Origin of the sequence: Cohnella sp. AR92 (assembly GCF_003990975.1) — a bacterium.
Classification (GTDB): domain Bacteria; phylum Bacillota; class Bacilli; order Paenibacillales; family Paenibacillaceae; genus Cohnella.
This window is the reverse complement of record NZ_RZJR01000001.1, coordinates 288,010-345,085: the sequence shown is the minus strand read 5'-3', so window position 1 is coordinate 345,085 and position 57,076 is coordinate 288,010. Positions and strand designations below refer to the sequence as shown.

Annotated in this window: 53 protein-coding genes and 1 pseudogene (2 of these 54 running past the window's edge); 19 read left to right on the top strand and 35 right to left on the bottom strand. The window is 57.5% G+C overall.

Going from position 1 to position 57,076, the window contains the following annotated elements; translation table 11 throughout:
- A protein-coding gene (locus ELR57_RS01615) for a DUF6492 family protein (protein ID WP_126956573.1) crosses the window boundary here: on the top strand, positions 1-27 show its final stretch. Its footprint begins 804 nt before the window's first position; 27 of the gene's 831 nt are visible here — the last part of the coding sequence; its start codon lies off the left edge, out of view; the stop codon is at positions 25-27.
- Positions 28-83: 56 nt separating this feature from the next.
- On the opposite strand, the gene ELR57_RS01610 is transcribed toward ELR57_RS01615, so the two are convergent.
- The 5 genes from ELR57_RS01610 to ELR57_RS01590 all read right to left on the bottom strand — a co-directional run bounded on the left by ELR57_RS01610 (position 84) and on the right by ELR57_RS01590 (position 10,593).
- Positions 84-3,155: an SLC13 family permease gene (locus tag ELR57_RS01610; RefSeq protein ID WP_126956571.1), complete on the bottom strand. Its 3,072-nt coding sequence runs from the start codon at positions 3,153-3,155 to the stop codon at positions 84-86.
- A gap of 325 nt (positions 3,156-3,480) precedes the next feature.
- A complete protein-coding gene (locus tag ELR57_RS01605) occupies positions 3,481-5,577 on the bottom strand; it encodes a glycoside hydrolase family 36 protein (protein ID WP_126956569.1) in 2,097 nt (698 codons plus the stop codon).
- Positions 5,578-5,686: 109 nt separating this feature from the next.
- On the bottom strand, positions 5,687-6,997 hold the full coding sequence (locus ELR57_RS01600) for an extracellular solute-binding protein (protein ID WP_126956567.1): 1,311 nt from the start codon (positions 6,995-6,997) through the stop codon (positions 5,687-5,689).
- Between the two features lie 130 nt (positions 6,998-7,127).
- A complete protein-coding gene (locus ELR57_RS01595) occupies positions 7,128-8,762 on the bottom strand; it encodes a response regulator transcription factor (protein WP_126956565.1) in 1,635 nt (544 codons plus the stop codon).
- Positions 8,755-10,593: a cache domain-containing sensor histidine kinase gene (locus tag ELR57_RS01590; protein ID WP_126956563.1), complete on the bottom strand. Its 1,839-nt coding sequence runs from the start codon at positions 10,591-10,593 to the stop codon at positions 8,755-8,757. Before ELR57_RS01590 ends, ELR57_RS01595 begins: the two co-directional genes overlap by 8 nt.
- A gap of 175 nt (positions 10,594-10,768) precedes the next feature.
- On the opposite strand from ELR57_RS01590, the gene ELR57_RS01585 reads away from it, so the two are divergent.
- From ELR57_RS01585 to ELR57_RS01575, 3 genes are all read left to right on the top strand, one after another.
- The gene (locus ELR57_RS01585; RefSeq protein WP_126956561.1) at positions 10,769-11,656 is read left to right on the top strand and encodes a carbohydrate ABC transporter permease; all 888 of its coding nucleotides are present in this window, start codon (positions 10,769-10,771) and stop codon (positions 11,654-11,656) included.
- Positions 11,656-12,486 (top strand): carbohydrate ABC transporter permease, encoded by an 831-nt coding sequence (locus ELR57_RS01580; RefSeq protein ID WP_126956559.1) that lies wholly within the window; start codon positions 11,656-11,658, stop codon positions 12,484-12,486. Before ELR57_RS01585 ends, ELR57_RS01580 begins: the two co-directional genes overlap by 1 nt.
- Before the next feature lie 373 nt (positions 12,487-12,859).
- Complete coding sequence (locus ELR57_RS01575; RefSeq protein WP_238162368.1) at positions 12,860-13,702, top strand: lipoate--protein ligase family protein; 843 nt, start codon at positions 12,860-12,862, stop codon at positions 13,700-13,702.
- Positions 13,703-14,513: 811 nt separating this feature from the next.
- Here the strand turns inward: ELR57_RS01575 and ELR57_RS01570 are convergent.
- The 4 genes from ELR57_RS01570 to ELR57_RS01555 form a co-directional block, all read right to left on the bottom strand.
- Positions 14,514-14,738 carry a hypothetical protein gene (locus ELR57_RS01570; RefSeq protein WP_126956557.1) on the bottom strand — a complete coding sequence of 75 codons (225 nt, stop codon included), beginning with the start codon at positions 14,736-14,738 and terminating at the stop codon, positions 14,514-14,516.
- Entirely contained in the window at positions 14,738-16,165 is a 1,428-nt protein-coding gene (hydA, locus tag ELR57_RS01565; RefSeq protein WP_126956555.1) for a dihydropyrimidinase, read from the bottom strand. Before hydA ends, ELR57_RS01570 begins: the two co-directional genes overlap by 1 nt.
- Position 16,166: 1 nt before the next feature.
- Positions 16,167-17,450: an NAD-dependent dihydropyrimidine dehydrogenase subunit PreA gene (preA, locus tag ELR57_RS01560; RefSeq protein WP_126956553.1), complete on the bottom strand. Its 1,284-nt coding sequence runs from the start codon at positions 17,448-17,450 to the stop codon at positions 16,167-16,169.
- A 116-nt stretch (positions 17,451-17,566) separates the two neighbouring features.
- Complete coding sequence (locus ELR57_RS01555; protein ID WP_126956885.1) at positions 17,567-18,925, bottom strand: NAD(P)-dependent oxidoreductase; 1,359 nt, start codon at positions 18,923-18,925, stop codon at positions 17,567-17,569.
- Positions 18,926-19,118: 193 nt separating this feature from the next.
- Between ELR57_RS01555 and ELR57_RS01550 the strand changes: the two genes are divergently transcribed.
- The gene (locus ELR57_RS01550) at positions 19,119-20,807 is read left to right on the top strand and encodes a PucR family transcriptional regulator (RefSeq protein WP_126956551.1); all 1,689 of its coding nucleotides are present in this window, start codon (positions 19,119-19,121) and stop codon (positions 20,805-20,807) included.
- A 130-nt stretch (positions 20,808-20,937) separates the two neighbouring features.
- On the opposite strand, the gene ELR57_RS01545 is transcribed toward ELR57_RS01550, so the two are convergent.
- From ELR57_RS01545 to ELR57_RS01510, 8 genes are all read right to left on the bottom strand, one after another.
- Positions 20,938-22,053 carry an ABC transporter substrate-binding protein gene (locus ELR57_RS01545; protein WP_126956549.1) on the bottom strand — a complete coding sequence of 372 codons (1,116 nt, stop codon included), beginning with the start codon at positions 22,051-22,053 and terminating at the stop codon, positions 20,938-20,940.
- 219 nt (positions 22,054-22,272) lie between these two features.
- Positions 22,273-23,169, bottom strand: coding sequence for an ABC transporter permease (locus tag ELR57_RS01540; protein WP_126956547.1), 897 nt, complete (start codon positions 23,167-23,169; stop codon positions 22,273-22,275).
- Positions 23,169-23,984: an ABC transporter permease gene (locus tag ELR57_RS01535; protein WP_126956545.1), complete on the bottom strand. Its 816-nt coding sequence runs from the start codon at positions 23,982-23,984 to the stop codon at positions 23,169-23,171. The genes ELR57_RS01540 and ELR57_RS01535 overlap by 1 nt, the downstream gene beginning before the upstream one ends.
- A gap of 3 nt (positions 23,985-23,987) precedes the next feature.
- Positions 23,988-24,779 carry an ABC transporter ATP-binding protein gene (locus ELR57_RS01530; RefSeq protein WP_126956543.1) on the bottom strand — a complete coding sequence of 264 codons (792 nt, stop codon included), beginning with the start codon at positions 24,777-24,779 and terminating at the stop codon, positions 23,988-23,990.
- 381 nt (positions 24,780-25,160) lie between these two features.
- Positions 25,161-25,499, bottom strand: a complete 339-nt coding sequence (locus ELR57_RS01525) for a YrdB family protein (protein ID WP_158629893.1) — start codon at positions 25,497-25,499, stop codon at positions 25,161-25,163.
- A 177-nt stretch (positions 25,500-25,676) separates the two neighbouring features.
- On the bottom strand, positions 25,677-26,861 hold the full coding sequence (locus tag ELR57_RS01520) for an MFS transporter (RefSeq protein ID WP_126956539.1): 1,185 nt from the start codon (positions 26,859-26,861) through the stop codon (positions 25,677-25,679).
- A 261-nt stretch (positions 26,862-27,122) separates the two neighbouring features.
- Positions 27,123-28,304, bottom strand: a complete 1,182-nt coding sequence (locus ELR57_RS01515) for an NAD(P)/FAD-dependent oxidoreductase (protein WP_126956537.1) — start codon at positions 28,302-28,304, stop codon at positions 27,123-27,125.
- Between the two features lie 27 nt (positions 28,305-28,331).
- On the bottom strand, positions 28,332-28,751 hold the full coding sequence (locus ELR57_RS01510; RefSeq protein ID WP_126956535.1) for a DUF1641 domain-containing protein: 420 nt from the start codon (positions 28,749-28,751) through the stop codon (positions 28,332-28,334).
- A gap of 448 nt (positions 28,752-29,199) precedes the next feature.
- On the opposite strand from ELR57_RS01510, the gene msrA reads away from it, so the two are divergent.
- Both msrA and ELR57_RS01500 read left to right on the top strand, forming a co-directional pair.
- A complete protein-coding gene (gene msrA / locus ELR57_RS01505; RefSeq protein WP_126956533.1) occupies positions 29,200-29,721 on the top strand; it encodes a peptide-methionine (S)-S-oxide reductase MsrA in 522 nt (173 codons plus the stop codon).
- 127 nt (positions 29,722-29,848) lie between these two features.
- Positions 29,849-30,403 (top strand): C40 family peptidase, encoded by a 555-nt coding sequence (locus tag ELR57_RS01500; RefSeq protein ID WP_126956531.1) that lies wholly within the window; start codon positions 29,849-29,851, stop codon positions 30,401-30,403.
- 77 nt (positions 30,404-30,480) lie between these two features.
- On the opposite strand, the gene ELR57_RS01495 is transcribed toward ELR57_RS01500, so the two are convergent.
- The 7 genes from ELR57_RS01495 to ELR57_RS01465 form a co-directional block, all read right to left on the bottom strand.
- A complete protein-coding gene (locus ELR57_RS01495) occupies positions 30,481-31,320 on the bottom strand; it encodes a sugar phosphate isomerase/epimerase family protein (protein ID WP_126956529.1) in 840 nt (279 codons plus the stop codon).
- A gap of 16 nt (positions 31,321-31,336) precedes the next feature.
- Entirely contained in the window at positions 31,337-31,801 is a 465-nt protein-coding gene (locus tag ELR57_RS01490) for a threonine/serine exporter family protein (protein WP_126956527.1), read from the bottom strand.
- A complete protein-coding gene (locus tag ELR57_RS01485; protein WP_370452170.1) occupies positions 31,798-32,577 on the bottom strand; it encodes a threonine/serine exporter family protein in 780 nt (259 codons plus the stop codon). The genes ELR57_RS01490 and ELR57_RS01485 overlap by 4 nt, the downstream gene beginning before the upstream one ends.
- Positions 32,578-32,682: 105 nt before the next feature.
- Positions 32,683-33,939: an MFS transporter gene (locus tag ELR57_RS01480; protein ID WP_126956525.1), complete on the bottom strand. Its 1,257-nt coding sequence runs from the start codon at positions 33,937-33,939 to the stop codon at positions 32,683-32,685.
- A 141-nt stretch (positions 33,940-34,080) separates the two neighbouring features.
- A complete protein-coding gene (locus tag ELR57_RS01475) occupies positions 34,081-34,464 on the bottom strand; it encodes an ArsR/SmtB family transcription factor (RefSeq protein WP_126956523.1) in 384 nt (127 codons plus the stop codon).
- Positions 34,464-34,943: an SRPBCC family protein gene (locus tag ELR57_RS01470; RefSeq protein ID WP_126956521.1), complete on the bottom strand. Its 480-nt coding sequence runs from the start codon at positions 34,941-34,943 to the stop codon at positions 34,464-34,466. The genes ELR57_RS01475 and ELR57_RS01470 overlap by 1 nt, the downstream gene beginning before the upstream one ends.
- A 24-nt stretch (positions 34,944-34,967) precedes the next feature.
- Entirely contained in the window at positions 34,968-35,297 is a 330-nt protein-coding gene (locus ELR57_RS01465) for an MGMT family protein (RefSeq protein WP_126956519.1), read from the bottom strand.
- Positions 35,298-35,496: 199 nt separating this feature from the next.
- Here ELR57_RS01465 and ELR57_RS01460 point away from each other — a divergent pair, with 199 nt between their 5' ends.
- Positions 35,497-36,357, top strand: coding sequence for an AraC family transcriptional regulator (locus tag ELR57_RS01460; protein WP_192896495.1), 861 nt, complete (start codon positions 35,497-35,499; stop codon positions 36,355-36,357).
- 44 nt (positions 36,358-36,401) lie between these two features.
- Here ELR57_RS01460 and ELR57_RS01455 read toward each other — a convergent pair whose 3' ends face one another.
- On the bottom strand, positions 36,402-36,869 hold the full coding sequence (locus ELR57_RS01455; RefSeq protein ID WP_126956517.1) for a 2-thiouracil desulfurase family protein: 468 nt from the start codon (positions 36,867-36,869) through the stop codon (positions 36,402-36,404).
- A gap of 223 nt (positions 36,870-37,092) precedes the next feature.
- Between ELR57_RS01455 and ELR57_RS01450 the strand changes: the two genes are divergently transcribed.
- Positions 37,093-37,689 (top strand): nitroreductase family protein, encoded by a 597-nt coding sequence (locus ELR57_RS01450; protein WP_126956515.1) that lies wholly within the window; start codon positions 37,093-37,095, stop codon positions 37,687-37,689.
- Positions 37,690-37,805: 116 nt separating this feature from the next.
- Here ELR57_RS01450 and ELR57_RS01445 read toward each other — a convergent pair whose 3' ends face one another.
- The 3 genes from ELR57_RS01445 to ELR57_RS01435 all read right to left on the bottom strand — a co-directional run bounded on the left by ELR57_RS01445 (position 37,806) and on the right by ELR57_RS01435 (position 40,400).
- On the bottom strand, positions 37,806-38,558 hold the full coding sequence (locus tag ELR57_RS01445) for a GTP cyclohydrolase II (protein ID WP_126956513.1): 753 nt from the start codon (positions 38,556-38,558) through the stop codon (positions 37,806-37,808).
- 93 nt (positions 38,559-38,651) lie between these two features.
- A complete protein-coding gene (locus ELR57_RS01440) occupies positions 38,652-39,659 on the bottom strand; it encodes an HD-GYP domain-containing protein (RefSeq protein WP_126956511.1) in 1,008 nt (335 codons plus the stop codon).
- Between the two features lie 249 nt (positions 39,660-39,908).
- Positions 39,909-40,400, bottom strand: a complete 492-nt coding sequence (locus ELR57_RS01435) for a hypothetical protein (protein WP_126956509.1) — start codon at positions 40,398-40,400, stop codon at positions 39,909-39,911.
- 234 nt (positions 40,401-40,634) lie between these two features.
- On the opposite strand from ELR57_RS01435, the gene ELR57_RS01430 reads away from it, so the two are divergent.
- A complete protein-coding gene (locus ELR57_RS01430) occupies positions 40,635-41,594 on the top strand; it encodes a TRM11 family SAM-dependent methyltransferase (protein WP_126956507.1) in 960 nt (319 codons plus the stop codon).
- A gap of 11 nt (positions 41,595-41,605) precedes the next feature.
- On the opposite strand, the gene ELR57_RS01425 is transcribed toward ELR57_RS01430, so the two are convergent.
- The 3 genes from ELR57_RS01425 to ELR57_RS01415 form a co-directional block, all read right to left on the bottom strand.
- Positions 41,606-42,988 carry an MFS transporter gene (locus ELR57_RS01425; protein ID WP_126956505.1) on the bottom strand — a complete coding sequence of 461 codons (1,383 nt, stop codon included), beginning with the start codon at positions 42,986-42,988 and terminating at the stop codon, positions 41,606-41,608.
- 205 nt (positions 42,989-43,193) lie between these two features.
- On the bottom strand, positions 43,194-43,490 hold the full coding sequence (locus ELR57_RS01420) for a DUF6509 family protein (protein WP_126956503.1): 297 nt from the start codon (positions 43,488-43,490) through the stop codon (positions 43,194-43,196).
- Positions 43,491-43,513: 23 nt separating this feature from the next.
- On the bottom strand, positions 43,514-44,581 hold the full coding sequence (locus ELR57_RS01415) for a branched-chain amino acid aminotransferase (protein ID WP_126956501.1): 1,068 nt from the start codon (positions 44,579-44,581) through the stop codon (positions 43,514-43,516).
- 124 nt (positions 44,582-44,705) lie between these two features.
- Between ELR57_RS01415 and ELR57_RS01410 the strand changes: the two genes are divergently transcribed.
- From ELR57_RS01410 to ELR57_RS01395, 4 genes are all read left to right on the top strand, one after another.
- The gene (locus ELR57_RS01410; protein ID WP_126956499.1) at positions 44,706-45,611 is read left to right on the top strand and encodes a LysR family transcriptional regulator; all 906 of its coding nucleotides are present in this window, start codon (positions 44,706-44,708) and stop codon (positions 45,609-45,611) included.
- Positions 45,608-45,961 carry an MmcQ/YjbR family DNA-binding protein gene (locus ELR57_RS01405; RefSeq protein WP_126956497.1) on the top strand — a complete coding sequence of 118 codons (354 nt, stop codon included), beginning with the start codon at positions 45,608-45,610 and terminating at the stop codon, positions 45,959-45,961. Before ELR57_RS01410 ends, ELR57_RS01405 begins: the two co-directional genes overlap by 4 nt.
- A 424-nt stretch (positions 45,962-46,385) precedes the next feature.
- Positions 46,386-47,102: an MBL fold metallo-hydrolase gene (locus tag ELR57_RS01400; protein ID WP_238162367.1), complete on the top strand. Its 717-nt coding sequence runs from the start codon at positions 46,386-46,388 to the stop codon at positions 47,100-47,102.
- Entirely contained in the window at positions 47,099-48,178 is a 1,080-nt protein-coding gene (locus ELR57_RS01395) for an AbrB family transcriptional regulator (RefSeq protein WP_238162366.1), read from the top strand. The genes ELR57_RS01400 and ELR57_RS01395 overlap by 4 nt, the downstream gene beginning before the upstream one ends.
- A 63-nt stretch (positions 48,179-48,241) precedes the next feature.
- Here ELR57_RS01395 and rlmN read toward each other — a convergent pair whose 3' ends face one another.
- Positions 48,242-49,330: a dual-specificity RNA methyltransferase RlmN gene (gene rlmN, locus ELR57_RS01390; RefSeq protein WP_126956493.1), complete on the bottom strand. Its 1,089-nt coding sequence runs from the start codon at positions 49,328-49,330 to the stop codon at positions 48,242-48,244.
- Positions 49,331-49,523: 193 nt separating this feature from the next.
- Here rlmN and ELR57_RS01385 point away from each other — a divergent pair, with 193 nt between their 5' ends.
- On the top strand, positions 49,524-50,039 hold the full coding sequence (locus ELR57_RS01385) for a hypothetical protein (protein WP_126956491.1): 516 nt from the start codon (positions 49,524-49,526) through the stop codon (positions 50,037-50,039).
- Between the two features lie 81 nt (positions 50,040-50,120).
- Here the strand turns inward: ELR57_RS01385 and ELR57_RS01380 are convergent, their stop codons facing one another.
- The gene (locus ELR57_RS01380) at positions 50,121-50,582 is read right to left on the bottom strand and encodes a CBS domain-containing protein (protein ID WP_126956489.1); all 462 of its coding nucleotides are present in this window, start codon (positions 50,580-50,582) and stop codon (positions 50,121-50,123) included.
- 224 nt (positions 50,583-50,806) lie between these two features.
- Between ELR57_RS01380 and ELR57_RS01375 the strand changes: the two genes are divergently transcribed.
- From ELR57_RS01375 to ELR57_RS01360, 4 genes are all read left to right on the top strand, one after another.
- On the top strand, positions 50,807-51,346 hold the full coding sequence (locus ELR57_RS01375; RefSeq protein ID WP_126956487.1) for a PadR family transcriptional regulator: 540 nt from the start codon (positions 50,807-50,809) through the stop codon (positions 51,344-51,346).
- Between the two features lie 287 nt (positions 51,347-51,633).
- Positions 51,634-52,797 (top strand): YhgE/Pip domain-containing protein, encoded by a 1,164-nt coding sequence (locus tag ELR57_RS01370; protein WP_126956485.1) that lies wholly within the window; start codon positions 51,634-51,636, stop codon positions 52,795-52,797.
- 17 nt (positions 52,798-52,814) lie between these two features.
- Positions 52,815-53,999 carry a YhgE/Pip domain-containing protein gene (locus ELR57_RS01365; RefSeq protein WP_126956483.1) on the top strand — a complete coding sequence of 395 codons (1,185 nt, stop codon included), beginning with the start codon at positions 52,815-52,817 and terminating at the stop codon, positions 53,997-53,999.
- Positions 54,000-54,404: 405 nt separating this feature from the next.
- On the top strand, positions 54,405-55,637 hold the full coding sequence (locus tag ELR57_RS01360) for a cation diffusion facilitator family transporter (protein ID WP_126956481.1): 1,233 nt from the start codon (positions 54,405-54,407) through the stop codon (positions 55,635-55,637).
- 25 nt (positions 55,638-55,662) lie between these two features.
- Here the strand turns inward: ELR57_RS01360 and ELR57_RS28190 are convergent.
- A pseudogene (locus ELR57_RS28190) lies at positions 55,663-55,947 on the bottom strand (HNH endonuclease); the annotation flags it as partial.
- Between the two features lie 592 nt (positions 55,948-56,539).
- Positions 56,540-57,076: the 3' portion of an NAD(P)H-dependent oxidoreductase gene (locus ELR57_RS01350; protein WP_126956479.1), read on the bottom strand. Its footprint extends 51 nt past the window's final position; 537 of the gene's 588 nt are visible here — the last part of the coding sequence; the start codon falls outside the window, past its right edge; its stop codon occupies positions 56,540-56,542.

Genomic DNA, 57,076 nt, shown 5'->3' with positions numbered 1-57,076 from the left:
AAGGCTTATTCCAAGCGTTCAAAATAAGAAAAGCCGAGCCGTTCCCCGTTCAGGCGGAGATACGACTCGGCTTTTTGGCGGTTCTAGCGGATCAGGCCGATCCACTCCCAGTAAGGTACGCTCGCCAGGACGGCGACGATGACGGCAGCCGCATACCCGATCGCCACTATCTGTCCCTGCCGATGGCTGAAGGACTTCCCTTCGGCGCTATAATACGCCAGGAGGTAAGTGGGCGACTGGAAGGTGAAGAAGAATGGATCCGTCGCCAGCAGGATGGTGAAGATCAGCACCCAAGGGTGAATGCCCGCCTGATCCGCCAGCGGAAGCAGGGCGATCACGAGCAGGATGACGGCCGGATCGTCCCGGACGACAAGAGTCACAAGGAAGGAGATAACCATGACCGCCCCCAAGAACAGAACGGGCGAAGAGAGAAACGCGTCCATCCGCGAGCTCAGCACGGAGGTCATCGCATCGATGATGCCGAGCTCCTCCGCTCCCTTGGCGAAGCTGAAGGCGATTCCGATGAAAAGCAGGAACGGCCAGTCCACGCTTGTTTTGAGCGTCTGCGTATCCAAGGCTCCCGTGATTAGCAGCACGCCGAAGCCTAGCAGCATGACCCATGCGTTATCCAGCCCGTGGAGAGGCTGAAGAATCAGAAGGAGCATGCACCCGATGACGGTCAGCGAAGTCCAGCGCTCCTCCTTCGTCCAACGGCCCAGCAGGTTCAACTGCTCGTCTACCGTCTCCCTGACGATCGGCCGGGAGGCCGCCGGGCTGCGGAACATCCGCTTCAACAGAAGCAGCATAAGGCATGCGAAGACAAGGAATGCAGGAAGCGCGTAGAGGAACCATTCGAACCAGCTTGGCGCCTTCGCGCCGCCGGGAACGAGCCCGAAAGCCATCGCGTTGGTGTAGGAACCGGTCAGGATAAACGGAGCCGTGAAGCCGTAGAACACCATCGCGGCCAGGCTGAGCCCCGCCGTTCCGGGGCTTCGGTCGCGGAAGCCCATTGATTCGGACAGCGTTCGCGCGATCGGAACGCCTAGCGTTACCTTGGCGGAAGAGGACGGGATAAGCGGATTCAGGACGATCCCTCCCGCGATGAGCCCCCACAGCTGCCCACGGTAATTCGCCGGGAATCTCCTTAACGCATGAAGCGACAGCCGGTAAAGAATGCCCGACCTCGCAATGGCCGCTCCGACCGCCAGAATGAACAGCATGTAAAGCCAGGTCGTCGAAGCGAAGCCGGATAAGGCGGTCTCCGGAGTAAGAAGACCTTCCAGCACCCACAGCATCGCCATGACCAAGGCGACCAGGTAATCGGCGACCACGTTCACCATCCAGAAGATGACGGCGGCCAGGCCGATGCCGATGAAGTCCATTCCATCCCGCGACAAGCCGGCGACCGGCGCCATGAAGTGGAAGCCGGCCATGCTGCCGATCGCCGCGCAGGAGGCGAACGCGGCGCTCCAGCCCTTCCGCTTCCAGAGGCCCCCCGCCTTCGCGGCGAGATCCTTGGACTTCTCCTGCCGCAGCTTCTGCTCGGCCAGCCGATAGCTGCGTTCGGAGAGATCGTCTTCCGCCCCCGCCTGCTCGGCGTGCGTCGCGATCCGTTCCGCCCGCTGCAGGTAGACGAGCGCCTTCTGCTTGTGCCCTAGCGCCCGGCTCCATTCCGCTCCGAGCTCAAGCAGCCGAATCTTCTCTTCATCGGTATGGAAAGAGGCGGCCCCGCGCTCTAGAAGCTCTTCGAGTTTGGCAACGCCGATCTCTCGTTTATGCGCTGCGCAATGGGAGAGGTAGGCGGCCAGTACCCGGAATCGGGCAAGCAGCTTGTCCGCGGGGCAGCGGTCGAAGAGCGTGAACCCCGCCGCATCCCGCGCCTCGGCCGTATCCGCCGCTGCCGAGACGGCAGCCGCGGTCTCGGCGGCGGACAGCGCCGCGTCCGTATCCAGAAGCGACTTCCCGGCAGGAAGCTCCGGGCTGTCCGCATGTTCGGGGCGTTCGGGGTGACCGGGACGGCGGGCGCGGTTCGAGCGATCTGCATGATGTGCGTGATCGGGGACATCTGCGTGATGTACGTGATGTGCCTGATCGGGGCGATCCGCGTGAGTTTCGCTGTCTGAGCGATCTGCGCGATGTGCTTGATGTACGTGATCGGGACGATCTGAGTGAGTTGCGCGCTCTGAGCGATCCGGGTGAGCCGTACGGTCTGAGCGATGGGAGCGACTGTGGCGTTCCTTTGTATCCGCCGTCGAACCCGGCGCTTCTCCCCTTGCGGCCCGATTTAGAACCGCCTCCTGCTCCGTTTCGGCGGCCGATAGCCTCCGCTCGGCGATATCGAGCGCCGTCTCCCAGTCATCCCGCTCCGCATACACGGCCGCCGCGGCATCCCACCGGCCTTGTTCCATCCAATACTCCGCGGCTTGGCGCAGCCAGCGCTCCCTCTCTCTCTCCGAGTGGCGCTCCATATAGCGCTCCGCCAGGATCGGCTTCACGGAGGCATGAAGCTCGATTCGTCCTTCTCCGGTCAGGTTGTTCTCCTCCGAAGCCGTATGGCGTACGAATTCGGACAGCTGTTCCCGAAGCTTCGCCGACGTCTCTTCCCAGGAGAACGAGAACAGGGCTTCCAGCATCCTCTCGTCGACTAAAGGGAGCATGGCGCACGCGGACAGCGCCTCGGGAAGCGGCTCCGGCAGCCGTTCGACCGATTCCCGAACGAGACGGGCTTTCGCTTCCTTGGAGGCTTGAAGCCGATCGTTCGTCTGAACGAGCCTCTGCGAGAGGAGACGAATGAAATAGGCCGACAGCAAGCTGTTCTCGCGGATCAGCTTCTGGAAAATCTCCGAGTCGATTCGATAGAGCGAGAGATCCGTGGCGGCAACGGCCATCGCCGAGCGGGGCTCGCCCGTAAGCAGCGCCATCTCGCCGAAGACCACCCCTTCGCCGAGCAGCACGAGAGGCTGGCGCCCCCCATCCGGCGTCTCCGAATAGAGCTGCACCTGCCCCTTCTCGATCAGGTACATGCTGTCGCCAAGCTCCCCTTGGCGGAACAGAATCGCGCCTGCCTTCTCCGCCCGGCGGTCCAGCATGCCGAGAATACGCGCCAATTCGACTTTGGACAACCCGTTAAACATCTCAATGCGACTCAGATCCATGGCGCGGCAACCTCATCCAATCTCTAGCAATATTGTCTCTATTATATAGGACGTTCAACCTATCTGGATATTATCTAAGGTTAAAAAGTGAAGAAGCCCCTATTGGCCAGTACCGCCGGTGAGGGTAGCCCTTCCGTATCCATTAGTCGGCCTGTCAAAGCGTGGTACTGAGTGCAACAAGTATGCGAAATTGCGAGACTATGAGCCGAAGCGTGGTACAGGGTGCAATGCAACATGTCTGCTGAACTATAGGCTCCCTATCTCTCCCCCGAAAAGAAAAAAGCCCCTCGGTTCGATCCCATCCGAACCAAGAGGCTTCCTCCTTCTATTGGATACGCAGCTCGATCAGCCGTGCCGTCTTCTCGCGCGGCAGCTTCACCTTGAGCTCCCCGATCTCGCGGTTCCAAGCGACGGAGCTGTCGTTCTCCGCCGGATAAGCTATCCGGGCGGACAGCTCCGTTCCCGCCAGCTGCGGAAGAGGCAGCGCGATCTCGCTTTCCGGGCCGCGAATGCGCCAGACGGCGACGTAAACCCGATCTCCGTTGCGAAGCCCGAAGCTGACCCAGTCGTCCTCCGACTTCGGCAGGCCGAGCGGCCAGAACGGAAGCGATTCGCGGATGTCGCCGCGGATCGTTTTGTAATAATCGAGCGCTTCCTTGACGAGCGCACGGCGGCGAGGGCTTAGCTCGGCGACATGGCCGCTCTGATGCACCCGAAGCAGCAGCGCGTTCACCATGTTGAAGATGACTTCTTCGTCATCGCCTTCGCGCAGCGGGTACGACCAAATCGCCGATTGCTCCGGCGTCAGGGCGGACGGGGAGCTTGCGGCGATCGCCGCGTACTTCGCGTAGTCCTCCTGGTCGCTCGTCGATTGAATGCTGTGGCGGCTCAGCATCGCGTAGTCCATGCGCATGCCGCCGCTGGAGCAGTTCTCGATGACGAGATCCGGGTACTTGGCGAAAATGCCGTCAAGCCAAGCGAGATAAGCGCGGTTATGCTGGAGCAGCCCGTCGCCGAAGCTGTCCGAGTCCGTCTCGGTGCCGATGCCGGCGTTGATGTTGTAGTCCATCTTGATATAGCCGACGCCGTAGTCCTCGACCAGACGGCGAATGACTTCGTTCGCGTGGGCGATAACCGCCGGATTCCGGTAATCGAGCTGATACCGGCTGCGATCCTTCACGCGCTTGCCGTGCCGCTTGAAGAACCAGCTGTCGTCCGCCTCGGCGAGCTTGGGGCTGCGGATGCCCATCACCTCAAGCTCCAGCCAGAGGCCGGGGATCATGCCTTTCTCGCGAATATACCCCAGCACGTACTCGATGCCTTCAGGGAAACGTTCCTGCGAGGTCAGCCACTCGCCGACGCCGTCCCACCATTCGCCCGGCGCGTACCAGCCGGCATCGATGCAGAAGTATTCGCTGCCGATCTCGGCGGCCGCGTCTATCAGCGGGAGCAGCTTCTCCGTCGTCGGGCTGCCCCAGAGGCAGTTCATGTAGTCGTTGAAGATGACTCGAAGCAGGCGGTTGTCGTCGTTCGGGCGGCGAATCGCCCGGCGATACGTCGTGAGCTGGCCGATCGCTTCCTCGAAGCCGCCCTTCACCGAGCCGACCGCGACCGGCACGGAGACGAACTCCTCGCCTGGGCTGAGCTGCTTCCACCAATGGTTGTCATGCTCCGTCGGTCCGCTGATCAGCAGCGTCAGGAAGTCGAATTGATCGATCAGCTCCCAATGCCACGATCCGTTATGCTCGATCTGCCAGACGAGGCTCGTTCCGGCTTGGGCGTTCTCCACGACGGCCATGGGAATGTGCTCCGCGGCCGACCAGGAGCCGGTGTTGCTGCAGGAGATCCGCTTCGAGCTGCGGTCCGTGTAGTGAGACAAGCCCAGCTCGGGCAGCGTGTTCGTCCGCCACTGGATCTCGCTCTGCCAGCCCGTATGGGGAATGGATACCCACATCTTCTTGTCCCGGTCGAGCGTGCCTTCCTTATCGATACCGGTCAAGGCGAAGGAGGAGACGTACTCGACGCCGACCGCCTCCCGGCCCTCGTTAACTAGAACCGTCCAAGATCGAACGACTGTCGTTCCGGTATAGAATTGCAGGTGAGAGACCGACTTCAGACCCGTCTGCGGGTCCGCCATCGCGATCTCCAGCTTGCGGCCGATCTCGTTGCGGGAATCGACATGCCCCGCATATCTCATCCGCAGTCCGGGGAACGTCGCCCGGTGCGTCCGGCCGTGGTATTCCGCGCGATCGTCGCCCGACAGCTGGAGCTCGAGAAGCCGGAAGCCCTCTTCCTGCTTCTCGCCGACTAGACTCGGATCGAACGGGCTTGCCCCGAAGTGGAGCAGGCGCACGTCCTGTTCGTCGGTTACCCGGATAACGATATGGAGGCCGTTCTCTTCCAGCTGGATCATCTGTGCCATAGGGCAGTACCCCTTCCTTCCGCGCAATTAAAGCATTCAACTCAGCGCCGGCCGGCGCTGAGTTGAACGGTCTTGTCTTATTCGTCGCTATTCGACGCGCAAAGCTCGATTATTGAGCTGCGCCCAACTGCTGCCAAGCTTGCTCGATTTCCTTGATCGCGGCTTCCTTCTTCTTGCTGCCGCCGATATAAGCCTGCATGATCTCGCCGAACTTCTGATGGAACGTGTCGAGCGAGTAGTTGACGGACAGGTCGCCGGAGGCTTCCGTCTTCAGCAGTTCGTCCATTTGCTTCGGCATGTCCAGATCCGGAAGCGGAGCGTCCTTGATCGGAGGAATAACCTTCGCTACGTTCGAGAACCATTGCTTGCCGTAGTCGGACGTATACAGCCAGTTGAAGAACTCGACGACAGCCGCTGCGTTCTTGGAATCCTTGTTGATGCGGAGAGCTTGGTCGGCGCCGGTAATGATGACCGCCTGCTCAGCCTTGTCGCTGACCGGGTAGCCCATGATGCCGATCTTGATGTCCGGGCTGATCTTCTTGATCGCTTCCTCGTCCCATGCGCCCTTGCCGGTCATGATCGCGGCCTTGCCGGATGCGAAGTCGCTGACTTCGGCATTGCTGTCGCGTTCCAGCGGCTTGTCGGTGCCGTGCTTGATGGTCGTGTCGATGAAGTTGAAGAAGTTATTCTCGAGAACCGGATGATCCGCGAACTTCGTCTCGCCCTTGATGAATTGGTTAACGAGCGTCTTCGCGTCGGTGCCGGCGTCCTGAGCGGCCGCGTCAACGAAGTGTTGGAAGACGTGCTTCCAGGTCCACCATTCTTTATAGGCGTTAGCGAAAGGAGTGATTCCGGCCGCTTCCAGCTTCGAGATCGCGTCGTCCAGCTGTGCCGTCGTCTTCGGAACTTCGGTGATGCCGGCTTTCTCGAACAGATCCTTGTTGTAGATCAGGGTGAACAGGTTGCCCTTGACCGGAAGGCCGAGAACCTTGCCGTCCGCGGACGACATGTTCGAACGTACCGCATCCGTCATTGCCGCTGCGAGCGGCTCGTTGGTCAGGTCGTAGCTGTATTCCGCGAACGTGTCGATGTCGCCGCCCGCCGTTGTCTGGAAGACGTCAGGCGTGTTGCCGGAAGCGATACGGGACTTGAGAACCGTGTTGTAGTCCGCTTGCATGATCTCAAGGTTGATCGTCACGTTCGGCTTTACTTTCTTGTATTCCTCGATGTAAGCATTGAACGCGTCGGTATATTCCGGAGATGCCGTAAACATGTTGATCGTAACCGGTTTGTCGCTCGCCGCGCCGCTGGCCGACGGAGACGCCGTGTTACCTGCATTATTATTGTTGTTGCCGCATGCCGCCAGAGCGCCCACCATCAGCACCGCGCTAACGGAAAGCGCCGTCATTCTCTTTAACATTCTTACGCCCCCACTCTGTGGTAAGTGAAATTTGCTTTCGAAGTTCATTCTAAAGAAATCGGGAGTCGATAAAAATGTAGATTCGTGACCACTTGAGGGTAAAAAAGTGTAGTGCCTGCCTCGTTCACTTTTATCCATCCGATTGCTTCATTCGGTATTCTGTAGGAGAGAGGGAGAAATAATTCCGGAACGCCTTGCTGAAATAATTCTTGTCCTTGTACCCCAACATCTCGGAAATCTCCTGGATCTTCAGCTCCGAATGGCTGAGCAGCTCCTTCGCCTTGTCCATCCGGATCTTCTGCACGTACTCGTGAATGCCGAAGCCGTATTGCTGCTTGAACAGCTTCATGAGGTATTCCCGGCTCAGAAAATACTTCTCGGTGAACATCGACACCTTGATGTCCTCGAAGTAATTCTGGTCGATGAACTCCTTGATCTCGCTGATCGCGAACGACTTGTCCGCCGCAGCCGAGGAACGGATTCGATGGAAGTACACTTCGGCGATCCGAACCAGAAGGGCTTCGAACTGCTCGGCGCCGGCGTAATCGGCGACGATCCCGAGCTCCTTCAAGCTTCCTTCCGTCACATGGGGCTCCGGAGTGCCTCCGTTCTCCAACAGAAGCTCATCCAGCTGCCTCACCAGCTCCTTCAGCACCCGATCCGCATCCTTTAGCCGCAGAAGCGGAAGGGTCCGAAGCATCTTCGCGTAATCCTGAACGACGCCTCGAACCTGATTGAGGTTGCCCGCATCGATCGCCGTACGAAGCTGAGAGAAACGGCTCAGCAGAGAAACGTTCTCCTTCGGACCTTCGTTCGAGACGTCCGACACGATGCCGCGATCCCCCGGCAGCTTCAAGAGATCGATGGATTCCGCGGCTTTGGCCGCGGACTCGTACGAATCGGAGAGCCGGGAGATCTCCCGAATCGGCATCCCGATTCCCGCCGCGACGACAATGCCGAACAGCTCCCCGAGCGCGGAGACGATCTTCTTCATGAAGTGGTTCGAACGGAACGACACGTCCCCCATCACTTCGTTCGACAGCGAATGAACGACGATAATCTCGCGCTCCCGCTTCGGATTGGCGAAGCCGAAGCTCTGGAAGCCCTCGTCCGCGAAATCGTTGATGACGTTCGTGACCGCGAAGCGGAGAAGGTCGGTCTCCTGCTTAAAGCGAGTCTCCGCGACGCTCTCCATGTTGAGGATCCGCACGGCCGTCGCACAGTAGCGCTTGTCCGGATCGTCCGCGCCGATCAGCCGCAGATAAGCTTCGTTGTTGTTGACCTTTACGTTCCTCTCGATAATCGACAGATAGATATTTTCCTTAAGCTTCGGAACGGACATGTTCAGGGTGATATTCCGGTCGATGAATTCGCTCTCCGTCTGCTTGCGGGCCTCCAACACCTCCACCGCGTTGCGAAGCGCTTGGTTAAGATCCTGGCGGTTGAGCGGCTTCAAGAGGTAATCGACGACCCTCGAACGAATCGCTTGTCTCGTATATTCGAAATCGTTGTAGCCGCTGATCACGATCGTGAACAGGTTCGGATACTCCCTCTCGACATGCTTCAGGAACTCCAAACCGTCCATCTCCGGCATTTTCATGTCCACGAGCACGATATCCGGTCTTCGCTGCTCTAGAAGAGCCAATCCCTCTTTGCCGTTGCCGGCTTCGAACACTTCATCGATCCCGAGCCCTTGCCAATCGCCCAGAATGCGGATCGCCTCGCGGGACGGCTCTTCGTCATCGATAATCAACACTTTAAGCATGGCTGTCGTCCCCTCCCTGCGGAATCATCATTCTCATCTCGGTGCCTTCCTCGTCCGTTCGGATGTCGAGCCCCGCCTTGTCTCCATAGATCAGCTTCAGTCGGGTGTGGAGATTGCGCAGGCCGATGTTGTCGCCCTCCTGGTCTTCCCATTGAGCCTCGAAGGACTCCAGGATGGCTTCCAGCTTATCCGCCGGAATGCCGGGCCCGTTATCCCGGACGGAGAGGACGGCATACGACGCCTCCAGTTGAATTCCAACGACGATCGTGATCGTGCTGGACACCCGCTCCAGAGCGTGCTTGATTGAATTTTCCACGAGGGATTGAATCGACAGCTTCGGAATCGGCAGCTGCATCAGGGACTCTTCTATCTCGTATTTGATGATCAGCCGCTCTCCGAATCTCGCTTTCTGCAGGACCATATACCGCTCGATATGCCTCAACTCGTCCCTAGCTTGCACGATGTCCTTGCCGCTTATGCAATATCTTAGCGTCAGCGCCAGCGCGTCTACCATATCGGCAATCTCGTCCATTCCGCCTTTAAGCGCCTTCGTCGAGATCGCCTGAAGCGCGTTGTAGAGGAAGTGCGGGTTGATCTCCGCTTCCAGCGCCTTCAGGATCGCGTTCTTCTCCACCAGCTTCATTTTGTACCGTTCGTTGATCAGTTCGTTCGTTCGGCTGACCATCAGGTTGAAGTGCCTGGACAGGTAAGCGATCTCGTCCCGCCCCTTCACTTCGACCACGGAATCGAACTCGCCCCCGCTGAACCTTCTCATCTGGGTCGACAATCTCTTGAGCGGTCTCGTGATCGCGTTCGAGGTAAGCGTGGTCAGTACGATGGCAACCGCCAGGAAGCCGAGGCCGATCAAGAGGCCGAGCCTGCGGGTCTGCTGCGCTGTCTCGTAAATCTGGCTGTACGGAACCGCCTTGACGAGCTTCCAGCCTCCGTCCTCGCTCGTGTTGTCCATCACCAGATAGGAGGTTCTGCCTTCCTTCCACGTGAACCGCGATTTGTCGGCGCCGCTCCCCAGCTTGTCCATGAACTCGGCCGTTGCCGCCGAACGTTCGTAGAAATCCGGATCGTCCACATGGAACGGAACTCCGTTCGCATTCAAGAACAGAACGTGTTCGCCCTCGTTGAAAGGGATGTCCTTCAGGATGTTCGTCTTCTCCGAGTCATTGAAGAAGAAGCTGAGCACGGCTCTCGCCTTGCGATCGGCCAACGATCGAATGACCCGATGGTAGGCCATGAAGCTGTCGGAGGACACGGAAGGATACCCGGTCTCCGCGCCTAGGACAAGCGATTGCAGCTCGGCGTTCTTCTCGCTTCTCATCACGCTTTGGTACCACGCTTGCTTCGGGATCGTGTCGTCCGCGACCGTGCGGATCGGGACGTTGAAGTTCTCTCTGCGGATATAGTAGTACTTGCCTTCGTCGATCAAGTACAACGCGATCTCGTCGAGATCGCTGCGCGAATAGAACAGCTCCCACAGATAGTTCTGCAAGTATTGCTGAGAGCCGTAATCCGTCCGTTCATGAATGATCGAGCTGACGATGTCGTCGTACCGGCTCTTAGGCAGAGACAGCTGCTCGATCTCTCCGAAATACTTCTCGAAGTTCTTGTTCACGAGGAGCAGGTTGTTGGAGTTGCTGGAGATGCTGTGCTGGACCGATTCCTTCTCGATGATCCGATAGGAGATGAGCGTCAGCGACATCACGACCAGAATGAGAATAGTGCTGAAGAGTAAAATAAGCTTGTTGACCAACCGGCGAGTCGCCGCTTCCCTAAGCCTTCTTATCGATCTGCGGAACCAATCCGACCGTTTCTGCATAGGACCTCCCCAGGCGAACGGAGTTCACCTTTTTACCCTTAACTGTTTGCTTAAATCCATTTTTCAGGCGGGTTGCGCTGTTTATAATGCAATATAGCCTAAGTGAAGTCAGGATGTACAGCCTAGTCGCCCTGATCGAAACGACAAGTCGCAACCCTAAGAAAGAGGTGTGGGTATGAAAAATAGGAGTAGAAAGCTCAGCGAGAAGCTGGAATTCGGCATCTTTACCCTGCCGGTTCTGATCTGCGTTGCGGTTGCCTTCTACATTCCGTTCGTCCTGACGGTCCGTTACTCGATGACGAACTGGAACGGGATCTCCAAGCATCCGAAGTTCGTCGGACTCGATAACTTCAAGCAGATCTTCACGGGAGACGCCAACTTCTCGGCCGCTTCCTGGTTTACCGTTAAATATGCCGTCCTGTACATCATCCTGGTCAATGTCATCGCCATCGTGCTGGCGGTCATTCTCGATTCCAAGCTGAAGTCGAAAACATTCCTGCGGGCCGCGTTCTTCATTCCGTACATTCTGAGCTTGGTTATCGTCGGCTTTATCTGGAAGTTTATTTTCATGCAAGGCTTCGAATCACTCGGCAATAGCACCGGCTGGGCCGTCTTCGGCAAAAGCTGGCTGGGCGAGCCCGGGCTCGCGTTCATCTCGGTCTTGGGCGTGTCGATCTGGCAATCGGTCGGGTTCTACCTGGTCATCTACATCGCCGGCCTTCAATCGATTCCGGACGACATGAAGGAAGCCGCGGTCATGGACGGAGCCGGACCGGTTCGGCGTTTCTTCAGCATCACGCTGCCGCTCCTCGCTCCATCGATTACGATCTCGGTATTCATGGCGCTGACTAACTCGATCAAGGTATTCGACGTCATCCTGTCGCTGACCGGCGGCGGTCCCGGCGGAACGACTTACTCGGTCGCTTACGACATCTACCGCGATACGTTCCAGAACAACCTGTTCGGTTACGGCACCGCGAAGGCTCTCGTTCTGTTCATCGCCGTTCTCATCATCACGGTCGTTCAGCTGTATATCTTCAAGCGCAGGGAGGTTGAGAGCTAATGCGCACGAATCCCGTCCTTCGAGTCATCGGAGAGATCATCCTAGTCCTGATCGCGCTGCTGTTCTTATATCCGCTGTTCCTGATGATCATCAACTCCTTCAAGAGCTTCCAAGAGGTCATGACCGACGTCATCGCCCTGCCGAAGAGCTGGAGCTTCGCGAATTACGAGTATGTTTGGAAGTACATCGATTACCCGCGCTTGTTCCTGAACAACGCCGTCGTGACGATCCTGGGTCTGGCCGGAATCATTCTGGTCTCCTCCATCGCCGCGTACAAGCTGTCGAGAACCAAATCCCGGGCAAGCGCCATCGTCTACTTCATCTGTATCATGCCGATGCTGATCCCGTTCCAATCGATCATGCTGACGGTCATGAAGACGGCAAGCTTCCTTCACCTGTCCGACAGCACCTGGGGCCTCGGCCTGCTCTACTGGGGCTTCGGCGCTCCGCTGGCCGTGTTCATCTACCACGGCTTCGTCAAAGGCATTCCGCGCGAGATCGACGAGAGCGCGACGATCGACGGCGCTTCCGGCTTCCGGTTGTTCTTCTCCGTCATCTTCCCGCTGCTGAAGTCGGTCACCGCGACGATCGTCATCATCGACGTCATGTGGATCTGGAACGACTTCCTGCTCCCGCTGCTCATGGTCAACGGCTCGCCTTCGACCAAGACGCTGACGCTGGCCGCCTACACCTTCGTGGGCCAATACACGTCCGACTGGCAATACGCGATGACCGCCATGGTGCTCGCCGTCCTGCCTTCGATCATCGTGTTCATCTTCCTGCAGAAGTACATCGTCAAAGGCGTTGTCGCAGGGGCCGTCAAGGGCTGATCGTTGCTGCGAAGAGAGACCGTCCCGACTCGTTCGGGGCGGTCTTTTGATGTTAGTCGATTCCTTCGACTATCTCGCCTCTGCTGGCCCCCTTCGCAGCTCCGTTAGTCGATTTTTTCGACTATCTCGCCTCGGCTTGCCCACTTCGCGGCTCCGTTAGTCGATTCCTTCGACTATCTCGCCTCGGCTAACCCCTTTCGCAGCTTCGTTAGTCGATTCCTTCGACTATCTCGCCTCTGCTGGCCCCCTTCGCAGCTCCGTTAGTCGATTCCTTCGACTATCTCGCCTCGGCACCTCTGTTGCGCTGCCTTCTCCTTCCCCTGCGCCCGTCGCTAGGGTATGATGATCGTATATTGGAAGGGGACATGCCATCGTGAACATAGATATGCTAGCCGGGCTTGAAGATATGGTCATTCTGGATCGAACGAACCGGTTGGAAAAGGAGGATCCTCTGCTGCCGTTCGCGCTGGACGAATGGCTGTGCGCGCGGACCGGGGAGGGGGGACCGGCGATCTGCCATTTGTGGAGACAGCCTCAATCGTTCGTGATGGGGCTGCGGGACAGCCGGCTTCCGGGAACGCCAGACGCGGCCCGGTGGCTGGAGGCTAAAGGGTATCAGGTGGCGGTGCGCAACTCCGGGGGAGCCGCGGTTCCGCTCGATCCCGGCGTCGTGAACATCTCGCTGATTCTCCCCAAGCCTTCGATCGATTCCTTCCACTTCCATAGCGATTTTGAGAAAATGTACGCGCTCATCGCGACGGCCGTCGCCAGCACGGGGTGGTCGGTGGATAAAGGGGAGATCCAAGGCGCCTATTGCCCGGGGGACTTCGACCTCAGCATCAATGGACTGAAGTTCTGCGGAATCGCGCAGCGCAGGCAAACGCGGGCTTTCGTCATTCAAGCCTTCGTCATCGTCGAAGGCTCGGGTCAGGCCCGGACCAAGCTTGTCCGGCAATTCTACGATCGCGCGGCGGTCGGCGCCGACTCGTCCCAGTATCCGCACGTGACGGAGGACAGCACGGCAAGCCTCGCCGAGATCGTCGATCTCGGCCTCGGGGCGGCGGAGGCATTCGCCGAAGAGGTCAAGGGGATCATTCGCGACCGGCAGACGGAAGCCGGCATGGCGGCAGCAGCCGCTTCGCTTCGGATGCCAAGCGAGGAAGAACTGCAGGAGACGGTCGACATGCTCCGCAGCCGGTATGGGATCAAGAGCTGAACGAAGCAAAATCGGCTTCACCGTCCTTGTAAGCCAAAGAAGCTTTGCGTAGACGATAAAGGCAGGTAATTCTGTATCGTGAACAACGGCAGCCCGATGGGCTGCCGTTTGACTTAGAAAAGAATGCACAGGACCATTCGGCTGCCCCCGTCGCCTCTCTTCCTCGAGAGTTATTGAACTTTATCCAATATTTAACCAGTACCACACTTTAGCTCGTCCGCCCGCGTTCCCGCCGATTTGTTGCACCCAGTACCACACTTCAGCTCGTTCCCCCGCATGCCCGCCGATTTGTTGCACCCAGTACCACACTTCAGCTCGTCGCCCGCTTCTCCGCCGATTTGTTGCACCCAGTGCTACACTTTAGCTCGTTCCCCCGCATGCCCGCCGATTTGTTGCACCCAGTACCACACTTCAGCTCGTCCGCCCGCTTCTCCGCCGATTTGTTGCACCCAGTGCTACACTTCAGCTCGTCGCCCGCTTCTCCGCCGATTTGTTGCACCCAGTGCCATTCGGCAGCCACCGTTGCCACTCTTCCTCGAGAGTTATTGAACTTTGTTCAATATCTCCTACCGAAACGCCCTTCTTCCTCAAGAGTTATTGAACTTTATTCATTAACTCCTGCCGAGAAACCCTTCTTCCTCGAGAGTTATTGAACTTTGTTCAATAACTCCTGCCGAGACGCCCTTCTTCCTCAGGAGTTATTGAACTTTGTTCAATAACTCCTGCCGAAACACCACTCTTTCTCACAAGTTATTGAACTATGTTCAATAACAATAAAAAGGCGAGGGCCCCCCCTCGCCGCCTTCCAACCTTATTGAGCTTTGGCAGACGCTTTCTGCTGGGCGATGAGCAAGTACGACAAGTATTTGCGCGCGTCGGCCGTCAGCAGATTTACCTTCTTCTTCTCCGCTCCTTGCTTGACGAAGATCACTTCGGCTCCATCCAACAGCTCCGTCACGCGAGCGATCAAATAACCGTCCGCCACCAGCTCCTCGAGCGCCTGCTTCTCCGCCGCGTAATCGTCGTAAGCCGACATCAGTGCGCACCTCCGACCGGATGCTTCTTCGCCGGGATATGGTCCGCCGCCGCGAAGCGCTTGCGCTGCAGGTACTGTCCGCTTCCGGCGTCTCCGACAAATTGCTTGTCGCGAATGACGAACTCGCCGCGCACGAGCACGGAGACCGGCTCCCCCTTCACCTTCATGCCTTCGTAAGGGTTGTAGTCGACGTTCATATGATGAGTCTCGACCGACAACGTCCTTTCCACCGACGGGTCGAAGATGACGATATCCGCGTCGCTGCCGATCGCGATGGTTCCCTTCTGCGGGAACAGGCCGAACAGCTTCGCGCTTGTCGTGGAGATGACGTCCACGAACTTGTTCAGCGAGATGCGGCCTTTCTCGACTCCTTCCGAATATAGAATCGTGAAGCGGTCCTCGATCGTCGGCCCGCCGTTCGGAATTTTCGAGAAGTCGCCGAGTCCGAGGTCCTTCTGTCCCTTGAAGTTGAAGGAGCATTGGTCGGAGCCGATCGTCTGCAGCGAACCGTTCCAGAGCGCGTCCCAGAGCACCTCTTGGTGGCGCTTCTCGCGCAGCGGCGGAGACCACACGAACTTCGCTCCTTCGAAGTTCGGCTTCTCCAGCTCGGTGACGTCCAGCGTCAGATACTGCGGACAGGTCTCTCCGTATACCTTCAGCCCCTTGCGGCGGGCTTCGGCGATCTTGTTCACCGCTTCCTCGCAGGTGACGTGCACGACGTACAGCTGCGAGTCCGCCATGCCGGTCAAGTCGGCCGCTCTCCCCGTTGCCTCGCCCTCCAACACCGACGGCCTGGTCAAAGCATGATAGATCGGATCGGTGTTGCCCTCTTCAAGAGCCTTGTTGACCAGATAGTCGATGACGTCGCCGTTCTCGGCATGGACCATGACGAGCGCGCCTTGCTCCTTCGCCAGCAGCAGAGTCTTGAACAGGACGCCGTCGTCGGCTTGGAAAACATTCTTGTATGCCATGAAAACTTTAAGCGAGGTGATGCCTTCCTTCTCGATAATGCCCGGGATCTCGGCAAGCGCCGCATCGTTCGCGTCCGTAATCATCAAGTGGAACCCGTAATCGATGACCGCCTTGCCCTTGGCTTTGGCATGCCAATCTTGGACCCACTCCCCGAGCGGCTTCTTGCTGTTCGTGATGCAGAAGTCGATGACCGTCGTCGTGCCGCCGTAAGCCGCCGCGATCGTGCCGGTCTCGAAGTCGTCCGCCGTCATCGTGCCGCCGAAAGGCATGTCGAGATGGGTATGGGGATCGATGCCGCCCGGGAAGACGTAGCAGCCCGTCGCGTCCACGATCTCCGCGCCCTCCGACTCGAGATCGACGCCAATCATGACGATGATGCCGTCATCGATCAGAATATCGCCGAAGAAAGTGTCCGCCGCCGTCACAATCGTCCCGTTCTTAATGATTTTCTTCATCTTAAACTACCCCCATCTCTGCGGTATTTAGAATCGATATGGCGCGTTGGCGCTCGTTCCAGCTCATCGGAGCCAGCCCTTCGTCCACCTCCACCATCTCGATCGCGCCGTCGACCGGACAGACGATCGAACAGAGGTTGCAGCCGACGCAGTCTTCCTCGCGAACGACGAGGATTTCCTTGCCCGAGGCGTCCGTCTTCCTCTCGATGCATTGGTGCGATGTATCCTCGCAAGCGATGTGGCACTTGTTGCAGTTGATGCAGGTCTCGGTGTTGATCTTGGCAACGACCTTGTAGTTCAGGTCCAGGTCGCCCCAGGTCGAGTACTTGGGGACGGACTTGCCGATCAGCTCCGTCACCGAGGACAAGCCCATCTCTTCCAGGTAATTGTTGAGGCCGTCGATCATGTCTTCCACGATGCGGAAGCCGTGATGCATCGCCGCCGTGCAGATCTGAACGCCGGTCGCTCCCATCAGCAGGAATTCGACCGTGTCCTGCCAGTTGGAGATGCCGCCGATGCCCGAGATAGGCACGCCGACCTCCGGATTCCTCGCGCACTCGGCGACCATGTTCAGGGCGATCGGCTTGACCGCCGGTCCGCAATAGCCGCCGTGCGCTCCTTTGCCCCCCACGTGCGGGATCGTGTTCCAGGAATAGATGTCGACTCCCGCCAGAGAGTTGATCGTGTTGATCATGCTGATCGCATCCGCTCCGCCCTTGACCGCGTGCCGGGCCACTACGGTGATGTCCGTGATGTTGGGCGTCAGCTTCACGATGACCGGAGTCGTGGCGACCTCCTTAACGAAGTACGTCTGCATCTCGACAAGGTCGGGCTGCTGCCCGGATGCGGCGCCCATGCCGCGCTCCGCCATCCCGTGCGGACAGCCGAAGTTGAGCTCCAGGCCGTCGACGCCGATCGCTTCGACGCGCTTGACGATCTCATGCCACTTCTCGCGCTTGGGCTCGACCATCAGGGAGGCGACGACGGCCCGATCCGGGAATCTTTTCTTCGTCTCGTAGATCTCCTTCAGGTTCACTTCCAGCGGCCGGTCGGTGATCAGCTCGATATTGTTGAAGCCGGCCACCCTCTGCCCGTTGAAGTTCACGGCGGCGAAGCGCGAGGAGGTATTGATAATAGGATCCCCCAGCGTCTTCCATACGGCGCCGCCCCAACCCGCCTCGAAAGCGCGCTGCACTTGGTACCCCGTATTCGTAGGCGGCGCGGATGCCAGCCAGAACGGATTCGGCGACTTGATCCCCGCGAGATTAATGCTAAGGTCTGCCATCTTCGTCTTCCTCCCGTCTTTATTCCCGTCTTTATTCCCGTCTTTATTCCCGTCTTTATTCCCGTCTTTATTCCGTTCTCTATCCCCGTCGCTATTCCCGTCTTTATCTGCCCCGCTTATATGGCTACCGAGCTTGTTCGCGCGGAGAAGCGCTCGCGGATCGCATGTGCGGCCTGCTTGCCTTGTTCGGCGGCGGAAACGACCATTGCCTCGCCTTGCCCGTTGCCGAAAATCACGTCCCCTGCCGCATACACCTTCGGATGGGAGGTCAATCGCGTGTTCGCGTCGATCTTCACGACGCCTCGGTCATGCTCCAGGCCGAGCAGCTCGATGAGCGCCGTATGCCGCTTCTGCCCGATGGCAACGACGATCGCGTCGACCGGCATCAGGAATTCAGAGCCGGGAACCGCAACCGGCGCCCGCCTTCCGTCCTTGCCCGCTTCCGCCGACAGCTCCATTCGCAGGCATTCTAGATGGGTCACGCGGCCCGATTCGTCTCCGAGGATGCGCTTCGGCGCGGTCAGCCAGCTGAATTCGACGCCGTCCTGCTTCGCGAACTCATACTCGAAGTCGTAAGCCGTCATCTCTTCCTTCGTGCGGCGATAGACCATCTTGACGTTCTCCGCCCCTAAGCGAACCGAGCAGGTCGCCGCGTCGATCGCGGTATTGCCGGCTCCGATAATAGCCACGCGGGCTCCCTCGAGAGCGATATCCGGAGCTCCCGTCTTCGTCCCTTCGACGAATTGGATCGCGTCATAGACGCCGCTAAGCTCTTCCCCTTCAATCCCGAGGGAAGGGACATAGCCCATGCCGGCGGCCAGCACGATCGCATCGTACTTTTCCATCAGCTCGTCAACGCCCACATCGACGCCTACTTTGACGCCAGTCTTGATCTCGACGCCCAGCTTCTCGACCTGCTCGACTTCCCAGAGGGAGATCTCCTGCGGCAGCCGGAAGGAGACGATGCCGTAGGTATCCAGCCCTCCGGCCTTCTCCCGCGCCTCGTAGATCGTGACGCCGAAGCCGTCTCTCGCCAGCTCGCGCGCTGCCGATAATCCCGCCGGGCCCGCTCCGATCACCGCTACCTTACGGCCAATGGCCGGACCTGCCGTGAACAAGGGCTTCCCGCTCTGGATCGCCCAGTCGGTCGCATAACGCTGAAGCAAGCCGATCTGGATCGGCTCGGATGCCGAGTTCAGGACGCAGGCCCCTTCGCACAGCTCTTCCGTCGGGCATACTCGCGAGCAGCTCGCTCCGACCGGATTGGAATCCATGATCGTCGTTGCCGCGCCCTTCAGGTTGCCCGTGGCGATTCGTTTGATGAAAGACGGAATGTTGATGCTCGTCGGACAAGCTTTGATGCAAGGCGCATCGTAACAATAGAGGCAGCGGTTGGCTTCTTCGGATGCGGCTTTGTACGTCATGCCAGGCTCCACTTCGGCGAACTGAATCTTGAATTTCTCGGCGGACAGCATTCTAAGCGATCGGCTGCGTTCCACTTGTCATCCCTCCCGACATTCTCACCTTTTTTAATAGGAAAATTTTGTTCGAAATATTCGGAAAACCGTTTCCGATCTATGGTAAGATAAGTGACATTAACGTGACTGCCTCATCGAATTATCTTATTCAAGACAGCTCGATTTGTTAGGCGAAAGAGGGGAGCTTGGCATGGACACCGATCGGTTCCTAACCGTAAGAGAAGCACTGCAACGCCCGCTGTTCCGCGATGCTCAGATCGTTGCCGGGGCGAACGGCTTATCCCGTCAGATCCGGTGGGTACATATTCTGGAGACTCCCAACTTCGAAACTCTCATTCACGGAGACGAGATGATCCTCACGACCGGAATGGCGTTTCAGCTGGACAGCCAGTCCTCCGTCAGCTTTCTGAATAATCTGATTGAGCAGAAGGCTACTTGCCTGTGCATCGAATTGGGCCAATACGTCCACTCGATTCCCGATGGGCTTGTCGAGCTGGCGGAGCGCCATGCGTTCCCGCTTGTCCTGTTCCCGCATACGGTTCGGTTCGTCGATATCACCCAAGACCTTCATTCCCTGATCATCAATCGGCACCATCGGATGCTTCAGGAGCTGGAGAGCATCTCCCGGGAATTCTCACGGCTGACTCTCACCTCCCAGGTGACTCCCGGCGTTCTCAAGCTGCTCTATCGCAGCACTTCCTCGCAGATTCTTTTCCGCCCGCTTAAGGGTAAACCCGTCTTCTTCCCCGCCATCTCGCAGGAGGAGCAGGAAGATCTGCTGGCGGTTCTGGGCGGCCTTTGGGAAGAGCTTGCCGAGCTGAGGCCGAATGCCGCTCCTTATCTGCACGAGCACGGGAACCGGACTCTCCTTCTGAAGCCCGTCGGGGCGCTGGATCAAACCTGGGCTTACCTGGTTATGGCCTGCCCGCACAAGCCGGAGGAATTCGACTACCTGCTGCTGGATTCCGCCTCCCTGTCGATCGCCCAAGAGCTGCTTCGTACCCGATACATGGAGGAGCGCAAGCAATTCTCCGAGAACATCTGGGTCGACGAGCTGTTAAGCGGCCGGCACGAGGACGAGCAGCAGCTCAAGACGTTGATAGGCCCCGACTTCAAGACGCTGAACGAGATGAGCTTCCGGGTCTGCCTGATCGAGATGGAGAATCTGTACGACTTGCACCTGAACCCCTCGGAGAACGAGCTGGATGCGATTCGTTTCCATCTGAGCCTGATCCTGCGGTCCGCCTTCGAGAGATTCTCCTTCCGGCCTCTTCTTACGCTCAAGAACAACCGGCTTGCCGTCATCGCCCTGGACCGTAAAGCCAAGGCCCCCTCCAACAAGAGGCTGCAGCAAGCTCTCGATTCCCTTCAGAGCCTCCAAGCCGACGAGAAGCTGAAGGACCTGAAGCTGATCATCGGGGTTGGTCGGCCCCATCTGAATCTCAAGCATGCCTATTCCGGCTATCAGGAAGCGATTCAAGCGTTGTCTCTCTATGCTTGCTACAAGAAGCCGATTCTCTTCTATGAAGAGCTCGGGGTGTTCCAGTTGCTGCTGAACCTGAATGACGGCACGACGCTGCAGGGCTTCATTCGCAACTACCTCGGTCCCATCATCGACTATGACGAGACGAAGGGCAGCGAGCTCCTGCTTACCCTGAAGGTCTATCTGGACCACGACGGCTCGAAGCAGATCGCGGCTCAGAAGCTGTTCATCGTTCGGCAATCGTTGTATTACCGTCTGGAGAAAATCTCCGAGCTGCTGGGAGAGGACTTCATGTCGCCCGAGAACCGGATCTCGATCCAGGTCGCGCTGCGAGCCTATCAATTGCTGCATCCGGACAAGCTGACGGAGAAGCGGGCTCCCGCCAATGACGCCTAATTCCGGATGTCCTGTGTTTATTAGCATATGCGGCGTTTAGGCGGGTATGACAAGCCCCGTCCATCTCGCTGGCTTGAGGGAACGGATGGCTCCCCGATCGGAATCGGAGACCATCCGTTTCTTGCTTTCTTTATTTCGAAGCCATCTCGACGATCTCGTTCGTATAAGCCGTCGTCAGATCGGCCGCCTTCTTGATAACGCCGAATTGAAGCGCGATATCGGCCGTTTGCTTGAAGCTCGCGTCGTCGATGTACCCCAGCTTGGCGAGATCGAAGCCTTCCGGAGCGACCAGCTTGGAGACTTCCTCCATCATCTTAAGCTGGTGATCCTTCGTCGTGCTTCCTTCTTCCGCGCTCTTCATGACGATATCGACCGCGCCTGCCGGATCGGCGATCGCGTCCTTCCAGCCCTTGAGGGATGCCTTGACGAACTTGGCGGCCGTCTCTTTGTTCTTGGCCAGCCAGTCCTTGTTGGCGAACAGGTTGTCTTCGAGCATCGCCACGCCTTCCGCGTTCATGTCGATGACGTTCAGATCGCTCGCCGGGATGCCTTGCTCCAGCACGACTTGATATTCGTTGTACGTCATCGCCGATGCCGCGTCGAGCTCTCCGTTCAAGAACTGGTCCATCGTGAAGCCTTGCTTCGTGAAGTTCAAATCCTTGTTCGGATCGAATTTGTACTTGTCGAACAGGGCGAGAAGCTCGAATTCGTTGCCGCCCATCCAGTTACCGACCTTCTTGCCCTTCAGGTCGGCGGCGCTGTTGATGCCCGCCGTCTTCTTCGATACGAGCACGAGACCGCTCTTCTGATAGATCTGGGAGATCTCGACCAGAGGCAAGCCTTCTTCCTGGTGAGCCAGGAGGCTCGCTACCCAGTCGATGCCGATGTCGGCCGCGCCGTTCGCGACTTGCTGCTCGGGAACGATGTCCGGACCGCCCGGCACGATCTCGACGTCCAGCCCTTCCTCCTTGTAGTACCCCTTCTCCAGGGCGACGAAATAACCGGCGAACTGCGCTTGCGGCACCCACTTCAGCTGCAGCTTCACCTTCACCGGATCGGCCGCCGGGGATGACGCGGGCGTCGTCTCGCTTGCCGCCGCGCTCGAAGCCGGAGCGGATGCGGACTCGGACGGGGATGAGGCAGGCTTGTCGTTATTGTTGTTGCCGCAGGCGGCTGCCACCATGACGAACATCAAGACCAAAGCCAAGACCAGCGAACTGCGATAAAACCCACTTCTCCTTCTCATTCGGTTCTCTCCCTTTGTTTGGTTTGTGGAACACAGCAGGTCTCTATGGGTGCGGATTATATGCGAACGGCAGCGAAGGCTCCTCGCGATTCCTGTGAGACTCCGATGCCGGCTGTGCAGCTGCGGTTCTTGAGATCGTTCTTGCAGCGGATATTGAGACGGTTATTGAGATGGTTCTCGAGATGATTCTTCCAAGATGCTGCGGCTGCGGCCTGCGCGTTAGCTTCTCTGGGAGGGATGCCAGCGTATGAAGAGCTTCTCCAGCCTCTCGACGATCAGGTAGAAAAGCACTCCCGCCAGCGCGGCTACCGCGATACAAGCCCAGCCTAGGGGCATCTTCGCCACCTTGATGGAGTTCGAGAGCAGATACCCGAGGCCCCGCGAGGAGAAGAAGAACTCGCCGACGATAGCGCCGATCATGCTCGCCGTCGTGTTGATCTTCAGCGCCGTGAACACATAGGGCAGGCTGTTGGCGATTCGCAGGCTGCGGAATACCCTCAGCTTGCCGGCCGCGTAGGAGTGCATCAGATCGAGCGCCAACGGATCCACGTTGTTCAGTCCCTTGTGCGCGTTAAGCGCCATCGCCGCCATCGTCGTCGCCATGACGATCGCGATGCGGGAGGCGATTCCGTCGCTGAACCAGAGATTCATGATCGGAGCCAAGGCGACGATCGGAACGGCGTTCAGGGCAGCGACAAGAAGGATTCCTCCCGAGCCCCATCGCGGCCACACCGTCGCGACGATCGCGACGAGGAATCCCGCCGCCGAACCGGCCAGCATGCCGAGCACCGCTTCCGTCAGCGTATATCTCGTGTATTCCATCAGCAGATCGGAGTTCTCGCGGATCGCTTCCCAGATCCTCGATGGGAGAGGCAGTTGGTAGACTTGAAGGTTGAAGAGAGAGTGGAACACTTTGTTCTGCCACAGGAGGAGGAACAGCACGCCGGCGGCGATCGGGAGCAGCATCCTTGTGATCCGTTCCAGCGGCATCCTCTTCCTGCGGACCGCCGGGGCCGCCGGGCCGACCGGCGCGGCTTGCGCTCCGGCCAGCCCGGCGGTTCCTGCCGCGGAGCCTAGAGAGGGAGCCGCACCGGTTGTCAGGGAATCTCCTTCCATTAGCGATCGCCTCCTTGCTTCGCGCGGAAATCCGGCTGCCAGGGCGCCGCGACCCGCTCAATGATGCTGATGATGAGATAGCTCAGGACGCCCAGAACGGCGCCGACGATTACCGTGGACCAGAACATGTACGTATGGGACGGACCATAGTAGAGGTTGCGAAGCATGATGACGCCGACCCCGTGCTGGGCTCCCATCAACTCGACAAGAATCGCGCCGGTAACGGCGAGAGGAGCGGCGATCTTGAGCCCGCTGAACAGGCTTGGCAGCGATGCCGGGAACCGGAGCTTCCAATACACGCTCCAAGGCTTCGCCGCGTAGGAGCGCATGAGCTCCAGCGCGGAAGGCTGAACGCTGCGCAGCCCTCGCAGCATGTTAAGAGCTACCGGGAAAAAAGTGATGTAGCCGGAGATCAAGATTCGGGAGAGCTTCTCGTCGTGCACGATGCCGTAGATGATCGGGGCCAGCCCCAGAATCGGAATCATCTGCGAGGCGATCGCGTAGGGGAACGTCAGCTGCTCGATCCACTTCGATACGCTCATCAATACGGCCAATAGAACGCCGGCAGCGGCTCCGAGCAGAAACCCTAAGCCCGCGTTGCCGAAAGTGATTTTGCCTTCCTTGAATAAGGTGTCGCCATATTGGCCGAACGTTCGGATGATTTCATGGATATACGGCAGCTTGGATTGGGCAAGCGGCACGTCCCTGACCTCCAGGAGAAACCAGGAGCCCGCTTCCCACAGCGCGATCAGGGCAATCGCCCATACGAGCGCCGGCAGCCAGCGGCCATTCAACAGGAAGCTGCGTCCCTTCATCGGCTACACCCCTTCGAAGCTGTCTCGGATCTTGGCAATCAATCGGAAGAACTCGGGGCTGTTGCGCATCTCCTTGGTTCGGGGACGAGGAAGATCGACCTCGACGACGGCGGACAGCCTGCCCGGATGAGGGGAGAGAACGAATACCCGGTCCGACAGGAAGATCGCTTCCGGAATGCTGTGCGTGACGAACACGACCGTGTTCTGCACCTTGCTCCAGATCGCCAGCAGCTCCTCGTTCAGCCGTTCCCGGGAGAATTCGTCCAACGCCGAGAAGGGTTCATCCATGAGCAGAATCTCCGGTTCCATCGCCAGAGCCCTGGCGATCGCGACCCGCTGCTGCATGCCGCCGCTCAGCTGCCATGGGTACTTATCCTTGAACGCCTGCAGCCCGACCAGCTCGAGCAGCTCCGTCGCTTTCTTCTCGCGATCGGCTCTCTTGACTCCCATCAGCTCCAAGGGAAGCGTGATGTTCGTCTTCACCTTGCGCCAATCGTACAGCACCGGACTCTGGAACACGATGCCGTACTTCTGGGCCAGACGCGCTTCCTTGGCGGTCTTGCCCGCGACCGTCACGGTGCCGCCCGTCGGCTGAAGCAGGTCCGCCATGATGCGAAGCAGAGTCGTCTTGCCGCATCCGGAAGGGCCAAGCAGAGAGACGAATTCCCCCTTGCCGATATTCAAGCTGACCTGCTGCAGCGCCAGCACCTCATTCGAGTTCGTCTGATAACGCATGCTGACCTGGTTCATCTGAATCTCAGGAATCCTCGCCGTTGCCTCGGCAGCCGTTGTCATGCCCATTCCTCCCCAGGTTTGATCGTTCCGCTGTGCTTAGTGCTCCCTCGCGCGCCGGATTATTGCGTCACGCCCGTGATTTGATGGTAGTTTTGTTAACATTCTACTATAAATAATCCAATTAATGTCGTATTTATTTACATCGTACACCCTCGCCCTCCTTCTTACATTAGACAAATAGTCAAATTCGCCAACCCGTTTTCCGTCATTCTGTCTGCACTTTGCTCATTTGATGTTATATTTAATGACATAAACTCCTGGTAATGAAAAAAGCAAACCAAAAATCAAACGGGGAGGCAGCCGCTCCAATGAGACGGCGCCTCCCCATGCGTTGGTTCCCTTCCCTGCCTCCCCGCTCCCGATCCGACTTTGCTCTCAAAGCTAAAGCTTCATGCAATAAGACAAGGTTACCTCCGCCAAAGCGATCACGATGAAGATAAGAGCAAGCGCAGGCTGACCCGCCGCGCGCAGAGACCATGCCGATAATCCGAAGACCAACGCTTGAAGCGCCGCCCTCGGAAGGGGAGTTACCGGGTAGTTCGCTTTGGGCGCCACGAACATCCCCCAGAAGACGGCGACAAGCAGCGGAGTGCCGATCCCGAGCAGAACCTTCATAACGGTATTCGCCCCAGCATGGAATCCCCAGAAGCCGAACCCAGCGAGCGCAGCCAACTCCGTTAGAAAAAAGACTCCTTGGATGAACCCCTGCAGCAGAACCATACGATTCCCTCCGTAAACTAATGATATTAGTTTTAATATAACTAATGTCATTAGTTTTTGTCAACAAAAAAAATCGCCAACCCTTCGTCCGAAGCCCAGACGGTGAACTGGCGATCTGCGTATGGATCGATCACGTTTCGTCACTAAGCTCGTAGAACAACCCGACCAAAGTGCGCGTTATTCCGTAGCGTTGTATACGGTGTGCGAATTGGACTTGACCCCTATTTTTAGCGAATAAAACGCAGTCAGGCAAGCGATAAGTATACTGCATGCACCGGCCCAACCGATAAAAATCACGGATAAACCATTCACGATCGCCCCTCCAACAGCGGCTCCAGCAGCCATGCCGGCCTGTAAAATGGACGTATTGAGGCTAAGCACAATGTCTGAAGCTCCGGGAGACAGGGTGATCAGGCGGAACTGCTGCACGGGAGCCGTTGCCCAAGCAGAGGCGGACCACAGCATCATGATCGTCAATACGATAGCAAGCGGCAGCTGCATAAAAGCAAAGAGCACCAAAACGAGAACATGGAGCAAAAGACTCGTAATCAGCGTGGTGGGCACTCCCCATTTATCGGCTCCGTATCCCCCTAATCGAGAGCCAATCAAACTGAAGACTCCAAATGCAAATAACCCGGCACTAACCCAAGATGAGGCTATATGATCATGTGTCAGTAGATAGGGGGATAGATACGTATAAACGATCGAATACCCCATAATCCAAAAAAACGTGACCATCAGAGCGCTGCTAACTCTTCGATCTTTCAATACGGATAACTGGACACGTATCGGTACGGTTTCCTGCCCATCCAATTTGGGAATCCATTTGAAGATTCCAAGCAAAATCAGAATGCCGCCTATGCCGATGCCGACAAACATATCGTGCCAATCGAAAAGATTCGCACATACTCTTCCCAGCGGAACGCCGATCACGAGGGATGAACTGAACCCCATAATGATAGAGGCAATGGCGCCGCCTCTTTTTTCCGGGGGCGATAAGTGAGCAGCGAGCGTTAGGGCGGCCACCGTAAAAACTCCGGAACATAGGGCCAGGATGACGCGCGACGCCCAAAGTCCCCAGACACCTTGGCTGAAGACGGGCAGAAAGTTACCGAAAGCAAAGATCAAAAGGGTTACCATGAGTAAGGTTTTCCGCTCGATTCGCGAGGTAGCTGCGACGAGCAAGGGAGTGCCTAATGCAAAAACAAGCGAGAAAACGGTAACGAGTTGTCCTGCGGCGGACAACGTGATATTCAAATCGTTCGCTATTACATCGAGGATGCCAGCAATAACAAACTCGGATGTCCCGGCAAGAAAGCCTCCAAGCGCAAGCAAATAAATGTTCCACACCTTATTTTTCATCTCTACATACCTCCCTTTGCTTTATGTGGCATCATGGAAAATCTCTGTTTTCCATTTGCTTCATTTTGATCACCTCCGGACACAGTATAACCTTGCCGATGGCCATTTGAACTCATTTGCGAATGTAATAGCAAGATATCGAAATGCTGCGAAAGTTGAGTTATCTATTCTTTATCGCAAAAAAACGGACCCTCGTCCCGGCAAACTGCCGGAATGAAGATCCGTTTCTCTATGTGCCTTAAATTAAGATGCTCCCTAGAATCAGTGAGCCAGAGCGAACAGGCCGTGGATATGCGACAGGTAACGGATGTTGCTCGCTTCCTTCATCGCCGTAGCGGCAATGCCCTTCAGGCGAGTGCCGTTGCCGCCGATCGTGCCGACGGCGTCCTTGCGGCCGAGGCTTCCGAGCGTACCGGAGAAGACAGGCTCGAACTTCTCCATCTTGCCGCCCTTGAAGAAGACAGCCAGGTTAGCGCCGACCGTCTCGCCCATCTGCCAAGCCAATTGCGCGGTCGGCGGATAAGGACGAGCGCCTTCGCTAGGAATAACGACCGCGCAGTCGCCTGCGAGGAACACTTCCGGATGCGAAGTCGATTGCAGGAAGTCCGTAACCGACGCGCGGCCGCGGTTCACTTCGATGCCGCTGTTCGCGACGACCGGGTGGCCTTGAACGCCGCCGGTCCAGATGATCGTGTTGGATTCCAGTACTCGGCCATCCTTCAGGGAAACCGTGTCCTTCGTCGCTTCCGTGATCGCGACGCCAGTGATGATTTCTACTCCGCGCTTCTCCAGGGAAGCAACCGCGCGGTCGATGAGCTCTTGCGGGAAGATCGGCAGGATGTTAGGACCCGCTTCAACGACATGAAGCTTGATGTCGGAGAAGTCGATGCCCTTGGCCTTGCAGATCTCCGGAAGCTTGTCGACGAATTCGCCGACGAGCTCGATGCCCGTCAAGCCGCCGCCGCCGACCACGATAGTTGCGTCCTTCTTGTTGCCGGATTGCTTGTAAGCATCCAGGCGAGCGAGGACGTGGTTGCGAATGCGATTCGCTTCTTCCGCGGACTTCAGCGTGAAGCTGTTCTCTTGCAGTCCCGGAATGCCGAAGAACGCCGTTTCGCTTCCCAGCGCAACAACCAATGCATCGTAGGAATAAGAAGCGCCGCTTGCCAGAAGAACCTTCTTGTCGTTAGGCTTGATCTCCGTTACGGTGTCAACGACCACGTTGACGCCCTTGCCCTTCAGCAGCTTCTCGAGCGGAAGAGCGACGGCTCCTTCTTTGATCGTGCCGCCGGCCAAACGGTGAAGCTCGGTGATGATTTGGTGGGTCGGGAAACGGTTAATCAGCGTAATCTGAGCTTCGTTCGCGTCCAGGTGCTTGCGAGCCGTCAGCGCGGACAGCAAGCCGCCGTATCCGCCGCCCAGAATCAGAATATGTTTAGACATGCTCCATCCTCCATTCTTCGCGAATCGTTATTTAGCTTGCTGTTTCTCGCCGAGCGCGGTCAGGAACGCTTGCGCGAAGCGCAGCGTCTTCTGCAATTGCGGATCCTTGAGCATCTTGAGCAGGCCGAACAGGCCGATCGTAGCCGTCTCGGTTTGAGCGCGGTCTCCCGCTTCGATAGCCGCCGCCGCGATGTTCTTCGTCTTGTCGACTACCGGCTTCACGAATTCACCAATTCCGTGCGCGAAATCGTTGATAAGCACCTTGTCCGTTGCAACGTTCTGAGCGAAATCGTACGCCTTCGTCAGGAACGTTACCATCTCCGCCAGCTTAGGCAGGTTCTCCACCAGAACGTTAAGGGAGTCCTGAATCTCAGGCTTGATCAGTTGATCGAGTACATCGATCGCTGGCTTCTCAGCTGCAATTGCCTCTTGCGACACTTGTGACATGCAGTTGCATCCTCCTTTGCAATGAGTATCCTAATCGGTTGCGTTCTTCGGCCTGCCAGAACATCGAATCCTCAACGACCCCGTGCCAGGATACATTGTAACATTTTTCACATAAAAACCGTTAAAAAAGGTCTCCAGACGAATTCCGTTAACGTTCTTGCCCGCAATCGTTCAAGCTCGTCGGCGCCAGCAGGTCGAATATGAACCTTTCTTGTCTATTCTACACCCAATTAAAGCAAACATGAAGGGTATTTCTTTGTTAAAAACGGCTGTAAGAGCTAAAAAATGAGATTTAGCGCACACCACGCCCTGTTTTCTTACAGTTTATGGATTTATCAAGCCATTTCCTTCGTGCGACATACCGATCTTACTATTCCCGCCGCTGGACAATCCTAACCAATAACGGTAATTTGATTGTTAGACATCGCGATACTTGGGAGGATGGAGCATGGAAAAGGCAACGTTCGCCGGAGGCTGCTTCTGGTGCATGGTAAGCCCGTTCGAGGAGATGCCCGGCATTGGCGGCATCGTATCCGGCTATATGGGGGGAACCGTCCCTAATCCGACCTACGAGCAGGTCAAGACGGGAACGACCGGGCACGCGGAAGTCGTACAGATCGATTTCGATCCGGAGCTTTTCCCTTACGAGAAGCTGCTGGAGCTGTACGGAGTCCAGATCGATCCGACCGATCCGGACGGCCAGTTCCACGACAGAGGCTCTCAGTACCGAACGGTTATCTTCTATCATAACGAGGAACAGAAGCTTCTTGCGGAGAAGTACCTGGAGGACCTCGGCAAGAGCGGAAGGTTCGACAAGCCCATCGTAACGGCGGTGGAGCCGGCTGACGTCTTCTATCCGGCGGAGGAATATCACCAGGATTACCATAAGAAGAATCCTAAGCATTACAAGGAAGATAGGGAGAAATCCGGCCGCGACGAATTCATTCGATCTCATTACTCGATGGATTGATCGGGAAAAATAAGGACTATAGGCCTAATTTTAGAAGTATTAAGATAGGCTCATAGTCGCAACTTCGGGACAAGCCCCATGCTATACTCCAGATGGTTAACGTAATCTTACCCATCAGGAGGAACGAATGAACAAAACCAACGGCTTCAAGAAATCGATCGTCGCCTTCGCTTGCTTGGCGGTCATTGCCACTACCGGCTTTGCCGGATTCCCGGGAACGGCTCATCAAGCTTCCGCCGCAACGAAGCAAACGGTAACGACAGCCGCTGCCTCGTCCGCCGCTCTGACTTCCAGCCAGAAAGCGGACAAGATCATCGCCCTGGCTGAATCCCTGAAAGGGAAGGTCACCTATAAATTCAACGTCAACAACTCGAGCAAGCTGATCTTCGACTGCTCCTCGTTCACGAAATACGTGTTCGGCAAATACGGCGTGAGTCTCCCTTGGAGCTCGCAGAAGCAATCGAAGGCCGGCACTTACGTCTCCAAGAGCAACCTGAAGAAAGGCGACCTTATCTTCCTTAGCGTAGGCAAGCCTGGCGTCGTCAACCATGTCGGCATCTACATCGGCAACGGCAAGTTCATCCACAATACGATCGGAGCTCACTGGAACGGCCTGTTGGTGAGCGACATCAACTCTTCTACGTACTCCAAGCGTTACGTTACGGCTCGCCGCGTTCTGTAATCTAGCATCTAGCAAGAAATAAAAAGGGAGTCTCGACCGTTATCGGATGACGTCGAGACTCCCTTTTACCGTTCAGGTTAGGCTTGCTTGCGAGCAGCCGCTCTGCCCTCGGCAACGAAACGGGCCGCATCTTGCATGTTCTCGTCCGTTACCGCCTCCAGCGTAACGAAACCGAGCGGCTTCTGCTTCTCGAGCAGCTCGAAGAAGAGATCGTAGCGCAGCTCCCCGCTTCCGGCCGCCGTCTCGCGAGGCACGCCGTCGGCGTCCCGCTTCAGGTCCTTCGCGTGAGCGCTGACGACTCGCGGTCCGAGCAGGCGGAAGGCTTCGCGAATGACCTCCTCCTGGCGATCGAAGTTATGGCTGCCCATCATATTGCAAGGGTCCAACACCACCCCGACGCAGGAGGAAGGGTATCTCTCGATCGTCTGCGCCATCGTCTCGGGCGAATCGATCAGATGGTTCTGGGCGGCTTCCAGCCCGATCGTCACTCCCCACCGTTCGGCTTCCTCGACCAGCTCGTCCATCGCCGCGTACAGGCGGTTCCAATGCTTCTTCAGCAGCGCCGAGTCCTTCGCGGGCGGCACCCCCACCTCGGTGGCGACGATAGGCGCCCCGAAGTGGCGGGCGTTGCGAAGGTGTTCTTTGAAGCGTTCGACGTTATGCCGGTAAATCTCGTCGTCCAGGTCGATCAGGCTGGCATAGCAGCCGAGAACCGCGATGCGCACGCCTTGCTCCGAGAAAGCGCCGCCCACCTCGTTGCCAAGTCCCGGGCTCAAGCGGCCGAGCGAGAAGTCCGCGTCGGTGATCGCTTTGGACAATGCCAATTGTACGTACGGAAATCCGCGAGCAGCGATCTCCTTCGCGAGCTCCCGGTAAGGCCGGCTCCCGGCCAGATGCGCCAATATCCCCACTGTCATGCTATTTTCCTCTCCCTTATCCGGATCGCCGCTTCCCGTCTCCCGTCGCGGGAGTCCGAAGCTTGCGAATGAGTTGGTCGAATACTTCCGAGAACATGATGCCGAAGGCGATAGAGCCCGACAGCATAAACGCTTGAAAAGCAAGCTGAACCGCGATGTCGTACTGATTCTGCACAACGTTCCTCATTGCGTCATAAGCCGTCCCTCCCGGAACGAGCGGCACGATTCCCGAGATCAGAAAGACGATAACGGGCGTCTTGAACAGCCGGGCGAACGTTTGGCTTAGCACGGAGACGGCGAAGGATCCGACCAAGGTTGCCGGAATCGGATCGACATTCATCTCGATCAGGCTGCGATAGGCCATCCACCCGACCATGCCGGCTAGTCCGCAATACGCGAGGTTTCTCGCCGGAACGTTGAACAAGATCGCGAAGCCCGCCGCGGCGACGAAGCTGGTTAAGATCTGTTCGGCAACGTTCATAAGGTCAGTCCCTCCCCTCGATAGAAGGAGAGGACGACCGCAATGCCGGTGCCGATGGCCAGCGCGGTAAGGAAGGCCTCGGCCCCCTTGGACAGGCCGGAAACGTAGTGTCCCGCCATCAGGTCGCGGACGGCATTCGTAATCAGCAGGCCGGGTACGAGCGGCATGACGGATCCGATAATCAGCGTATTCAGATTGTGCGCCATTCCGGACGCCACGAAGATGCAAGCCAGGATCCCGACCACGACGGAAGCCATGAATTCGGAGAATAGCTTGATCGAGAGAAAACGATGGAGCGACGTTACCGCCGCATATCCGAGACCGCCCGTGACGAGCGCAGGGAGGAAGTCCCCCCATTCTCCCTTGAACATGATCAGGAAGCAGCCGCTGCTGATCGCCGCGACGGCCGTCTTGACCCCCGCCGAGAGCCCCGGGTTGGACTTCTCGATGCCCTGGAGCAGGACAAGCGCCTCTTGGGGGTCGAGCTCCCCGGCGCTGATTCTTCTGGATATGGCGTTGACCTCGATCACCTTCCGAAGATCGGTCGACCTCTCGGAGATGCGAGTCAAGCGGGTATCGGGCGCAGACCCTTCAATGGAGAAAATAATGCCCGTCGGGGTGACGAAGCTTTGCGAACGGGGCAGCCCGAACGAATCCGCGATTCGCGTCATCGTGTCCTCCACCCGGTAGGTCTCGGCTCCGTTCTCCATCATGATTTGGCCCGCCAGCATGCAGACCTTGGCGATGAGGCGATCCGAATGAGAGGTAGTCTCCACCTCGGCCCTCTCCTCTGGGTGTTCTTGAATTGGGGCTTTGGACAAAACAGCCTCCCTCCATTCTTCCCCATTGTACCAGAGAGGAGGGGGCTCTGAAAACGATTCCTAAGCCGGATCGGGACGAGCCGGCGATCGGGGAGAGGCCGGCTGGGCCAGCAGCTTCCTCATGAAGAACCAGCTCAGCAGCGGCGAACAGCCGATTACGAACAGGAAGGTCGTCAGCACGGCGGGAGAACGGCTGACGCTGACGGTAATGATGAACGCAAGCATCCCCAATATGCGTCCCGCGTTAAGCGAAAGCTCGCGCATGACGATATATTCGACCCTCTGCTTCGCGCTGTCCTCGTACCGTCCGATAAGATCGAAGACCGAGGATGTCATCGGGATCGTATAGAACGGCATGAACAGGCCGACTCCGATACCGAAGGCGATCATCACGCCGTAGTCGAGGCCGAGGAAGAACGGTGCGACGATCGCCGACAGGACGACCGCCCCCGCAAGCAAGCCCTTTTCCCGCCAATCCCGCCTCAGCCACTTGCCTACGATGAAGTAGCTGAAGAAGCTGATCCCGGAAGTCAGCAGCGTAAAGTTGCCCAGCTGCATCTCGCTTTTGGACTGGAGGTAGACGAGCAGGCCGATCATGAGCCCGAAGACGCTCTCCCTCAGGCCTTGGGACGCCAGCGCCAAGACGACCCGTCTCCAAGGGGTGCCGGACTGGCTTAGAATGCGAACCGGCAGAAGCCATTCGTAGCTCCCTTCCGTCTTCCTGTTCCGCAATAAGAAGCTGATGACGACACCGCCGATAAAGATGCCGAGCGAGATCATGAAGATCAACCGGTAGCCGCTCTCGGCCGTCATCCTCGAGATCACGAAGCCGGAGCACCACGGCGCGACCATCCCGGCGAGCGATCCGGTCACTCCGGCCAAGCCGTTGAACCGGTCCCGGTTATCCGCGTCGGTCACTTCGAAGTACAAGGTATTGAACGCGAGCCAGAACTGGCCGGACGCCAGCCCTTGAACGATGCCTAGAAGCCATATGTAATGGACGGCTCCGTTGCCCAGCAGCAGCACGAGGGTATAGAACACCGCAGCGGAGGCGATCCCCAGCCGCAGTACCGTCATCTTGCGCCCCTGCTTTACCTCGTAACCGGCAAGCCAGAAGGTCAGCGCCATGCAGACAAAGTTCAGCAGGGTGAACCAGCCGAGCAGAGCGAAGTTCTGGCTTGCCTTCCATAGATAGACGCCCAGGAAAGTACCCGATAGGGCGTGAGCCGTGACGAACAAGCCGTTGACGACGAGCAGCAGCCATGTCTGCCCATCGAAGCGCCCTCGCGATGGAGAGGATGGATGTTGCGGATTCATAAGCAGGAACCTCGAGAGCTTCAGAAATGGAGAAAATACCGTCTTAAACTGCCCATGGGGGAAAGTTAGCATACGCGAAAACGAGAAATGCAAAGACACCCTAAGACCGGATGAAGGTCCAGGGTGTCGATGAAGGTCATGTTACGGCTTCCTCTCGGGCTCAAGCGGATCGACAACGGCAAGAGGCGCCCGGTCTTCCGGCTCCTCGTTCTCGACAAGCCGCCGGAGCGCCTCCAGCTTGTTGTCCCAGAAGCGTTCGTAATAGGAGAGCCAGCGCTGCAACTCTTGGAGAGGGTTCGCTTCCAGCCGGTAGCGGGTCTCCCGTCCGACCTTCCTCTCCTTTACCAATCCCGCATTCGCCAGGATGCGCAGATGCTTGGAGACGGCCGTGCGGGTCATCGGGTAATGGCTGCTGATGACGGTCACCGGAAGCTCCTCGTCTCCCAGCAGCCGCAGCAGGCTGCGGCGGGTCGGATCGGCGATCGCCTGGAATACGTCGTGCTTCGGAGCGGCGGAGCCTGCCATCAGCCCTCGATATAGCGGCGCACTTTCTCTCCGATGCCTTCCCAGCCGCCGGCCATCCGCTCGCGGACCACGCGGTGGGTCTCGCCGAATTCCGTGACCTTCTCCGGATCCCAGCCGCCGTGGATCAGCGTGAATTCGGTCTGCCCGTCCAGTTCCTTCAATTCGATGGTCAAGGTCCAGTCCTTGCCCCAGTTGAACGACAACCGGTGCGGCGGATCGACCTCGGTGACCTTGCAGGGCGATTGCCCGTACGGGCCCGCATTCAGATGAAACTCATGGCCGACGATAGGCTGCATGTCGTTGGGCATGAACCATGCGGACATTCCTTCCGCCGTGGAGACCGCCTTCCATACTTTCTCGATCGGCGCTTTCAGCAATTGGGTCTTGCGGATATCGGGAAGAACGTTCGTCGATTCGCTCACTAAGATAACCTCCAGTCGAAATGCGAAACCTTTTGGTTTCGTTTTTAACGATCTCATTATAGGATACCAATTGGTTTCATGTCAACGCTCGAACCCCATATCCTCCTCCGGAGTATGCGCGTGCTCGCTCAGATCGATTCGGCCCGCCGGATCGAACGTCACTCCCTCTTCCTCCAGCAGAAGGCGCTGCGTGTAGTTTCCCTCCTCTTCCCGGATCGCAATCTCTCCGTTCTTGTTGACGACCCGGTGCCAGGGAAGGTCGTGCTTGGCGCTCGACGAATGGAGGATTCGCACGACTTGCCGGGCGGCTCTAGGGCTTCCCGCCGCCGCCGCGACCTGTCCATAGGTCATGACGCAGCCTGCGGGAATGCCGCGAATGACTCCGATGACTCGTTCCGTGAATGGCTGCATGCCGCTCCTCCTCAATAAGCTTTTTACACGATTGTCCCGAATGGGGATTCCTTCTGTCAAGCAAGCGGCAAATCCGTTATGATCGAAGAATAGACAAGCCGATGAGAAGCTCTCGATTCGATCGGTTCGAAGAACGCACAAAAGATCAGGAAGACGAAGAAGAACGATGCTACGATAAGGCAAGAAGGAGGAGGGCCAAGTGGAATGGCTTAACCGCATGACAAGAGCGATCGAGTTGATGGAGTCGCGCATGGAAGGGAAGACGGATATCGAGGAGCTGGCCCGGGAAGCCTACTCGTCCCCGTTTCACTTCCAGCGGATGTTCCATATGCTGACGGGCTTCACCGTCGCCGAATACATCCGCAGAAGGAAGCTGACGCTGGCCGCTCAAGAGCTCGCGGTCGGCTCGTCCAAAGTGCTGGATGTCGCGCTCAAGTACGGCTACGAATCTCCCGAGTCGTTCTCGAAGGCGTTCCGGAAGGCGCATGGCATCTCGCCCTCGGAGGCTCGCGACGAAGGAGCGGCGCTTAAGGCGTTCCCTCGGCTCTCCTTCCACTTATCTTTGAAGGGAGTTCAAGACATGGACTATCGAATCGTAGAGAAACCGGCTTTCCGCACGTTAGGCAAGAAGTTCAGCACGACCACCGCGGGCGGGCAGAACCTGACCGACATCACGAGGTTCTGGCAGGACGCCGGCGCGGACGGAACGATCGGCAAGGTCGTACAGGCAAGCCCCGGCAAGGATCTGCTCGGCATCTGCGGCAACATGGACCTGGCGAACGAACGATTCGACTACTGGATCGCCGCCGAGAACGCAGACCGGCCAGCGGATCAAGAGCTTCAGGAGCTTCTTATTCCGGCGGCCACTTGGGCGATCTTCCCATCCGTCGGTCCGATGCCGCATGCCATCCAGAACGTGTGGCGCCGAGTCTTCGAGGAATGGTTCCCCTCCACGGGGTACACGCATGCCGAGGGGCCGGAACTCGAGGTCTATCCCGAAGGCGACACAAGCTCTCCGGATTATCGCTGCGAAGTCTGGGTTCCGATCGTCAAGCCATAACGATAGAGAAGGGAGATCGGCCAACGGCCGGTCTCCCTTCTCGTTCATCCCGCATCGATCAGAGCAAGCTCCCGCTCGATCTCGTCCAATTGATCCTCTCCGAACACCTTGAAGCCGTGTCTGCGAAGCAGAGCGGTCGTCCGTCCCTCCCCTTCCGTCTTCGTATCCGTGAAGGTGCCGTCATAGACGAACAACGTTCCGCAGGAGGGGCTGTCCTGTTTAAGAATGACCAGCGCCACGTCATGATGCTGCGCGAGCTTTAGGGCAGCCTGCGCCCCGATGTCGAATTCCTTCGTCACGTCGGCGCCGGCCCCGGTCATGACCCGATCGCCGACAAGCTGGGCATCCGGGCGAGGCGTGGGCAGCCCGCCCGTTACCTCCGGACAGATATGGACCATCCGGCCTTCCTCGTACCACTTCAGGAACCGTTGATCCAGGCACGGAACATCTCCGTTGTCATACCGGACCTTGTGTCCGAGCAGACAAGCGCTAACCAGTATTTTTCGTTTCACTCTCAGCCCTCCAATTTCTCCTAATTTTCTAACTATTTATTCCAACAATAAAGACAAGATGCTCCGAATTCAATCTATTTTTTGCCCGATATCTTAACTAATATAAGTTGCTATATTTTTGTAATTTCGTTTGCTATAATGGTTGCATAATGTTTCTCGATTCCGGCATACTGCTTGGCAGCAAGAGAACATTCCCATCATAAGCACGATTGAGGAGGCAACTATGGCAACTGCACAAGACTTGCTCACCCAGAACCGTCCCACCGCTTATCCGATCGATCCGATCAACGTGAACCGCTGGTCTCCCCGCTCCTACCTGGAGAAGCCGATCCCGGAAGAGACGCTCCTTAGCGTATTCGAAGCCGCTCGCTTCGCTCCGTCCGCGTTCAACTACCAGCCTTGGAGGTTCATCGTCGCGACTTCCCCGGAAGATCGCGAGAGGTTCTATACCTTTATCGGCGAATTCAACCTGGCTTGGTGCAAGAAGGCTCCGACGCTCGTCCTGATCGTATCCAGCACCGAGACCGAGAAGGGCCCGTTCCCTTCCCACGCGTTCGACACGGGAGCCGCTTGGGGAGCCCTCGCTCACGAGGCATCCCGCAAGGGCCTGATTACGCATGCGATGACCGGCTTCGACTTCGCGAAAGCGCGCGAAGCGCTGGGCATTCCGGAGAGCTTCGCGATTCAAGCGCTTGTCGCGATCGGCTATCAAGGTCCGAGCGACGCGCTGCCTCCTGCCATGGCCGAGCGCGAGGTTCCATCTCCGCGCAAGCCCGTACAAGAGCTGCTCTTCCAAGGAACGTTCGGACAAGCTTACTAATCGGAGTCAAATCGGCGTTTTTGCCGCAAAGGATCCGAATGAACGCAAAAGGTCTGGCCTCGTCGCTTCCGACGCCGCCAGACCTTTATCCTATAACCCAAGTCGGTAAAACCTGTCTAGTCGTTGTTGCAGGTATTCTCCCGAAGATGCCCCGAACGTCCGACCTTCGTCTGAAGGTACTTCGAATTATACTCGGACTGATCTCCCCACAAGGGTGCCCGGCCGGCTACGTTCATTCCCGAACGCTCCAGCGCATCCAGCTTCTTGGGATTATTCGTGATAAGCGTCACCGGCTTGGACCGCATCCGCTTCAGTACCGCTATCGCGTCCCGGTAGTCGCGCGAATCGTCCGCGAACCCGAGCTCCAGATTGGCATCCACCGTGTCATAGCCGTTCTCTTGAAGAATGTACGCGAGCGCCTTGCTGAACAAGCCGATCCCCCGGCCTTCATGGTTCGCCAGGTAGAATAAGGCTCCTGCCCCGTGATCGACGATCATCTGCATGGACTGCTTCAATTGGAATCCGCAATCGCAGCGCTTGCTTCCGAAGATATCGCCCGTATGGCAGATAGAATGCATGCGAATGAGGGCTTCTTCCGCGTTCGCGAAATCTCCGTAGGCGAGGACGCTTGACTGCTGATATTCCGCGAGGTTGATGGAGGACAGCTTCTCGATGATCCGCCCGAAGTCATCCGTGACTTCCTTGCAATCCAGCCAGCAGTACCATTGGAAGTGAACCGTCTTGCCCTTCAGGTTGACCGGCAGCTTGATCGGCCCGACCAGATAGAGGGCTCCCCTTTCCGTCTCGATCAATTGAACTTTATCGGACAGGATCGCGGTTACTTGCTCGTTCATCGCTATGTTCCCCATGGTCACGGCGCTCCTATCCTTAGGCATATCCGGAATATGCTCATTATCCCCCGAGAGTCGCTTCGTATCCCGGAAGCCCCTCGGTAAAAAATATTATAGAACGATCTCCATGATATGCAAGTCGCGCATTTGGCTCAGGTCGATGAATTGTTCCTCAACCTTCACAAGAGGATGCAGATCGTCATGCGGGTTCAGATACACGACTTCTCCCCAGCGTCCGTCCGTCAGCTTGATCTGATGGCCGATAAGATGAAGGAACAGCTTCTCGAGGAAGATGTTCACGATTCGGCTGTCCAGCTCTCCGAATGCCCCGTTCCGCATCTGGGTGACCACTTGATGGAAAGGCAGCGCCGCATGGTAAGGCCGATTCGAGGACATGGCATGGAACACGTCAGCCACGGCCACGATCCGGCTTAACGGGTCGATCTGCGAGTTCCTCAGCTTAAGCGGGTACCCTTGGCCGTCCGCGCGTTCATGGTGCTGGAGAGCGACCAGCGCGGCGCGCGGACTCAAGCCTACCGTCTCGTTCAAGATCTCATATCCGTAACGGGTGTGAAGCTTGATCTCGGCGAACTCCTCCGCCGTCAGCTTGCCGGGCTTGTTCAGCAGCTCGTCCGACACTCGGACCTTGCCGACGTCGTGAAGAGTAGCCGCCAGCGCAAGCAGCGCGAGCTCCGACTCGTTCAGCTCCATCCAGCGCCCGATAAGGGAGGATAGAACGCCGACGCCAATGTTATGCTGGTGGGTATACTCGCCCTTCGCCTTGATCAGTTCGATCAGATTGAACACGTTCTGATGGTTGGCGACATCCATCACGAGCGGAATCAGTTCATTCTTGATATCCATCAGAGGAACCTTCCGACTCCGTTTAATGCTGTCGAACATCTCCTTGGAGTATGCGGAAGCCAGCTTCATGCTCTTGTCCGGAAGAGCCGCATCCGAATACTCGCTGGGAGGAAGCCATAGCAATTCCGAGAGATCCACGCGGTGTTGCTCCAGAAGCTTGATATGGGTCATCTCCAAGCTAGTGCCTGCAGCCACCAGGACGAGTCCCGATTTGATGACATCCTGCTTTACGACCCTGCCAATCCATTCCTCCATCCGACTTCCTGCTCCCTTCAGCCCAATCCTCCGCTGCTTTATGTAACCTTGATTCTAATTCCCCATCATTACTCTACTGGGTATATCGGCCCGTGGAACCGAATTCATAAGATAGAAGTCATAATAAATGTAGCATGGCGTTCCAGATAATACCACATACTTAAGGAATAGTCCTTATAAACCATTCTCCCAACATCGAACAAGGCTTCCCCGCTCCGCGCCAGCGGTCGGGAAAGCCTTGTCAGCCGATCAGCGATACGTAATCTCGAACGTCGAGCCCAGCGGAAGCAGCTCCTCCAGGTACCGATGAAGAAGCTCCTTCTCGACATCGGTGACGGGGGCGTTCGGACACAATTCCAGATGAATCGTCCCCAGAAAAGGATCGTAGCGGCGGAAGGACACCCTCCCGTTCGCGAACATTCCGTTGAGAAGCGAGAGGATCCGCTCTTGGTCCAGGCTTCGGTTCAGCGCGGCTTTATGGATCGGCTCCGGCAGCTCATCCCAGCGGGGAACCCGGTCCTCCCTCAGCAAGGAGTACGCTTTGACATGGAAGACCGCATAAGGGGCCAGATTCGCCGCCGCGAACTGCCCCAGCTCGTACCGGTCCTTATCCGGGAGCTGCAGATCCTCATTCCACGCGTAGATGTCGACATTGTTCCTCCCTCTCGCATGAATGCGAACGTAACGGAGATGCGGATACTTCTGCCGGATGATCTGTTCCGCCAACAAGCGAGTGCCCATCTCTATCGCCTCCAGATAAATCAGCTTTCCTCCCGTCTTGGTTGTCAGCGCTTACAATTATTCTTTTTCGAGTCCGATTTTCTACCAAATATACGTTGGCGCATCTGCGATTATGATATCGGCAACCCGCGCGGACCGTCAATTCAACCGATGGACTACATCCGGTTCTTTAACCGGCTTTGCAATCCGTCCTGAATGGGGATATGGTGGTCATAAGAGAAAGGCGGTTGCCCGATGAGTTCAACGAAGAGGAATTATCTCTACACCTACGCCAGCCACGAGGACGAGGAATCCTTGTGCCGACTGGAGCTGACCGCTCTGCTCGGCGTCGAGCCGCCGACCGGGCTGCCTATCCTTCGGAGCCCCGTGCTTATCGATCCCAGCCGCAGCCCGTTCATCCGGGAGAGAATCGAACCGGTCTGCGAAGGGGACACCCTGGAGGAGCTTATCGCGCAGGCGTCGCGGATATCGTTGGGCGATGGCGTTACGTTCAAGGTGCTTTTCGTCAAAAAGAATGATCTGGCGCCCGGCAGCAAAATCGAATTCGAGGAACAGCGGCGAATGGAACGAGCGGTTGGCGCGGTCATTCGCGGACGTGCCGACGTTCATCGGCCCGACCGAGTCTTCGGACTGGTCGCCTACGAGAGACGCTGGTACCTGGGTCCCTATGCGGATAATCAAGCCGTCTGGCTGAAGCATGCGAAGAAGCCGAGGGAATATTCGATCGCGCTGCCCGCCCGGGTGGCCAGAGCCGTCGCCAATATCGCCGTTCCGAACCCGGACGGGATCAAAGCGATCGATCCTTGCTGCGGCATCGGCACCGTGCTAGTGGAAGCCCGGTCGATGGGAATCGATATCGTCGGAAGGGATATCAATCCGCTTGCGGCGCAAGGGGCTCGCGAGAATCTCGTACACTTCGGATTGTCAGGGGAAGTATCCGCCGGGGCCATCGAGGACGTACGGTCGACCTACGATGTCGCAATCGTCGACCTCCCCTATAATCACGTCACCCGAATCTCGGAGGACGTAGAAAGGGCGATTCTCCAAGAAACCCGAAGAATCGCCCGCAGGGCCGTGATTATCTCTCACCGCAAGATCGAAGAGGAGCTTGCCGAATTAGGCTTCGCCGTCGAGAGTCGATGCGAATCCAGGAAGGGCGCTTCCTTCGTAAGGCACATCGCGGTCTGCCGGTAACGCGACCCGGCTCAGTTCCTCTCCGCCGCGGCAAGCGTCCGCGCCTTCCGCGCCTGCTCGCCGCTTCTCAGCGTGCCGCCGCCGAAGAGCAGGTAGCCGACGGTCACGGCGAGAGAGCCGAGAACGATAAAGCCGAGCACGCCGTACACTCGATCGAAGGCTTGAGCCATCGACACGTGCTTCTGGTGTTCAAGCAGCAGCCCGCACATCGCGACGGACAACGATCCTCCGAAGAATTGAACCAGCTGGAGGAAGCCCATTCCCGAACCGACGAGGTTCCTGGGAAGCAGCTGTGTCGACTCGTTGTTGAGCGACGAGAGCGACGCCGTGAACGAAGGCGAGATGAAGAGGTAGCCGATCAGCACGATATAGGGCGACCGGTCCAACGTCAGGGCGAAGAAGAGCATCGCCGCCCCAAGCACGGCCTGTCCGAGCAGAAGGAAACGAAGGTTGCCGTATTGGTCGATCCACCTTCCGACGAAGCGGGACACCAGCGTGCTCAAGATGGCTCCCGGGGCGATGAACAGTCCGACAGCCAGCGCCGACTTCCCGAACAGGGTCGAGAGAGCAAGCGGCATGAGGAAAAGGTTGCCCAGGTTGAGCATCAATAGGCACAGCCCGATGACCATCAGATATTTGTAGCCTTTGAGCCGGAACAGCTCCGGGTTGATGAAGGACCCCGACTTGCCTCTGCGCAGCCACAGAACATGGAAGGCGATCGAGACAAGGCTGACCGCCAGCCAGAGATAAGAAAGCTGCGTCACCGCGAGGAGCAGCGCCGTCGCGTTAACGACCGTCAGCGCGGCGCCGACGCCGTCGAACTTCTCGTTCGGCTTAGCCCGCCCCGTCTCGCGGGGCAGCAGCCGCAGCAGGATGGGAAGCAGCACGATGACCAGGCAGGTAATGCCGAACAAGCCGTTCCAACCGATGTATTCGCTGACGAGGCCTCCGATGATCGGCCCCAATCCGAACGCCATCGCGCTTCCGCTCGAGATCATCGCGATCGATCGGCCGCGGCGTTCGGCCGGGATGTACCGACTGACCATGACCAGGCCCAGCCCGGCCATCGTGCCGGCGCCGGCAGACTGAAGGATGCGCGCCGCGAGCAGCACCTCGAAGCCGTTCGCGAACAACCCGACGAGAGAAGACAAGCCCAGAATCGTCAGTCCGACCGCAAGAAGCCTGCGCAGCGGCGCGATATCCGTCAACCGGCTGAAGAGGACCGTCGAGAGCGCATAGCCGATGGAATAGCTTGAGATGACCCAGGAGCCCAGGTCGGCCGTAATATCGAGATCCTGGATGATACTTGGCATCGATACGTTGAACATGGTCGTATTCATGACGACGATGAACACTCCGATCGTCCAGATCGGCATCATGATTCTATCTTTCAAGAAGAACACATCCTAACCTATTGCTCATGCAATATCTTATCACTAAAATACCACTCCCCATCCTACCCTCTTAACGCAAGGTTGAACAAACCCGGAAAGGGACGGTTACTTCCCTTTAATCGCGTTCTCATGAAAAAAGACCCCCGCGTAGTCAGCCGGACGGCTGATTGCTCCTACGCAAGGGCCTTCATGATAGGCGAACTCCTTATTCGTCGGCCTCGGCAAGATGGTCGCGGCAGAAGGCGAGCAGCTCGGCCTCTTCCTCGTCCTCCATATCGAAGTCCAACAGCCGGCTCGTTGTCTTCTCCAGCAGCTCGTACTTGACGATGCCCGACTTTTCCCCGTCCTCCTTAAAGATGACCCTCACGCTTACCCCGTTCTCGGAGTAAAGCTCGTCATCCTCCGGAAGGTCGAGGTCGATCAAGAATTCATATCTCTTGCCGGACAGGATCCCGAACGGATCCTTCACCAGCTCCACGCTGTATTCGGTAATCGGGAGCATATTCTCTTCCTTCCCGGAGCTTCTTAAAGCTCCATCATCCAGCCGAACGGATCTTCCACCCGGCCGTATTGAATTCCGGTCAACGTATCATACAACCGCTTCGAGACCGGTCCGGTCTCGCCGCTTCCGATGACCAGCTTCTCGTCTCGGTAGCTGAGCTCTCCGATCGGAGAGATGACGGCCGCCGTTCCGGTCCCGAAGGCTTCCTTCAGCTCGCCCGAACGGCAGGCCTCCACCAGCTCGTCGATCGTAATCGGCCGTTCTTCGACCGGGACTCCCCAATGCCGAAGCAGCTGGAGCGTCGAATCCCGCGTGATGCCCGCGAGGAAGCTGCCGTTCAGCTGCGGCGTCACCACCGTGTCGCCGATCTTGAAGAAGACGTTCATGCTGCCGACTTCCTCGACGTAACGGCGATGTACCCCGTCAAGCCAAAGCACCTGGGTATAGCCTTTCTCCGAGGCGCCTTCCTGCGCCTTCAGCCCGGCCGCATAGTTCCCGGCCGTCTTCGCGGTGCCGACCCCGCCTTCCACCGCGCGCACGTAATGCGACTCGACATGGATGCTGACCGGGTTGATGCCCTCCGCGTAATAAGAGCCTACCGGAGACAGGATAATCATGAACAGGTACTGCTTGGACGGCGATACGCCAAGCAGGGGCTCGTTCGCGATGACGAACGGACGAATGTATAGGGACGTCTCCGGCTCGCCCGGGATCCAGTCGCTGTCGACGCGAACAAGCGACAAAAGCGCTTCCAGGAACAGCTGCTCGTCGATCTCGGGAATGCTCAGCCGGTCATTGGACAGATTCAAGCGCTGCAGATTCTTGCTCGGGCGGAACAGCCGAATGCGATTATCGGCGGTACGGTATGCCTTCAAGCCTTCGAATACCGTCTGCCCGTAGTGGAACACCTTGGCGGCCGGATCGAGGGAGATCGGCTGATAAGGAACGATTCGCGGATGATGCCAGCCTTGCCCTTCGTCGTAATTCATGATGAACATGTGGTCGGTAAAATACTTGCCGAATCCAAGCTCGCTAACCTTCGGTTTCTGCTTAGGAGACGTCGTGCGCTCCAGCTCAATAGCCCATCCCATATGGCTTAGCCTTCCTTCGCTCAGAGTAGATTATGCTTTTATGATAACAAGTTTTCGAATATATTTAAAATATCTGTATGATACGTTATCGATACTTTATAGGTATGGTCCGGGAGGCGATCTTATGGATTTGCGACAGCTCCGGTATTTTCTCGCGGTTGCCGAGCAGGGGCAGGTAACCCGGGCGGCGAAGATCCTCAATATGGAGCAGCCGCCTCTCAGCCGCCAGCTTAAGCTTATGGAAGAAGAGCTGGGCGTTCTTCTCTTCGACCGAAGCGGCCGCAGCTTCACCCTGACGGCAGCCGGACAGCTGCTCAAGAAGCGGGCAGAAGAGCTGCTCGGGCAGTTCGACGAGGCCTTGTCCGAGATCAGGCAGCTGGAGGAAGGACTTGTCGGCACCCTTGCCGTGGGTTCCGTCGTCTCCTGCATCTCGCTTCTGCCCCAGCGTCTTCGCGAGTTCAGCGAGAGATATCCGCGCGTGACCTACAAGATCCAGGAAGGCGATCACTTCCTGTTGGGGCATTACCTGGACGCGAGGCAGATCGAGCTGATTCTCTCCCGCCTCCCCTTCGAGGCCGGATTGGACGACGATCGCTACGCCGTCAAGAAGCTTCCTTCCGACCCCTTCGTCGCCATCCTCCCGAAGAATTGGTTCCCGTCTCCGCCTCCAAGCTCCCTATGCATGGCGGATCTGGCCGATTATCCGTTCCTGACGCTGAAGACCGACCAGACCAAGGGAATGCACGAGAAGGTCATCCGGCAATTCCGGGCGAACGGCCTGTACCCTTCCATCCTGTGCGAATGCTCCAGCGTGGCCATCATCATCGCGCTTGTCGCCGCCGGAATCGGAGTCACGCTGCTTCCCCGCTCCGTCATCGACTCCTTCCCGCTTAGCGATATTATTGTATGCAGCATCACCGACGCCGACTTTCAATCCGAGGTCGGGATTGTCTGGCTGAAGGACCGTTACTTGTCCAAAAGCGCGCAGCGCTTCATTGAAATGTTCTCCGAGGAGGAATCGACGCCATGACTGAGAAGAAACTAATCGAACGAGGCTTAGCCTACCCCGGAACGAGCCTTCGTTACCCGTTCGATCCGGATATGCCCGTCCTGTTCGTCGGAAGCCGGATGTTCGCGTTGTTCCACGCGAATGGGGACAAGCCGAGAGTGAACCTTAAGACGTCTCCCGATGAAGCTTGGCTTCAACGAGAGAGCTACCCGGGCTCCGTGCTGCCCGGCTACCATATGAACAAGAAACATTGGAACACCGTATTGCTGGACGGAAGCGTTCCGGAACCCGTGGTCCTCGAGATGCTGGAGGCCTCCTATCGCCTGGTATGGGCCAAGCTGACCCGAGCGGAACGCGACGCGATCGAATGAGGCCGGTTGGCTCGCTCAGGCTCCGGCGCAAGCTGTAACCCGACTTTATCGGGTTACGGCTCCATTCCTAGCACCGGCGCACTCTGTAACCCGCTACCCGCCGATTTGTTGCACCACGTGCCACTAATCCACCTCACTCTCCCAGTATCCCGACGATTTGTTGCACCACGTGCCACTAATCCGCCTCTCTCACCCAGCATCCCGCCGATTTGTTGCACCATGTACCGCTAATCCGCTTCACCTACCCTACATCCCGCCGCTTCATTCGTAGCCGGTTGCATCAGGGCATTCATTTGACATAATGGTTTCCCAGATTTACATTGGACTCATCTTTGTTTCTATCCTAACTCAAGGAGGTGAACCGGCGTTTCCTTAAGGATCAGGATCGTCGGATTAAAACATGCGCATCGCAGAAGGTTTGGAGATGCTGGAGCTCGTCTTGAATATGGGGGACCGCATGATGGTTATTCACCCCTCCGTACTGTTTGACTCCAACGGTTGGGTACTTGTCGATACCGGCATGCCGGGTTCCAGCGCTCAGATTAACAAGCTCGTCCAAGAGGCCGGAATCTCGGAAGACGCTCCGCGGGTCATCCTGCTGACCCACCAGGACATCGACCATATCGGCGGGCTTCCCGGCTATCTGATCGAGGACAACGAGCGCCTGCCCGTCTATGCTCATGAAGAAGATAAAGGAGCCATCGACGGCGCCGAGCCGATGATTAAGGTATCGCCGGAACGCCGGGCAAACTTGCTCGCGGCCATGCCGGAGCCGGTCCGCGCGGCCTTCGAGAAGACGTTTATCCGCCCGGAGCAGGCGAATGTCAGCCGAACGTTCGCCGACGGCGAACGGCTGCCTTATGGCGGAGGCCTCGTCGTCATCCATACCCCGGGCCATACGCCGGGGCATGTTTGCCTGTATCATGAAGCCAGCAAGACGCTGCTTGCGGGAGATGCCCTGGTTGTCGTCGACGGCGAGCTGAGCGGACCGAATTCGGCGAATACGCCGAATATGCCGGAAGCCCTGAACTCGTTGGGCAAGCTGAAGGCTTACGACATCGAGACCGTGGTCTGCTACCACGGCGGCCTGTACCGAGGCGAAGCGAACAAGCGGATCGCGGAGCTATATCAGCCGTTGTGAAGAATTTCGCCCTCACGCTTCTCTTAAGCCTTATCGGCGGCATGCTGTTCAGCCTGCTGCGCATTCCCCTCCCTTGGCTGCTGGGGCCAATGGTGGCGGCTTTCCTAGCCACCAGGTTCCGGGGCTTCTCGCCGCGCTGGCCCGGCTCGATGCGCAATACCGCCCTGCTCCTAGTCGGCTATTCCATCGGACTGTCCTTCTCGTCCGAGACGCTTCGGGATATGGGCCATCAGCTGCCTACCATGATGCTGATGACGACGCTGCTGCTTGTGGCCAGTACCGCGATCGGCTTCGTCGTATCCAAGCTGACGGGCCTCCCCTTCCCTACCGTTCTTATGGGGACCATTCCCGGAGGCATGAATCAGATGCTGATCCTGGCGGAAGAGACGAAGGGAATCGACATCACCGTCGTGACTTTCCTTCAGGTATCGCGGCTGATGATCATCATCTTCTGCGTTCCCTTGCTTGTCTTCAGCCCCGTCTTCGGCGGGACGGAGAGCGCTGTGCATCGCACGGCGGAAGCCGATTGGGGCAGCCTCTTCCCGAATATCGTCTGGTTCGCGATACTCTGCGTAACGGCGGCTTGGCTCGCCAAGAAGATCCGCTTCCCTTCGGCCTACCTTCTCGGGCCGATGATCGCCACCGCCGTCGCCCAAGGAATCGGCCTGGACGGTCCCGCCATGCCCGCCGTCATTCTGAACGCCGCGCAGCTTATGATCGGGACTTACGTCGGCCTGCTGCTTCGACCGGAGAAGCTGGAGAGAAAGGTTCGGCTCGTGCTGCTTGCCATCCTCAGCGGAGCGGTCCTGCTGGGCTTCGCGTTCGGTCTCAGCGCGATGCTGACCGCGCTTCATCCGGCGGTCTCGCCGATGACCGCCTTCCTTAGCATGTCGCCCGGGGGAATGGACCAGATGGGAATCATCTCCCAGGAGGTTCATGCGGATATCGCCATCGTGACGAGTTACCAGGTGTTCCGCACCTGGTTCATCTACTTCGCGATTCCGCCGCTTATCCGCCTGCTGTTCAAGCAATTGGAACGACGCGCGGCGCGCAGCGCCGCCGCCGAGAAAAACTGAAAGGAAAAAAGCCCGGAGAAGCCAACGATCGGCTGCTCCGGGCTTTGCTCATCTAGAGCCGCATTAAGACAAAGCGGCTTCGGCCAGTTGGTTATCCTTCTTGATCTGCTTGCTGCGCAATTGGCCGCAAGCGGCGTCGATGTCCGCCCCATGCTCGAGACGAACGCTGACGCTGATCCCTCTTTTTTTCAACGTGTCATAGAAGGCGCGCACCGCATCCGTCTCCGTCCGCTGGTACTGGCTGTGCTCGTCGACCGGGTTGTACGGAATCAGGTTCACGTTCAAGAGAGAGCTGCGCTCCCCGCCGAGAAGATCGGCCAGCTCGTTGGCGTGCTCGACCCGATCGTTCACGTCCTTCAGCAGAATGTACTCGATCGTCGTCCGGCGGTTCGTCTTCTTCAGGAAGTAATCGATGGCGTCCATCAGCTTCTCGATCGGAATCGCCCGGTTGATCTTCATGATCCGGGTCCGAAGCTCGTTGTTCGGCGCATGCAGCGATACTGCCAGGTTCACCTGCAGGCCGGTGTCCGCGAATTCGCGGATCTTGTCGGCAAGGCCGCTCGTCGACACGGTAATATGGCGCGATCCGATCGCAAGGCCTTTATGATCGATCACGACCCGAATGAAGTTCAGCACGTTCTCGAAGTTATCCATAGGCTCGCCGATCCCCATGACCACGATGTGGCTGACCTTCTCGCCGTTCCCGATCCGATCGAGGTGGAGCTGAACCTTCATGATCTGCTCGACGATCTCGCCCGCCGACAGATCGCGGCTCTTCTTCAGCAGCCCGCTCGCGCAGAAGCTGCAGCCGATGTTGCATCCCACCTGAGTGGTCACGCACACCGACAAGCCGAACTTGTGCTTCATCAGCACCGTCTCGATCAGGTTGCCGTCCTGCAAGCGGAAAAGAAACTTCTTGGTGCCGTCGGCCGACTCCTGCTTCAGATGCTCGGTCATGGTGACGAAAACGAAGTTCTCCTCCAGGAGCTTAAGGCAGTCCGGATGGACGTCCGCCATCTCCGCGAAGCTGTCGACCCGCTTCCGATAAAGCCACTCCCAGACTTGCGCCGCCCGGAATTTACGATGCCCGCGCTCCGCCAGCCAATCGATCAGCTGGTCTTGAGTCAGGCCATATATGGATGATTTATTCACGAGTTACCCTCTTTTCAACCGTTAAACGTTCTGTCTCCTATTGTCCCAGAGATTCTGGAATAACACAAGTGAGGCCGTCTGTCAATCAGACCTCGGGCTGACCGCTTCTCCCCTCTCCGATGGGGGACAATGCCGGGATGCAGTGGTAGGCTAAAGCTAATGATAAATCGTTGAGGAAAAAGGAGAGAGTCGCATGAGCTTAAATCGAGGATGGCTCCCGGGCGTTCTGCTGGTCGTTCTGGGCATTCTGTTATTCTTCCAGGGGGACCGGTCGTTCGACGCGGGCAACGTCTTCGCTTACGGCTGGCCGACGATGTTCGTCATCCCTCTAGGCGTGTTCTTCCATTGGATGTATTTCTACATGCTGAACCGCAAAGGGGTGGGAATGCTCGTGCCGGGAGGCATTCTGCTCGTGGACGGTATCGTCTTCCAGCTGTCGGCTCTCACCGATTCGTGGAGCTTCACCTGGCCCGGCTACATCTTCGCCGTCGCCTTCGGCTTGTTCGAGCTCTACTGGTTCGGAAGCCGGAATCGCTGGCTGCTCATCCCGATTACGATCCTGACCGCTCTCTCCATGCTGTTCTTCACGGTATTCTCGATCGGTTACCTGTTCAGCAACCTGGCGCATTCCCGTCCGATCCTTGCGGCGGCGCTGATCCTGATCGGCGGCCTGTTCATCCTATCGCGCAAGAGAGAACAACAGCTGTAAGACTTCATATGAAAGGCTGTCTCCATGGGTTGCCGCTTCACGCGACGACCCGGAGACAGCCTTTTTCCGTTATGGCGGACGTTATAATAAATTTTTGAACGAATGCCGGACCACATTGCCCCTGCTGATAATCCCCGCCAGCACGCCATTGCGGACAACCGGAAGCTTCTTGATCCGCTTCTTCCCCAGAATGGCAGCGATATCCTCGAGCTCCTCGTCCCAATCGGCCGTAATGACTTTTTTCTGAGCGATATCCATCACGTTTAGACTCAGCAGGCGCTTCGTTCTCTCTTCGAAGGGCTCCAGGTTGTCATCCACCCGCACATGGAACGCGTAGGAGATCGTATCGAGCACCCCGAACTCCGGCCGGCCGATGTAACGCATGATGTCGCCATCGCTAATATAGCCGACGATGGCATTCGCCTCGTTGACGACGGGCACCCCGCTGATGCCGTGGTCGATAAATCTCTCAATGACCTGTCGTACGGTATCGGTCTCCTTGACCTTGTATACCTGCGCGATCATCACGTCATGTGCTTTCATCGCAATCGCCTCTTATCGATGGAATGCCAAACCACGCTTGCCGTACCCGATAACAGAATTGTACAACACGCGGAATGGGTGTCAACCGCTTTCCTTTTCCGCCGATGGAATTGGTCCTGCAGGGTGTATCCCCTTCTTGTTTCGTGTAGAATAGAAAAGAAATCCCGCTTGCGCGCAACCAATCTGTCGAGCACGGGGAGAATCGGACGGGGGGCCTTTATCGCATGTCGCTGCAAATCTTTATCCTGGGAATCCTATGCGAGGGACACCGTCATCCCTATGATATAAAGAAGATCTTCAAGCAGGAGAATATAGCCCCGGAGGTCAAAGTCTCGGACGGAACCTTGTATTACCACTTCGAAGCCTTGGCCAAGCAGAAGTATATCGAGAGAATCATGGTCTCCAAGGAAGAGAACCGCCCCGAGCGCACCTTGTACGGAATTACGGACCTCGGACGTGAAGCCCTCGTGGAGATGATCTATAAGAGCTTCCGCACCTTTAAGGATATCACCAACCTCTACGCCCCCATCTTGTTCCTGCATCACGCGAGCAAGGAACGGGTGATCGGATTGATAGAGGATTGCATGGACGCCATCAACAAGAAAATTCACCGATACGACAAAGCATGGAGCACGGTTCCCAAACAGCACGAGAATCATCCTACCGTACGGAACGCGGCCTTCCTTCACGAGCACTCCATGTCGCGGGCCCGCGTGGACCTCGAATGGCTCGGCAAGATACTGGATTACGCCAAAGCCATGTGAATCCGGTACCGATTCCGGAGGCGAAGCTGGCTCCGTCCTCATTGTCTCGGCGATCGGTGCGTCCGTGATTGCCCTCATACGTCGGTCTGCGGCTGATGAACAAGATATGACCATTAGTTGAACGCTATTCACGAAGACGCCCTTCCGGGGCGTTTTTTGCTGTTTTCAGGGCAATCTGGACTTTTGCCCCGGTTGACAGGGAACAGCTTTCAGAGGTATTCTTCATAATTATATTACTCTAATTAGAGTATTACAGTTTGGGTATATTGGACAGGGAGGAGCTAAATATGAGAAACATCCTGACATTCTTAAAGCACAAGATGGTGATCGGCGGCATCTTCATGGCCGTCTTCTACCAAATCGTCTTTATCCTCATCTATATGAGCGGATACGGCGCCATGACGGACAATCTGAACAAGCTTAGCGTCGCTATCGTGAACGAAGACGAGCAGGTCGGCAAGACGATTGCCGAGAGCCTGGCCAAGGAGCTTCCCTTCAAGCTGATCACGGACGTGAACCTGGCTCATGCCCAAGAAGAGTTGGATAATCGCGACCTTCATATGATCATCCGCATTCCGGAGAACTTCACCGAGAAGATGACCGCGGCGGGAGAACAAGCTCCGCTCGACTTCTATATCAACCAATCGAACCCGGTAATGGTCGCCTCATCGATGCAGCAAGTCGCGGCTCAACTGACCGCGACGCTTAATCAGCAGCTCGCCGCGCAGAATGCGGAGCAGCTCTTCGCCTCGCACAATATGCCGGAAGAACAAGCCAAGGCGCTCGCCGCGGGAATCGCAACGAAGATGGCTGCCGAGGTCGACATCTCCAACCCGATTCCTGCCGGCATGCAGAATCAGGTCGCCCCGATGTTCCTGTCCATGGTGTCCGTCGTCGGCGCGATGATCTTCGCCATGCTGGCGACGGGAGCCGCGAAGACCCTCATTCCTTCGATGGGCAAGTGGAAAGCCTTCGCCAGCTTCCACGGAGGCAGCGCCGCGGTCGCGGTATTCGCTCCTCTAATCGGGCTATTAATCGCCTTCGCCTTCCAAAGCTACGGAATGGAGACCTTCTTCAAGATGTGGGGTCTGCACGCCCTTGAGATGTTCGCCGCCATCGAATTCATGGGCATGTTCTTCTTCCTGCTCGGTCAAGCGGGAATGATGGTCTCCATGTTCTTCATTCTCGTTCAATCCATTACGAGCGGCGTGATGATGCCCCAAGAGGTCATGCCCGACTTCTATCGGTTCGTGAGCTATATCTCCGTCATGTTCTATAGCGCCCAAGCCGATATGAGCCTGATGTTCGGAGGCGGCAAGGCGGGAGAGCATATCCTTGGCCTCGTCCTGATGGCCGCTGCCGCCATCCTGATTAACACCCTGATCTACTGGCGCAAGACGGCCAAGAAGCAAGAGGCCGAACCCGCCGGGGTCCTCGCGACCGAATCCTAACGAAACGAGGTGCCGACATGAAGAATGTGCTTACTCTTCTTAGAAATAAAGCGTTCATCAGCGGATTCGTGATGTTCCTCTTCTTCGAATCATTGATGCTTCTGGTGTTCCTTCCGGGGTATACGGCTATCCCCAAGAATCTCCCAAGCATGACCGTCGCCCTCCTGAACGACGATAAGGGAGAAGCGGGCGCCGGAATCGCGGACGGCCTGAGCAGGCAGCTGCCGTTCAAGCTAGATGTCCATACGACCCTCGAGCAGGCGAAGGAAGACCTGGATGACCGCAAGATCCACATGATCGTTCAGATTCCGGAGGACTTCTCGGAGAAGATCGCCGATCCGGGCGAGCAGGTCAAATTGAACTTCTTCATCAACCAATCGAATCCATCCACCGTATCGTCTACGATGCAGTCCGTGATCAATCAAGTCACGACGGCCTTCAACCAACAACTGGCGGTGCAGACCGTCCAAGGCACGCTTCGGCAGCTTAACGTCGGCGAGGAAGAAGCCGCGGCGCTGGCGGCGGGAGTTCCGTCCAAGATCGCGGCCAACATGGTTCTGACCAACCAGGTTCCGGCCGGCATGCACAATCAGATGGCTCCGATGTTCCTGCCCATGTCGATGTACGTCGGCGCGATGATGTTCACGATGATCTCCTTGAACGGATTCCATGCGCTTAAACGCAAGATGGGCAAGCGGCAATCGTTCTTTGCCCTTCAGGGAGCAAATCTCGTCGTCTCCATTCTTGCTCCTCTGCCGGGCTTGGCTATCTATTTCTTGATTCAGAAGCATACCGCCGCCGCCTTCTTCGGCACTTGGTTGTCGCATTCCCTGGAGGCATTCGCATCCATCGAATTCCTCTCGATCCTCTTCCTGCTGTTCGGACAGATGGGATCGATGATCAACATCCCGATCATGCTCGCCATGACGATCGCCAACGGCGCCGTTATGGCTCCGCAGATGATGTACTCGTTCTTCAAGTTCATAAGCCCGCTGACCGTGATGTACTATCCGGTGCACCTGGACTTCAACTTCCTGTTCGGCGGGGGAGGCACGGGAGAACTGCTGCTCAAGCTCGTCTTGTACGCCGTTGTCTGCGGAGCGATCGTTCTTGGCCTTCACCACTGGAAGTTCAAGCAGAAGGACAAGGAGGTGACGGCCGCACAAGGCACGGCGGCACCTGCCGCGCAGCCCGTTCATTAATGTTCAGCCCCCGCGCCGCTCTCCCGATTCGGGCGATTAGCTTTGGGTTATGATCCATTCGTTCTTTCGTTCATCCGATTCCGGATTGCACGATGGACCGCCGACTTGCCCCATGTTCTGCCCTGGCGCAGAGCATGGGGATTTTTTTGTTTTTTTTGCTGGCTGAACGCCGGCTTGCCGAAGGAATACGATAGAAGATCCGGCTCCGCTATTGGATCGCGTGCGATGGCGGCGGGGTGGTTATACTGGCTAAGGCGGCGCGGCTCTGCAGCTTCGGCGATTGCCATGGGGGCAATAAGGGCAACGATTCCGCTCTTCCTGACAAAATAAGCTTGCTAGGCAAGGCCGGCGAGAGTAATATACATATATGAGCATATGTTCATATGTTAGTGGGGAGGAAGCCTCATGAGAGACACTTCAAAGAATACCGCGGACGATCAGGAACGCCACAGCCATTCGGAGGAGCAGGCTCGCTGCAGCCAGGGTCAAGACAGCCATGATTCTAGCCATGATTCTAGCCATGACTCCGGCTCTGATTCCGGCCATGGTCCTAACCATGATCTCGATCATAAGCATGACCATCATCACGATCACCCTCATAGCCACGCTAATCAAAGCCACGACCATCACGACCATCACGACCATCATCATGGGCATGGACATGGGCATGGACATGGACATGGACATGGGCACGGCCATCATTCGCACGCGCCGAATAATAAGAAGGGCTTACTCATCGCTCTCCTCATTACGGCCGGAATCATGGTGCTCGAATTCGTCGGCGGACTTGTCACCAACAGCCTTGCGCTGCTGTCGGACTCCGGCCACATGCTCAGCGATACCGCTTCGCTGCTGCTTAGCCTCATCGCGCTCGGGCTGGCTCGCCGCCCGTCCACTCCGAAGCTAAGCTTCGGCTTCCGCCGCTTCGAGATCATGGCCGCTCTCATCAACGGAGCCGCGTTGTTCGTCGTTGCCGGAATTATCGTATGGGAGGCGATCCAACGTTTCGCGAACCCGCCCGAGATCGCCAGCGGCGCCATGATGGCGATTGCGTCTGTCGGCTTGCTCGCTAACCTGGCAAGCGCCTGGTTCCTCATTCGCCAAAGCGATGTGAAGGGCAACCTCAACGTGAAGAGCGCCTATCTCCATGTGCTGGGGGATGCATTGGGTTCCGTCGGGGCGATCGGCGCGGGGCTGCTCATGAGCTTGTTCTCCTGGTACTGGGCCGATCCGGCTATCAGCATCCTGGTTGCGCTTCTTATTCTCCGGGGAGCGTGGGGGGTTCTCAAGAGCACCTTCCATATCCTATTGGAAGGAACCCCGGATTCGATCGACGCCGGCGCCGTGCGCGAAGCGCTAAGCCGTATCGATGGAATCCGGGATGTCCATGATCTCCATATCTGGACGATAACATCCGAGCTGAACTCGGTCAGCTGCCATCTCTTGATCGAAGACGATCGCAGCCATCAGGAGATTCTTCAGCAGGCCGTGACGCTGCTGAGGGACCGTTTCAATCTCCGCCATGCGACGATCCAAGTCGAGAATTCGCGGTTGGATCACGGGGAGCTGCACTGCCCATCGTCGGAGTCGGCTCCGCCGGCTGCCGGACGGGTTCCGGAGGGAAGCCCCGCGCGATGAACTCATCCACGTCGCGGTCGGCCTTGGATTGGTTGCATGCCATGCATGCGCAGACGCAATTATCGGGAGTCGTATGGCCTCCCTTGGCTCTCGGAAGCAAGTGGTCGATCGTGTCGCCGTACTCGCCGCAGAAGCAGCAGGTGTAATTGTCGCGGGTCAGGATAAGCTTGCGGAATTCCTTGTTCGTGTAGATGCGCCGTATCGTGTACCGATTGACGACGACGGCGGCATGCTCGCGAACGAGCGTCTCCGCAAGCTCCAGGTCGACCTCCTGGTACCATCGGCGTCCGTTGTCCGTCTTGCCGCGCATCCGAATAAACCCCTGCCGCGTCGGCCGAAGATCCTTCACTCCCAGTGTCGCGGAGCCGGCTTCCGCGCGAACGGCAGCGCGCTTCCCGGAAGCCGGCCTTGCTGTCGGTGCGGCCGGTGAAGCCGAAGCTGCCGGCGCCGCGGCGGAGATAGCCGCCGCTGGAGAAGAAGATGCCGTCTTCTTGCTTCTTCTCCTCTTTCTTTTTCTCGAAGCCTTCGGTTGAGTTTGATCCGCCGGCGTCTCCGCTTCTGCAAGGACCTCCCTTGCAGGAGCAAGCAGCGCCGCCGCAGGCTCCGGAAGGCTATTCTCCGTTACCCGAACGGCTAGGGTCCGGCAGCTGCGGCAGGTGCCGCGGCGATTCCGGCGTCCCCCGCGCTTGCCGCTTCTGGCCCGAAATTCGGCGATCGGCTTCTCCGTTCCGCACTGGGGGCATTTTTTCGTCGGGTGGATATCCGTCTCTAAGCTCTCCATATATCCCATCAGGAACCGACGGCAGATAGGTTCGCCGTCTATTCCGCCTCTCTTTCGCTGCACTCTTATTCCAATTATAGCATAAAGTTTCCTCCTTTCTTCCCACCAAAGACTTATACGGTCAGGATCCCGAACGAAGGAAGTAACGATAGACCTTCTTCAGCTTCTCCGCTTGTCTCCCCTTGGCACTCTCCATGCTGCCGAATTCGAAGAATCTCACCTTCTTAATGCCCACGTAGTTGAACAAAGCCTTCTTCATCAGCACCTTGTGCGCGTCGTGAAGCCAGAGCAGCGGGTACTTCGCCGGCCCTTTCATCGTGGAGACGCAGACCGCCGATTTGCCCTTCAGCAAGCCCTCCGGAAGCAGCTTCCCGTTGTCCCGGTAAGCGAAGCCGGAGGCGAACATCCGGTCGATATAGCCGAGCAGAATAGCGGGCGGCCTGCCCCACCAGATCGGGTAGACCATCACGATCCGGTCCGCCCAGAGCAGCTGCTCCCGGTAGCGCTCCAGATCGGGGTCGGCATGCATATCCCGGCGCCGCTTCTCCTTGTTGAACACCAGAATCGGATCGAAACGTTCCTCGTACAGGTCGAGCACTTGAATTTCCGGCTTGGCGGCATGGTCCCGGATTCCCTGCAAGACCTGCTGAAGAAAAGC

Bases quoted from the DNA above. Each gene is read 5' to 3' on its own strand.
- ELR57_RS01380 (WP_126956489.1), bottom strand. From the start codon at position 50,582: ATGAAAGCACATGACGTGATGATCGCGCAGGTATACAAGGTCAAGGAG.
- ELR57_RS01480 (WP_126956525.1), bottom strand. From the start codon at position 33,939: ATGAATCCGCAACATCCATCCTCTCCATCGCGAGGGCGCTTCGATGGG.
- ELR57_RS01385 (WP_126956491.1), top strand. From the start codon at position 49,524: ATGAGCTTAAATCGAGGATGGCTCCCGGGCGTTCTGCTGGTCGTTCTG.
- ELR57_RS01410 (WP_126956499.1), top strand. From the start codon at position 44,706: ATGGATTTGCGACAGCTCCGGTATTTTCTCGCGGTTGCCGAGCAGGGG.
- ELR57_RS01370 (WP_126956485.1), top strand. From the start codon at position 51,634: ATGAGAAACATCCTGACATTCTTAAAGCACAAGATGGTGATCGGCGGC.
- ELR57_RS01610 (WP_126956571.1), bottom strand. From the start codon at position 3,155: ATGGATCTGAGTCGCATTGAGATGTTTAACGGGTTGTCCAAAGTCGAA.
- ELR57_RS01555 (WP_126956885.1), bottom strand. From the start codon at position 18,925: ATGCTGTCCGCCGAGAAATTCAAGATTCAGTTCGCCGAAGTGGAGCCT.
- ELR57_RS01600 (WP_126956567.1), bottom strand. From the start codon at position 6,997: ATGTTAAAGAGAATGACGGCGCTTTCCGTTAGCGCGGTGCTGATGGTG.
- ELR57_RS01415 (WP_126956501.1), bottom strand. From the start codon at position 44,581: ATGGGATGGGCTATTGAGCTGGAGCGCACGACGTCTCCTAAGCAGAAA.
- ELR57_RS01585 (WP_126956561.1), top strand. From the start codon at position 10,769: ATGAAAAATAGGAGTAGAAAGCTCAGCGAGAAGCTGGAATTCGGCATC.
- ELR57_RS01590 (WP_126956563.1), bottom strand. From the start codon at position 10,593: ATGCAGAAACGGTCGGATTGGTTCCGCAGATCGATAAGAAGGCTTAGG.
- ELR57_RS01400 (WP_238162367.1), top strand. From the start codon at position 46,386: ATGCTGGAGCTCGTCTTGAATATGGGGGACCGCATGATGGTTATTCAC.
- ELR57_RS01510 (WP_126956535.1), bottom strand. From the start codon at position 28,751: ATGTCACAAGTGTCGCAAGAGGCAATTGCAGCTGAGAAGCCAGCGATC.
- ELR57_RS01445 (WP_126956513.1), bottom strand. From the start codon at position 38,558: ATGGGGAACATAGCGATGAACGAGCAAGTAACCGCGATCCTGTCCGAT.
- ELR57_RS01530 (WP_126956543.1), bottom strand. From the start codon at position 24,779: ATGACAACGGCTGCCGAGGCAACGGCGAGGATTCCTGAGATTCAGATG.
- ELR57_RS01495 (WP_126956529.1), bottom strand. From the start codon at position 31,320: ATGACAGTGGGGATATTGGCGCATCTGGCCGGGAGCCGGCCTTACCGG.
- ELR57_RS01470 (WP_126956521.1), bottom strand. From the start codon at position 34,943: ATGAGATCGTTAAAAACGAAACCAAAAGGTTTCGCATTTCGACTGGAG.
- ELR57_RS01465 (WP_126956519.1), bottom strand. From the start codon at position 35,297: ATGCAGCCATTCACGGAACGAGTCATCGGAGTCATTCGCGGCATTCCC.
- ELR57_RS01405 (WP_126956497.1), top strand. From the start codon at position 45,608: ATGACTGAGAAGAAACTAATCGAACGAGGCTTAGCCTACCCCGGAACG.
- ELR57_RS01365 (WP_126956483.1), top strand. From the start codon at position 52,815: ATGAAGAATGTGCTTACTCTTCTTAGAAATAAAGCGTTCATCAGCGGA.
- ELR57_RS01595 (WP_126956565.1), bottom strand. From the start codon at position 8,762: ATGCTTAAAGTGTTGATTATCGATGACGAAGAGCCGTCCCGCGAGGCG.
- preA (WP_126956553.1), bottom strand. From the start codon at position 17,450: ATGGCAGACCTTAGCATTAATCTCGCGGGGATCAAGTCGCCGAATCCG.
- ELR57_RS01420 (WP_126956503.1), bottom strand. From the start codon at position 43,490: ATGCTCCCGATTACCGAATACAGCGTGGAGCTGGTGAAGGATCCGTTC.
- ELR57_RS01450 (WP_126956515.1), top strand. From the start codon at position 37,093: ATGGCAACTGCACAAGACTTGCTCACCCAGAACCGTCCCACCGCTTAT.
- ELR57_RS01435 (WP_126956509.1), bottom strand. From the start codon at position 40,400: ATGGGCACTCGCTTGTTGGCGGAACAGATCATCCGGCAGAAGTATCCG.
- ELR57_RS01490 (WP_126956527.1), bottom strand. From the start codon at position 31,801: ATGAACGTTGCCGAACAGATCTTAACCAGCTTCGTCGCCGCGGCGGGC.
- ELR57_RS01375 (WP_126956487.1), top strand. From the start codon at position 50,807: ATGTCGCTGCAAATCTTTATCCTGGGAATCCTATGCGAGGGACACCGT.
- msrA (WP_126956533.1), top strand. From the start codon at position 29,200: ATGGAAAAGGCAACGTTCGCCGGAGGCTGCTTCTGGTGCATGGTAAGC.
- ELR57_RS01430 (WP_126956507.1), top strand. From the start codon at position 40,635: ATGAGTTCAACGAAGAGGAATTATCTCTACACCTACGCCAGCCACGAG.
- ELR57_RS01550 (WP_126956551.1), top strand. From the start codon at position 19,119: ATGGACACCGATCGGTTCCTAACCGTAAGAGAAGCACTGCAACGCCCG.
- ELR57_RS01520 (WP_126956539.1), bottom strand. From the start codon at position 26,861: ATGAAAAATAAGGTGTGGAACATTTATTTGCTTGCGCTTGGAGGCTTT.
- ELR57_RS01540 (WP_126956547.1), bottom strand. From the start codon at position 23,169: ATGGAAGGAGATTCCCTGACAACCGGTGCGGCTCCCTCTCTAGGCTCC.
- ELR57_RS01570 (WP_126956557.1), bottom strand. From the start codon at position 14,738: ATGTCGGCTTACGACGATTACGCGGCGGAGAAGCAGGCGCTCGAGGAG.
- ELR57_RS01515 (WP_126956537.1), bottom strand. From the start codon at position 28,304: ATGTCTAAACATATTCTGATTCTGGGCGGCGGATACGGCGGCTTGCTG.
- ELR57_RS01580 (WP_126956559.1), top strand. From the start codon at position 11,656: ATGCGCACGAATCCCGTCCTTCGAGTCATCGGAGAGATCATCCTAGTC.
- ELR57_RS01545 (WP_126956549.1), bottom strand. From the start codon at position 22,053: ATGAGAAGGAGAAGTGGGTTTTATCGCAGTTCGCTGGTCTTGGCTTTG.
- ELR57_RS01535 (WP_126956545.1), bottom strand. From the start codon at position 23,984: ATGAAGGGACGCAGCTTCCTGTTGAATGGCCGCTGGCTGCCGGCGCTC.
- ELR57_RS01500 (WP_126956531.1), top strand. From the start codon at position 29,849: ATGAACAAAACCAACGGCTTCAAGAAATCGATCGTCGCCTTCGCTTGC.
- hydA (WP_126956555.1), bottom strand. From the start codon at position 16,165: ATGAAGAAAATCATTAAGAACGGGACGATTGTGACGGCGGCGGACACT.
- ELR57_RS01440 (WP_126956511.1), bottom strand. From the start codon at position 39,659: ATGGAGGAATGGATTGGCAGGGTCGTAAAGCAGGATGTCATCAAATCG.
- ELR57_RS01360 (WP_126956481.1), top strand. From the start codon at position 54,405: ATGAGAGACACTTCAAAGAATACCGCGGACGATCAGGAACGCCACAGC.
- ELR57_RS01525 (WP_158629893.1), bottom strand. From the start codon at position 25,499: ATGGTTCTGCTGCAGGGGTTCATCCAAGGAGTCTTTTTTCTAACGGAG.
- ELR57_RS01605 (WP_126956569.1), bottom strand. From the start codon at position 5,577: ATGGCACAGATGATCCAGCTGGAAGAGAACGGCCTCCATATCGTTATC.
- ELR57_RS01475 (WP_126956523.1), bottom strand. From the start codon at position 34,464: ATGGCAGGCTCCGCCGCTCCGAAGCACGACGTATTCCAGGCGATCGCC.